Raw genomic sequence first — 55668 nt, 5'->3', positions numbered from 1 at the left:
AACCCTGAGGGTTAATGCAGCTTCGGTATTATGTTACCCTTGGGGCCATGCCGTTCTGGTTGCAGCGGCGATTTCGAGTGAGCCGTATGACATCGGAGATTCTCATGTACAGGACAATTGCCTCCCTCAGCCCTGCCCTCATCACCGCCCTGTCCGCCGGATGCGCGCCGATGCCGGTCGAGCCCTCGGCCAATTTCGCCCCGCTGACCGAGCAGGCCGCCTTCGCGGCCGCGATCGTCGGCAAACGTCTCACCATCGAGGATACGAGCAGCCCCAGCTTTCTCGTCGTGAACGCCGACGGCACCATGGAGGGCGTCTACGAGGGTACCGCCTATGCCGGCACGTGGCTGTGGCGCGACGGGTATTTCTGCCGCACCGGGACCGTCGGTTTCGAGTTGCCCGAGAACTGTCAGCTCTGGGAGATATCGGGGGACCGGGCGCGCTCCATCCGTGATCGGGGTCAGGGCAGCGTCAGCAACTACCGTCTTTAGCGCAGCAGCGCCGTGACCTCGCGCCGATGCGGGCGGGTACGATGCTCGAATAGGTAGATCCCCTGCCAAGTGCCGAGGCTCATGCGCCCGTCGATCACCGGGATTTGCAGCGAGGTCGGCAACAAGGCCGACTTAATGTGGCCCGGCATGTCGTCCGGCCCTTCATAGGTGTGGGTGAGGTAGCGCATCGAGGCATCGTCGCTCGGCGGAACGAGGCGATGGAAGAACGCGGCAAGGTCGCTCTGCACCTCGGGGTCGGCGTTCTCTTGGATCAGCAGCGAACAGGAGGTGTGGCGCACGAACAGAGTCAGGAGCGCTTCCTCGGGCGCGACATCGGCCACCCAATCGGCGACCCGGCCGGTAAATTCGATCAGGCCGGGGCCGCGGGTTTCGATTGAGAAGCCGGTGTGCAAGTTCAGCCGGTCACCACGCAGCGGACCTCGGGGGTGCCGCCGCCGATGAAGACGCTCTCCAGCGTGGCACGGCACTCGGCCAGTTCGTTGGCGGAGACCGGGATCTCGATGGCGCCGTCGAGGTCGTAGCGCGCGGCCGGCTCGGTCACGTCCTGAAACCCCGCAGCGGAGGAAAGGATCGGCGTGACACCCATCAGCGGCGTCGTGACGGCAGCAACGAAGGCGAAGGCGATCAGCTTATTCATGGCGGTGTCTCCCGTCTCGATCCTGCCTGAACAACACGCAGGGACGGAGATGGTTTCACGCTAGTTCACCGGCGCCTCGAGACCAGTGGCCGGAGCGCAACACTCCCGCCTTTCACCCCCTACTCGGCGGGTTCGCGCAGCCCCAGCGCCGGGGTCCCGTCCTCGTCCTCAGCCTCGTCGAAATCGACGCCGAGGCTCTTCTGAGTGCGCGCGCCCATGACCTTGAGCTTTTCGATCTGGCCCAACACGTTGCCGCGCCCGGTGGAGAGTTGGCCCATCGCGTCGTCATGCGCGCGGCTCGCGGTCGCAAGTGCTTTGCCGACCTGCTCCATGTTGCCCACGAAACCCGCGACCTTGTCGTAGAGCTTGCCGGCCCGGTCGGCGATCGCCTCGGCATTGCTCTCGCGCCGCTCGACCGTCCAGATGTGGTCCACCGTGCGCAGCGTCACCATCAGCGTCGAGGGAGTCATCACCCCGACCCCCTTGGACACCGCATAGGCCGTGAGGTCGCCGCTCTCGGCCAGCGCCGCCGACAGCGCCCCCTCGATCGGCATGAACATCAGCACGTAATCGACCGAGCCGTCCTGCATCGCTTGGTAGCCCTTGGCGGCGAGCTGATCGATATGGCGGCGGACCGCCGCGACATGCTCGCGCAGATGCCTTGCGCGCTCTTCCTCGGTCTCGGCATTCACGGCGGCCTCATAGGCCACGAGGCTGACCTTGCTGTCGATCACCAGGCTCTTGTCGCGGGGCATCTTCACCACGACGTCGGGCCGCCAGCGCGCGCCCTGATCGTCGGTGCGGCTCTCCTGCACGACATAATGGGTGCCGCGCTCGAGCCCCGAGCTTTCGAGAATCCGCTCGAGGATCATCTCGCCCCAGGCGCCCTGCTTCTGCTTGTCGCCCTTGAGCGCGCGGGTGAGAGCGGCGGCCTCGGAGCGGATCGTCTCGGACTGGGTGGTCAGCATCTCGATCTGCTTGCCGAGCCGTGCGCGTTCCTCGTCGGCCTTGCCATGCACCTGCCGAAGTTCGGTCTCGAAGCGCGAGACATGGTCGCGGAACGGGGTGAGAAGCTCGGTGAGCTTCTGGGTGTTGGCCTTGGAGAAATCCTCACCGGTCTGGCGCAGGGTTTTCGTGGCAAGCTCTTCGAAGCGACGCGACATCTCCTCGCGCAGCTCCTTGAGTTCCTTGATCCGGATCTCGGCGGCCTCGATTTCGCCCGCGCTCCTCGCCTGCAGCGTCGCATGGTCCGACTGGAGCTGCGCATGGCGCTCCTGCAGCTCGCGCATCTCGGCGGTGATCTCCGAAAGCTGCCCCTTCAGATCGTCGCGCGCCTGTTCGAGCCCGCGCTTGGCCTCCTCCAGCGCCGCCTTGGCCGCACGGGTTTCGCCATGGGCGGCATCACTCTCGAACTGGGCCCGCCGGGCCGCGGTCAGCTCTTCCTTGAGCGCGGCCAGCTCACGCTCGCGCTCTTCCAGCCGGGTGCGCCGCCCCTCGGCCTGGCTGCGCACCTCGTCGGCCGCGCGCCGTCCTGCCTCCAGATCGCCGCGCAGCGCCGCCAGCGCGGCGCGCGCGCCCTTGAGGGCGGTGACGGCGGCAACGAGGGCCACGAGCAGTACGAGGGCCGCACCTAGGGAAACGACGCTGAGGAGATCGCTGGGCATGGGGGCATCCTTGCTGGAACTGCGCCGATGTTCACGGTTCGACCCCGATCCGTCAACCCGGCGTTGCAGATACGAAAAACGGCGGCAGGATGTCCCGCCGCCGTCCTGAATTCATCGCCTTGGCTTACTGGTCGAGGAAGCTGCGCAGCTTGCGCGACCGGCTCGGATGCTTGAGCTTCCGGAGCGCCTTGGCCTCGATCTGGCGGATCCGCTCGCGCGTCACCGAGAACTGCTGGCCGACCTCTTCGAGGGTGTGGTCGGTGTTCATGCCGATGCCGAAGCGCATCCGCAGAACCCGCTCCTCGCGCGGGGTGAGCGATGCCAGAACCCGCGTCGTGGTTTCCTTCAGGTTCTCCTGAATGGCGGAATCCAGCGGCAGGATCGCGTTCTTGTCCTCGATGAAATCGCCGAGCTGGCTGTCTTCCTCGTCGCCGATCGGCGTTTCGAGCGAGATCGGCTCCTTGGCGATCTTCATCACCTTGCGGACCTTCTCGAGCGGCATCTGCAGCTTCTCGGCCAGCTCCTCCGGGGTCGGCTCGCGGCCGATCTCGTGCAGCATCTGGCGGCCGGTCCGCACCAGCTTGTTGATCGTCTCGATCATGTGGACCGGGATACGGATGGTCCGGGCCTGGTCGGCGATCGAACGGGTGATCGCCTGGCGGATCCACCAGGTCGCGTAGGTCGAGAACTTGTAGCCGCGGCGATACTCGAACTTGTCCACGGCCTTCATCAGGCCGATGTTGCCCTCCTGGATCAGGTCCAGGAACTGCAGGCCGCGGTTGGTGTATTTCTTGGCGATCGAGATCACGAGGCGCAGGTTGGCCTCGACCATCTCCTTCTTGGCCTGACGGGCTTCCTTCTCGCCCTTCTGGACCTGCTGGACGATGCGGCGGAACTCGCCGATGTCGACGCCGACATACTGGCCGACCTGAGCCATCTCGCCGCGCAGTTCCTCGATCTTGCCGGCCGAACGCTCGAACAACGCTTGCCAGCCGCGGCCCGGCTTCTCGGCCATCCGGTCCATCCAGGTCGGATCGAGCTCGGCGCCACGATACTCGTCGATGAATTCGCGGCGGTTGATACGCGCCTGGTCGGCGAGCTTCACCATCGAGCTGTCGATCGACATGATCCGGCGGTTGATGCCGTAGAGCTGGTCGATCAGCGCCTCAATGCGGTTGTTGTGGAGGTGCAGCGAGTTCACCAGCACCACCAATTCGGAACGCAGCGACTGGTACTCGGCCTCGTTCGCCTTCGAGAAGGTCGAGTCCTCGTTCAGCGTCGCCGACATCCGGGCGTCCTGCATGTCGGACAGGCGCGAGAAGTTCTCGGCGATGGTGTCGAGCGTCTCGAGCACGCGCGGCTTGAGCGCGGCCTCCATCGCGGCGAGCGACATGTTGTGCTGCTCGTCGTCCTCGTCGTCGTCATCGCTGTTGCGGATCGGGTTGCCGTCGGCGTCGTATTCCGGCTTGTCGCCACCGCGCTCGGACTTCTCCGCACCGCTCGCGGCGCCGGCCTCGACCACGGGCTCGTCGCCCTCCTCTTCGCCCATCTGGCCCGAGAAGGTAGTTTCGAGATCGATCACGTCGCGCAGCAGAATGTCCTCAGACAAGAGCTCGTCGCGCCAGATCGTGATCGCCTGGAAGGTCAACGGGCTCTCGCAGAGGCCCGCGATCATGGTGTTGCGGCCGGCCTCGATCCGCTTGGCGATGGCGATCTCGCCCTCGCGGCTCAGCAGTTCGACCGAGCCCATCTCGCGCAGATACATCCGGACGGGGTCGTCGGTACGGTCGAGCTTCTCGGCCTCGGCGCCGCCCAGCGCCACCTCGCGGTTGCCGCCGACGGTGGCAATCTCGCGCGAGCCGCCCTCCTCGACTTCCTCGCTTTCCTCGGCTTCGGTGACTTGGATGCCCATCTCGGAGAGCATCGACATGACATCCTCGATCTGGTCCGAGGAGACCTGATCGGGGGGCAGCACTTGGTTGAGCTGGTCGTAAGTGATGTAGCCGCGCTCGCGCGCCTCGGAGATCATCTTCTTGACCGCCGCCTGGCTCATGTCGAGCGTCATCGCCCCGTCCTGGTCGTCGTCCTTGCGGTCGTCGGTGTCTTTCGCGGCCATGAAGGGCTCCTCGTTCGGTGAACGTCCTGTCCAGCGCCGGGCAGTGATTCGGACTGCCCGAATCAAGCCGCAAGGGCCGCGATTCGCAACCTCCCGGCGTCCGATTCTTTCACGCAGTCGCAACGTCCACTGCCGAATCGGGTGCAGCGCGTCGCCGATCAGCTGCCGGGCTTCGCCTTTCCGAAGGCGATCGTGCCCAGCAAGGCATCGAATTCGGTCCGCTCGTCACGCCGCATCGGCGCGCCGTTGGTACCGTATTCGTATTCGGTCGTATCCTCCCCGTCGCCACGCCCCGCCCGATCCAGCGCCTCGGCGGCCCGCGACAGGCGCCAGGTCAGCCCCTCGTCGCTCAGCCCCGAGAGGTCCTCGACCGCCTCGGCCAGTTCGCGGGCATGACCGCGTCGGGCATCGAGTTTGGCCAGTTCCTCAGCAAGGCACATCCGCGCCGTCTCGGCATCGCCGGGTCGGCGGACGCCCGGGCTGATCGCCACATGGCGCTGCGCGAACAGGGATTCAAGGGCTTCCGGCCCCAGCCGGGCCTCGAGCGCGCCGCGCAGGTCCGGCTCGTGGTGGCAGGCGAGAATGCCATGTACCAGCGCCGCGTGATCGGAATCGCGGCACTCCATCCGTTCCAACGCTGCCTCGAACTCGGGCAGCACCTCGGGTGTGGCGATCAGCGTGGCGAGGATGACCGCCTCGCGCAGGTGATCCTCGACCGCGCCGCCGGTGGCGAGCATTGAGGCGCGCGCCGAGGGGCTGGGCGCCAGCGGCAGTTGGCCGGGCTTGAAGAACCCGCCCTGCCCCTTGCGGTCGATCCGGGTCGGCCCGCCCTGCCGGCGCGGGTTGAACAGCTCCCATTTCAGCCGTTTCAGTTCCTGCTCGTAATGGCCGCGCAGATCCGGATCGCGGATCAGCGCCACCGCGTCGCGCAGCCGCTTGTCGAGCGCGGCCCGCCGTTCGGGGCTGTCGAAATCATGCCCCTCGGTCTCGCGCCGCCACAGCAGCTGCACCATCGGCTGCGCGTTCGACACGATCTCGCGCATCGCGCCCGCACCCTTGGCCCGGATCAGGTCGTCGGGATCAAGCCCTTCCGGCATCAGCGCGAATCGCAGCCCATGCCCCGCGCCGATCAACGGCAGCGCGAGGTCGATTACCCGCTGCGCGGCGCGCAGCCCCGCCGCGTCGCCGTCGAGCGCGATCACCGGCTCGGGATGCACGCGCCACATCAGCTGCAGCTGGCTCTCGGTCACGGCGGTGCCGAGCGGGGCCACCGCGGCCTCGAGCCCCGCCTCCGACAGCGCGATCACGTCCATGTAGCCCTCGGCCACCACAAGCGGCGCGCCTTTGCCCGCAGCCTGACGCGCCTGGGCGAGGTTGTAGAGATTGCGCCCCTTGTCGAAGAGCTCCGTTTCCGGGGAGTTCAGGTATTTCGCCCGCGCATTGGGATCCATCGCCCGCCCGCCCAGCGCGATGGCGCGGCCGCGCGCGTCGCGGATGGGAAAGATGATGCGGCCCCGGAACCTGTCATAGAGCGCGCCGCCGCCCTCGGGCCGTGCGGCGAGGCCGGCGGCGACGATCATTTCCTCCGCGATGCCCTTGGATTTGAGCGCGCGGGTCAGCGCGGCCCGGTCGTCGGGTGCGAAGCCCAGCTCCCAGCGCGACTGCGCCGCCTCGTCGAGGCCGCGCCCGGCGAGATAGTCGCGTGCGGCGCTGGCGACCGAGCTGCGCAGCTGCATCCGAAACCATTGAACGGCCTGCTCCATCACCTCCACCAGCTCGGAGCGACGATCGGCCTTTTTCTGCGCCTGCGGATCGCGTTCGGGCATAGCCATGCCCGCCTCGGCGGCGAGGATCTTCACCGCGTCGATGAAGTCGACATTCTCGGTCTCGCGCACGAAGGAGATCGCGTCGCCCTTCGCGTGGCAGCCGAAGCAGTAGTAGAACCCCTTGCGGTCATCGACGTGAAAGCTCGCCGATTTTTCCTGGTGGAACGGGCACGGCGCCCAGAAATCGCCCTTGCCCTGGTTCGACTTCTTCATGTCCCACGCGACCTTGCGCCCGACCACCTGGCCGAGGCTGAGGCGCGTGCGCAATTCGTCGAGGAAACCGGGGGGCAGACTCATGGCGTCAATATCGGGCCGGGCGGGGGGCAAGTCCAGAACCAGCCCGCCCTCGACCGATCACTTCTCGCGTCCCGCCGGCCCCTCGCGTAGGCCCGCGAAGAACCGCGAGAGCAGCGCCTCCGCCTCGGCGGCCGCGATGCCGTCGAACAGTTCGGGCCTGTGGTGGCATTGCGGGTGCGAGAACACGCGCGCGCCTTGCGCGACGCCGCCCGACTTGGGATCGGCCGCGCCGTAATGCAGCCGCGCGATGCGGGCGAAGGAGATTGCCGCCGCGCACATCGGACAGGGCTCCAGCGTCACCCACAGCGCGCAGCCGGTCAGCCGCTCGGAGCCCAGCGCCGCGCAGGCGGCCCGGATCGCCAGCATCTCGGCATGGGCGGTGGGATCGTTCATCTCGCGGGTGCGATTGCCGGCCCGGGCGATGGGTCGCCCGGAGGCGTCGGCAACCACGGCGCCGACTGGCACCTCGCCGCGCGCGGCGGCGGCGCGCGCCTCCTCGAGCGCGATATCCATGTGCGAGCGAAAACGCATAGGCCCTGATGCCCGGCGCACCCGGCGCTGGCAAGGCCGGGCGCGAGCGGCTATGGCGGGAGGATGGACAAGAACGAAATCCCCGAGGGCGATCGGATCGCCAAGGTTCTCTCGCGCGCCGGCGTGGCTTCGCGTCGCGAAGCCGAGCGCATGATCGAGGACGGCCGCATCAAGGTAAACGGCGAGCGGATCTTCAGCCCGGCGCTGAACGTCACGGCCAAGGACCGCATCACCGTCGACGGCGCGCCGCTCGCCGCGCCCGAACCGGCACGGCTGTGGCTCTATCACAAGCCCGCCGGGCTGGTGACCTCCGCCTCGGACGAGAAGGGCCGCAAGACGGTCTTCGACGAGTTGCCCGAGGACATGCCCCGGGTGATGAGCGTGGGCCGGCTCGACCTCAACTCCGAAGGGCTGCTGCTGCTGACCAATGACGGCGAGCTCAAGCGTCGGCTGGAGCTGCCCTCGACCGGCTGGCTGCGCCGCTACCGGGTCCGGATCAACGGCTCGGTGAGCGAGGAGAAGCTCGACCGGCTACGTCAGGGCATCTCCGTGGAGGGCGTCGACTACCAGCCGATGCAGGTGACCTTCGACCGCCAGCAGGGCGCCAACGCCTGGCTGACGGTCGGGCTGCGCGAGGGCAAGAACCGCGAGATCCGGCGCGCCATGGCGGCGCTCGAGGTGACGGTGAACCGGCTGATCCGGATCAGCTACGGCCCGTTCCAGATCGGCAATCTCGAGCCCGGCGAAGTCGAGGAGATCCGCCCCAAGGTGCTGCGCGAGCAGCTCGGCGAGAAGGATGGGCCGAAGGTGCAGCGGCGCCGCCCCGATGGCAGCCCGGGCGCCAAGCCCGCTGTGCGCGGCGGTGCACCCAAGGGACCGGGCGGCGCGCGCAAGCAGGCGAGCGAGGCCAAGCGGACGGGCCCCGGCAAGACCGGCCCGGCCAAGACCGGCGCGCCCGAGGCCAGCAAGCGGCCGGGCGGCACCGGTCGCGTGTTCGGCGCGAAGGTGGCGAGTGGCGGCGAACGCCCCGCCTCGGGCGGCGAGAGACCGGGTCCGAAGGGCGATCGGCCAGCACACAGGGGCGACCGCCCGACGCGCGGCGGCCCCGGAGGCGGCAAGAGCGCCAAACCTTTCAAACGCTGAGCGCCTCTCGAAAAGCCGCGCGCCACCTCCTATTATCAAGAGGGCCTAGCCAAGGGACCGCCCGGCCATGACGCGATTGATTCTGCTGCTGCTTGTCGCCTCCGCGCTGGTCTTTGCCGGGGCGCAATTCCTCTCGGCGCTGCGCGATGTCGCGCGGCGGCGCGGGGGATTGCCAGCCACTCAGGAGGACGCCATGCCAGCGCCATTCCGTACCATCGCCTATCTCGTGCTGCTGGCCCTGATGGCCGGCACCGCCACCGGTCTTCTGGGGGCCGGCTGATGGCCCGGCGCTTCGGCGGGCGATACAGCCCCGGCGCGCAGCCCGGCCAGCCGGCCGCCGATCCAGGTGACACCGCGCGGGTCGACCCGGCGGGCGCGCGGGTGAACCTCCTCTTCGTGCCCCCTGCCCTTCTGGCGCTGTTCTCGCTCGGTGCGGGTCCCGCCGGCCTCGTCGCCGGTCTGGTCGGCGCGGGCGTGCTGACGCTCGCGGCCTTCCTGCTGCGTGACGGGCTGCGGGCCGAGGCCGAGTGGCGGGCCCGACCCGTCGCCCGCAGGCCGGCCTGGCCGCGCAAGATGATGGCCTCGGGGCTGACCGGGCTCGGCGTGGCACTCGCTGCATGGTCGGGCGATGGCGGCGTGCTGGGCGCGGCGCTCTACGGCCTCGCCGCAGCGGGGCTGCACGTTGCAGCCTTCGGCATCGATCCGATGTCCGACAAGCGTATCGAGGGCGTCGACGACCACCAGCAGGACCGCGTGGCCAAGGTGGTCGACGAGGCCGAGACCTATCTTGCGCAGATGCGCTCGGCGATCGCCGCGCTGCGCGACCGCCAGCTCGACGAGCGCGTGGCCGCCTTTCAGGCCCGCGCGCGCGAGATGATCCGCAGCGTCGAGCGCGATCCGCGTGACCTGACGCAGGCGCGGCGCTATCTGGGCGTCTATCTGATGGGCGCGCGTGACGCCTCGGTGAAATTTGCCGATCTCTGGTCCCGCAACCGCGACAGCGCCGCGCGGGCCGAGTATGAATCGCTCCTGACGGATCTCGACCGCAACTTCGCGGCCCGGACCGAGACGATGCTGCTCTCGGACCGGACCGACATGGATATCGAGATCAGGGTGCTGCGGGACCGACTCGCATGCGAAGGCGTTGTTGCGTCGTCTGAAAGAGGGAACGAGTGATGTCCGACAAGACCCGCGACGCGGCCGCGGCCCGGATGGCCGAAATCGATACGCTGAACGACGCCCGCCTGCCCGACCCGGCGCCCGAGCTGAGCCTCGAGAGCGCCGCGCCGGCGCAGACCGAGGAAATCCGCAAGCGGATGACCGAGATCGCTCTCGGCGATACCAATTCCATCGTCCGCTTCGGCTCCGGCGCGCAGGCCGAGCTGCAGCAGATCAGCCAGTCGATGCTGCAAGGCGTGCAGAACAAGGATGTGGGCCCGGCGGGCGACAGCCTGCGCGATATCGTCGCCACGATCCGCGGCTTCGACGTCGGCGAGCTCGATCCGAACCGCAAGCGGTCGCTCTGGGACAAGCTGATGGGTCGGGCCAAGCCGCTGGCCAAGTTCACCGAGCGCTACCGCGAGGTGCAGGGCCAGATCGACCGGATCACTGACGAGCTTCTGCGCCACGAGCACGCCCTGATGAAGGACATCGAGAGCCTCGACGTGCTCTACGACAAGACGCTCGCCTTCTACGACGAGCTGGCGCTCTACATCGCCGCCGGCGAGGCCCGTCTGAAGGAGATCGACGAGACCGAGATCCCTGCGCAGCAGGCGCGGATGGAGGCGGCCTCCGAGGAGCGCCAGGTGATGGCGGCGCAGGAACTGCGCGACATGCGCGCGGCCCGCGACGACCTTGAACGGCGGGTGCATGATCTCAAGCTCACCCGGCAGGTGACGATGCAGTCGCTCCCTTCGATCCGGCTGGTGCAGGAGAACGACAAGTCGCTGGTCACCAAGATCAATTCGACGCTCGTCAACACGGTGCCGCTTTGGGAGACCCAGCTGGCGCAGGCGGTGACGATCCAGCGCGGCGCGGCGGCGGCAGGCGCGGTGCGCGAGGCCAACGATCTCACCAACGACCTGTTGCGCTCGAACGCCGAGAACCTGCGCACCGCCAACAAGGCGATCCGCACCGAGATGGAGCGCGGCGTGTTCGACATCGAGGCGGTGAAGGAAGCCAATGCCAACCTGATCGCCACCATCGACGAGAGCCTGACCATCGCCGACGAGGGCAAGCGCAAGCGCGCCGAGGCCGAGGCCGAATTGCGGCGCATGGAGGCCGAGCTGAAATCGGCACTCGGCGCGGCCCGTGGCCGGGCTGCGGCACAGGGCGATCGGCGGGGGTGACGCGGTGAGGCTCGATCGCGCGTCCGGATTGGTCGGGGGGTTCATGGCCCTGTCGCTCGTCGCAGCCTGCGCCGAGCCGCCCGAACTCGTGCCGGTGACGCCGCCGCGCAACCAGCCGGTCGCCACCGCGCCGGCGGCCATGGCACAGCCCTCCACCCCGAGCCCGCAGCCGCGGCCCGAGCCCGTGGCCGATCCGGTCCGTTCGGCCGCGAGCCAGGCCCTGTCACAGCATTACGCCAAGCTGCAATCCGACCTCGTGGCGCAGGGACTTCTGCGCGGCGATGGCGGCGGGCCCGACACCCCCTTCACCGACACCATGTTGGCCCGCAACTTCATCCGGATCGCGCTGTTCGACGAATATGTCGCCGACGGCACCGAACTGCGCGCCGAGGCGACGATGAGCCGGCTGCGGCGCTGGGAAAGCCCGATCCGCATGGATGTGCGGTTCGGCGACACGGTTCCGGCCAAGCAGAGGGTACGGGATCGAAATGCCGTCGCCGCCTATGGCGCGCGGCTGTCGCGGCTCACCGGCGTGCCGATCACCCAGACCGCTGAGGAAGGCAACTTCTCGGTACTGATCCTGAACGAGGACGACCGCCGCGGCTTCGAAAGCGAGCTGCGCCGCATGGTCCCGGGCATCGCCGAAAGCTCGGTCCGCGCCTTCCTCAACCCGCCACGCTCGACGCTGTGCCTGGTCATCGCCTTCTCGCAGGATGGCGGCAGCACCTACAGCCGCGCCGTGGCACTGATCCGGGGCGAGCATCCGGACCTGCTGCGCCTCGCCTGCATCCACGAGGAGCTGGCGCAGGGCATGGGCCTCGCCAATGACAGCCCCCAGGCCCGCCCCTCGATCTTCAACGATGACGAGGAGTTCGGCCTGCTGACCAAGCATGACGAGCTGCTGCTCAAGATGCTTTACGATCGGCGCATGCGGCCGGGGATGAGCGCCGTCGAGGCGGCGCCGATCGCCCGCGACATCGCGGCGGAACTCTTGGGCGGCAACGTCTGAGCGCAACACGGGAGACGACCATGGGCATTCTCGACTTTCTCTCCGGCCAGTTCATCGACGTCATCCACTGGACCCAGGACGACCGCGACACCATGGTCTGGCGCTTCGAGCGCGAAGGCCACGAGATCAAGTACGGCGCCAAGCTGACGGTGCGCGAAGGCCAGGCTGCGGTCTTCGTGCATGAGGGCCAGCTCGCGGATGTGTTCAAGCCCGGTCTCTACATGCTCGAGACCAACAACATGCCGATCATGACCTCGCTGCAGCACTGGGACCACGGCTTCCGCTCGCCGTTCAAGTCCGAGGTCTATTTCGTCAACACCACCCGGATCACCGACCGCAAATGGGGCACCAAGAACCCGGTGATGTGCCGCGACCCCGAATTCGGCCCTGTACGGCTGCGCGCCTTCGGCTCCTACGCGATGCGGGTCAAGGATCCGGCCCTGTTCCTGCGCGAGATCGTCGGCACCGATGGCGAGTTCACGACCCAGGAGATTTCCTACCAGATCCGCAACATCGTGGTGCAGGAGGTGAGCCGGGTGCTCGCAGGCTCGGGCATCCCGGTGCTCGACATGGCGGCCAACACCGGCGATCTCGGCAAGGTCGTGCGCGACGCCATCTCGCCCGTGGTGGCGCAATACGGCCTCGAGATCCCCGAATTCTACGTCGAGAACATCTCGCTCCCCGACGCGGTGGAGCGGGCGCTCGACAAGCGCACCTCGATGGGGATCGTCGGCGATCTGGGCCGCTTCGGCCAGTATTCCGCCGCCGAGGCGATGACCACCGCCGCCGCCAACCCCTCCGGCACGATGGGGGCGGGCATGGGCTTCGGCATGGGCATGGTCGCGGGACAAGGGCCGTGGGGCCCGATGCCCGGCCAGCCGCAAACCCAGGCGCCGCAGGCCGCGCCGCCACCACCGCCGCCCGCCGAGCATGTCTGGCACCTCGCGGTGAACGGCGAGGTCACCGGCCCCTTCTCCAAGGCGCGGCTCGGGCGGATGGTGACCGAGGGCGGCTTCAACCGCGACACCCTCGTCTGGACCGCCGGGCAAGATGGCTGGAAACCGGCCGAGGATGTGGACGAGCTGGCGCAGCTCTTCACCGTGATGCCGCCACCGCCGCCGCCCGCCCCGTGAGCCGGACATGACGGATCTGGCCGACCCCGCGCCCGGCGCGCCCAGCGGCGTGGTCGAGGAGCACCGTTTCCCCTGCCCGGTCTGCGGCAGCGACATGCATTACGCCCCGGGCACTAGCGAGCTGGCCTGCACCCATTGCGGCCATCGCGAGGCGATCGCATCGCGGCCCGACCCCGAGGCCACGCGCGAGATCGATTTCGAGAGCGCCCGACGCGGCGACGTGCCGGTCTCCGAGATCGAGGAGACCCGGGTCGCCTCCTGCCCCAATTGCGGGGCGCAGGTGGAGTTCGCGCCTGGCACCCACGCCACCCGCTGCCCCTATTGCGACACGGCGGTGGTCGCCGACACCGGCACCCATCGCCACATCAAGCCCCGCGCGCTGCTGCCCTTCGAGGTCGACGAGGCCCGTGCGCAGAAGGCCCTGACCGAGTGGCTCGGCAGCCGGTGGTTCGCGCCGAACGGGCTCAGGCAATACGCGCGCAAGGGGCGGCGGATGAACGGCATCTACGTGCCGTTCTGGACCTTCGACGCGGCCACCCAGACCGAGTATCGCGGCCAGCGCGGCGACACCTATTACGTCACCCGCACCGTGATGCGCGACGGCAAGCCCACCCAGGTGAGCGAGCCGCGCATCCGCTGGCGCCGGGTGCGCGGGCGCGTCGCGCGCTTCTTCGACGACATCCTCGTGCTCGGCTCGAAATCGCTGCCCAAGGCCCATACCGACGCGCTCGGGCCGTGGGACCTGCCCGCGCTCATCCCATACCGGCCGGAATACGTGGCGGGCTTCATGGCCGAGGGTTACCAGGTCGAGCTCGACGCGGCCTATGCCGAGGCACGGCAGATCATGGAGGACGTGATCCGCACGGATGTGCGCCGCGACATCGGCGGCGACCAGCAGCGGATCGACGACATGAACACCCAGGTGAGCGATGTCACCTTCAAGCATGTCCTGCTGCCGGTATGGACCGCCGCCTACCGCTACCGTGGCCAGAGCTATGCCTTCGTGGTCAATGCCCGCTCGGGCAAGGTGCAGGGCGCGCGGCCCTACTCCAAGTGGAAGATCGCGATCGCGGTCCTCCTGGCGCTGATCGTGGCGGCGATCCTTGGCTATTTCGGCTATCTCAACCAGTAACCACGCTTGCACGACCCGGCGTCAGGCGGCATTGTCCGCGCCGATCCAGACGCCTCCAAGACCCGGAAGGAAACCCGATGATCCTCGCCTGCGGCGAAGCCCTGATCGACATGCTGCCCCGTCGCACCGAAGCGGGCGAAACCGCCTTCGCGCCCTATGCCGGCGGCGCGGTGTTCAACACCGCCATCGCCATGGGCCGTCTCGGCGCGCCCACCGGGTTCTTCTCGGGCATCTCCTCGGACATGTTCGGCGACATCCTGCGCCAGACGCTCGAAGCCTCGCGGGTCGACACCTTCCCGGCGCATATCTCGGACCGGCCGACGACGCTGGCCTTCGTCAAGCTGACCGACGGTCATGCCACCTACAACTTCTACGATGAGAACACCGCCGGACGGATGCTGTCCGAGGACGACCTGCCCGAGCCGGGCGCCGAGGCGCTGTTCTTCGGTGGCATCTCCCTCGTGGTCGAGCCCTGCGGCGCCGCCTACGAGGCTCTGCAGGCGCGCGAAGCACCGACCCGCGTCACCATGATCGACCCGAACATCCGCCCCTCCTTCATCCGCGACGAAGCGGCCTATCGTGCCCGGCTGGAGCGGATGATCGCGCGCGCCGACATCGTGAAGGTTTCGGACGAGGACCTGCACTGGATCGAGGGCACGGGCGAGACCGCCGATCTCGCGCGCAAGATGCTCGCCAAGGGACCCAAGCTGGTCTGCATCACCGAAGGTTCGAAGGGCGCCACCGGCTACACCGCCGAGCATACGGTCAGCGTGGCCTCCCAGCGGGTCGAAGTGGCCGACACGGTCGGCGCGGGCGATACCTTCAACGCCGGGGTGCTGGTCAGCCTCGATCGCGCGGGGCTGCTCAACAAGGCGGACATCGCCACGCTCGACGAAGACGAGATCCGCAACGCGCTCAGCCTCGGCGCCAAGGCCGCCGCGATCACCGTGAGCCGCGCAGGCGCCAACCCGCCCTGGGACCACGAGCTTTGAGGGCACTGGTCCAGCGCGTCAGCGAGGCCAGTGTCAGCGTCGATGGCGAGGTGGTGGGTCGCTGTGGGCCGGGGCTTCTGGTCCTGGCCTGCGCGATGCAGGGCGATACCGACACCCTGCCCGCGAAGATGGCGGCCAAGATCGCCAAGCTCAGGATCTTTCGCGACGAGGCGGGGCGGATGAACCGCTCGTTGCTCGATATCGGTGGCAGCACCTTGGTGGTGAGCCAGTTCACATTGGCCGCCGACACCCGCACCGGCAACCGCCCCGGTTTCTCGACCGCGGCGGCGCCCGAGATCGGCGAACGCCTCTACCTGGCCTTGGCCGAGGAGCTGCGTGCGCTGGACGTACCGGTGGAGACCGGCCGCTTCGGCGCCGACATGAAGGTGGCGCTGGTCAATGACGGGCCGGTGACCATCCCGCTGGAGGTCACCGGCTGAACCGTCTCAGCAGGGCTGGGCCATCACCAGCACCCAGACCGGCCCCTTGGCACCCTGTGCGATGCCCACGCCGAATTCCTGCGCCCGGTCGAGCTCCATCACCTTGCGATGGCCGGGCGAGCCCTGCCAGCCAGTGATGATCTGGTTAGGACGGGGGTAGCCCCAGGCAAGATTCTCGCCACTGACGCCGGCGCAATAGCCGGTACGCTCCACCCGGACCCGATGATTCGAGCCGTCGCTGCCGCGATGGCCGAACTGGCCGGTGCGGGCCAGATCGCAGGCCTGAACCTGAGCGGCGCGGGACAGAGCGGGGTCGTGCGATACCCGGCCGAGGCCCCGCGAGGCGCGGAACGCGTTGAGTCCCGAGGCGACGCTGGTCGCCTTGCTGTTGGCATCGGCCGGCAATGCGCAGCCAGCGGTCGAAGCGGCGGCAGGGGCGGCGTCGAAGACGGGGATCGCGGGCACAAGCCCGAGCACGGGCAGCGCGGCAAGGGCCGCGGCCTTCAGGGTCTTTTTCATCTGCTCTCCTCAAGCGCGTTTTTTGCTAGTTCGCAAAAGAAACGTGGCAAGAGCAAGGCGAGAGGAAATTCAGGATAGGGTTTGCGCGATCATCCGCGCGTCCCCGCAAGAAGCCTGAGCGGCAAGCTGCCTGCGAACAGCGTCACGGCGACGCAGACAATGGAGGGGCCGACCGGCGTGTCGAGCCACTGCGCCACCCATAGCCCGCCCAGCGCCGAAAGGGCCGCTGCGCCCCCCGCAAGCACTGCCATCGCCTCCGGCGTACGGGCGGCGCCGCGCGCCGCGGCCGCGGGAATCACCAGAAGCGCGGTGATCAGCAGCGCGCCGACCACCTTGATCGCCACCGCGACCACGGCAGCGAGCAGCAAGGTCAGCACCAGCGCCTCACGACGCGGCGCGATTCCCGAGGCATGGGCGAGGTCGGGCGACAGCGTCGCGGTGAGCAGCCGCCGCCAGCGCCAGGCCAGCACCCCCGCCACGAGCGCCGCGCCGCCCCAGATCCAGGCGAGATCGCTCCGTGTCACGGTCAGCACATCCCCGAACAGGTATAGCTCGAGATTCACCCGAACGCCGCCGGTCAGCGCCACTGCGACGATGCCCGTGGCCAGCGCCCCGTGCGACAGCACCCCGAGCACCGTGTCATGGGCGAGGCCACGCCCGGACAGCGCATGCACCGCCAGCGCCATCGCCAGCGCCGTACCGAGCACGCCCGGGAACACCGCAATCCCCTGCCCCAGCGCAAGCGCCACACCGAGAATCGCCGCATGGCTCGTCGCGTCGCCGAAATAGGCCATGCGCCGCCACACCACGAAGCAGCCCAAGGGCCCGGCGGCCATGGCGGTGCCAAGCGCGGCGAGCCCCGCACGGATCAGGAAATCATCGAGCATGTCAGCCTTCGGCGTGGGAATGGTGGTGATGGTGATGCGCGGCGCCGCCAGCCTCGTGCGCATGGTCGTGCTCGTGCCGGTAGAGCGCCAGCTGGCCACCGGTGCCGGTGCCGAACAGCTCGCGCCAGGCCGGGGCGGCGGTGACCACCTCGGGCGTGCCTTCGCAGCAGACATGGCCGTTCAGGCAGATCACCCGGTCAGTGGCCGACATCACCACGTGCAACTCATGGCTCACCATCAGCACCGCACAGCCCAGATCGCGCCTGAGCGTCGCGATCCGGCGATAGAAGGCCGCCTGGCCGGGCTGGTCAAGGCCTTGGGTCGGCTCGTCGAGGATAAGGATCTGGGGTCGGTTCAACACGGCGCGCGCCAGCAGCACGCGCTGGAACTGCCCACCTGAGAGCGCCGCCATCTGCCGCCCCTCGAGGCCGGTCGCGCCGGATTGCTCCAACGCTGCGGCTGCGTCGGCGTCCGAGACTCGATGCGGCAGGTCCAGAAAGCGCCGCACGGTGATCGGCAGCGAGGCGTCGAGCACGAGGCTTTGCGGCACGTAGCCGATGCGTAGCCCCCGCGCGCGATGCACCTTGCCCCGGCGCGGCGCGAGTGCCCCGATCAGCAGGCGCAGCAGCGTGCTCTTGCCCGAGCCGTTCGGCCCGACCAACGTCACGATCTCCCCCGGCGCGACCGAGATCGAAACGTCGCGCAAGACCGGTGCGGCGCGCGGACCGAATTCGAGCCCGGTCGCAGAGAGCAGCGCGTTCATGCCGAATGCTCCTGACAGGCAGGGCACAGACCCTCGGCCTCGACCACCACCCGCTCGATGGCAAAGCCCGCCTCGGCGGCCGGGCGATCGAGCCCGTCCGCCCCCTGCATCTCGGCCACCGCGCCGCAGCCCCGGCAGATCAGGAACGCCGGCGCATGGTCGGCACCCGGCCGGGCGCATGCGACATATGCCGAAAGCCTCTCGATCCGGTGCGCCAGGCCGTGATCGACCAAGAACCCCAGCGCGCGGTACGCCACTGGCGGCTTCGAACCGAGGCCCTCGGCATCGAGCCGGGCCAGCACGTCATAGGCACCCATCGCCGCGTGCCCTTCGAGCAGGATCTCCAGGACGCGGCGGCGTAGCGGCGTGAGCCGCGCGCCATCGGCCGCGCAGCGCGCCTCGGCGACATCGAGTGCGCCTCGGATGCAGGCGGCATGATCGCCGCAGGCGAATCCGGCTCCGTTCATGCGCTGCTCCTTCTTGCCGGCCGCTTCTTGACCATTTGTTACGTTATAACATAGCTCGTAGCTCCCGATTCCCGCAGGCTCAAGAGGCTTTCATGCGCTGCACCGTCCCCACCGCCGTCGCGGTAATCCTTCTGGCCGGCCCGGTTCTGGCCGAGGCGCCCCGTGTCGTGACTGATACCGCGCCGGTGCACAGCCTCGTGGCCCGGGTCATGCAAGGGGTCGGCACGCCCAACCTGCTGCTGGCACCCGGTGGCTCGCCACACGACGCGAGCCTGCGCCCCTCGGATGCGCAGCGGCTGTCGGAGGCGGAGTTGATCATCTGGACCGGGCCGGATTTCCTGCCATGGCTCGAAGACAGCCTGACCGCGCTCGCACCCGAAGCGCAGCGCTTGGCACTGCTTGAAACCGATGGCTGGACGCGACTGCCGCTGCGCGAGGATCCTGCCTTCGAGACCGAAGGGCATGACGATCGTGGTGAGGCCGAGGAAAAGGCAGAGCATGGATCGCACGATGCCTTTGGCGCAACCGACCCGCATGCCTGGCTCGACCCCGAGGTGGCGGCCGCCTGGAGCGAAGCCATCGCCGAAACCCTCGCCGCCGCGGACCCGGAGAACGCCGAACTCTACCGCGACAACGCCAAGGCGGCGATCGCGGCGGATGCCGAGATGACGGCCCGGATCGCGGAGCGGCTGGCGCCGTTCGCGGATCGCCCCTACCTCGTTGCGCATGACGCCTACCAGTATTTCGAGGCGCGCTTCGGCCTGCCTGCTGCCGGCGCGCTGGCGCTTTCCGACGCTTCGGCCCCGGGGCCCGCGCGGATCGCGGCGCTGCGCGACATGGTAGAGGCAGGCGGCATCACATGTGTGCTGACCGATCCGGAGACGGCGCCCGATCTGGTCGCCCTGCTGCGCGAGAACAGCGACGCTGCTACCGCGGCGACCGACCCCGATGCGCTGAGGCTGGAGCCGGGCCCCGACCTCTATCCGGCACTGATGGAAGGGCTGGCGGCGGCCTATGAGGACTGTCTCGGCTAGGCGGCGCTGAGGCTGACCTTGACGCGGTTGCGGCCGGTCCGCTTGGCCGCGTAGAGCGCCGTGTCGGCGCGCCGCATCAGCGCTTCGGCTGCCATGTCCGGCGCAGCCCCGGCTGGCCCCGGCCCCAGCGCCACCCCGACCGAGACGGTCACGACCTGCAGGGAGGCTTGGCCCGACCCGCCAATGTCGAACGGTCGTTCGCGGATACGGCGGCGCAGCCGCTCGGCCGCGCGGCGGGCCTGATCGAGCGTGGCGTCGGGCATCGCTACCAGAAACTCCTCCCCGCCGATCCGCGCAATCAGGTCGGCGGGGCGCAGCCCGTCCCGCAGCCGTGCCGCGACCTGTGCCAGCACCGCATCTCCGGCGGCGTGGCCATGCCGGTCGTTGACTGCCTTGAACAGGTCGATGTCGAGCAACATCACAGCCAGCGGCCGGTTGCGCTTCCGAGCCTCGGTGATCAGTCGGGCGAGATGCGGTAGAGCGTAGCGGCGGTTCCACAGTCCGGTCAGCGCATCGGTCAAGGAGGCTTCCAATCCGTGTCGCTCGGTCATGCGCAACCGATCGGCGAGCGTCTTGCGGTGCAGCAGGCGACGCGCCCGGAAACCGATCTCGGCCTCCGTCACCGCCGCCGGAACGATGTCATCTGCACCGAGATCGAGCAGCATCGCCGCTTCGCGCCCCGGCTCGGGAAGCAGCACGAGCTGCGCCGCGCGGCGGGTCGCGGAGCGGCTGCGCAGCTCGGCGACGATCCGGAACAGCTCGCGCGAGGGGGCGCCCGCCGCCCGCAGCGCGGCGCCGTCGATCACGAACAGATCCTCCTCGCGGGTGGCGGCGGCGAATGGCCCCTGCGGCCCCACGCGGCGCGGCGCGGCGCGCAGAGCAGATCACGCGCGTCCACGAGTGTTCCCTGCACCCGGTCAGGCGCGATCAGGGTCGTACGCGGCCGGGACGCGAAGCCGGGCGCCGCCTCCGAGAAGCCCAGCATCCGATGCGTCGCCTCGCGCCGCGCCAGCTCTTCGAGCGTGTCGCGGGCCCGCATCAGGTTGCGAATCCGCGCCTGCATCAGCGCCGACGAGACCGGCGCCTCGGCCACCTCGTCCGCGCCGGCCTTGAGTAAGGCGAGCCGGGTCGCACCCGCCGCCCAGTGCCCCTGCACCACCACCGGCAGCCGCTCACCTCCTGGCATCGCGCGCAATCGGACGAGAAAGGCGGTGATCTCCTTCGACCCGGTGTCCCCCTCCGGCAGCTCGGCCAGCACGAGATCGACGCCCGGGTCGGGCAGCCGCGCCAGAATGCCCGCGAAACCCGGACAGAAGTCACACTCGAAACCAGCGTCGACCAGAGCCCGGCCCTGCTGCGCCGCCTCCGTTGCGATTCGACCAGTGATCAGGATACGACCCGACATGCAGATGTCCTTGTTCGGGCCAGCGGCCCGCTTCCGGGCCCAGCGCCCACTCCCGCCATCGAGGGTCGGAAAGAATGGTTAACAAATGCTTGCAAAACACCGGGGAGCGGTCGGCATGAAGCGGGAACAGGCCGAGGTGATCGCGCTGCAGGCGCTGGGCTGGCTTGCCGCCAATGACGAGCTCTGGCCGGTGTTTCTCGGCTCCTCGGGCGCGGCGGCCGAGGACCTGCGCGATCGCGCAGGCGAAGCCGAGTTCCAGGCCTCGGTGCTCGAATTCCTGACCATGGATGATGGCTGGGTCACCGCCTTCTGCGACGGGGCGGGGTACGAGTATGACGCCCCGCACACGGCGATGCTAATGCTGGCGGGGCCGTCCCGGATGAACTGGACATGACCCCGCGCGCGCTGATCTTCGACAAGGACGGCACGCTGTTCGACTTTCAGGCGACCTGGGGCCTTTGGTCGCGCGGCCTGATCCTGGCCGAGGCGGAGGGCGATACGGCGCGCGCCACATCCATCGCCACGGCGCTCGGCTACGACTTGGCTTCGGGACGCTTTCTGCCCGACAGCCCGGTCGTCGCGTCGACCCCGGGCGAGATCGCCGACGTGATGCTGCCGCATCTGCCGGGCACCAACCGCGCGACGCTGGTCGCGCGCATGAACGCCCGTGCGGCCCAGGCGCCGCAGGTCGAGGCGGTGCCGCTTCTCCCGCTGTTCGAACGGCTCACCGCGCGGGGCCTCGGCCTCGGCCTCGTGACCAACGATGCCGAAGCTCCCGCGCGTGCGCATCTGGGGGTGGCGGGGCTGACCGAGGTCTTCGGCTTCGTCGCCGGAGCCGATAGCGGATACGGGGCCAAGCCCGGTCCCGGCCAGCTCCTGTCCTGCGCGCGGGCGCTGGGCCGGCTCCCCGCCGAGTGCGCGATGATCGGCGACAGCCTGCACGACCTGCATGCGGCCCGTGCGGCCGGGATGCGGGCGATCGCGGTGCTGACCGGCCCGGCGCCTCGCCATGTCCTCGAACCCCATGCCGATGCGGTTCTGGACGACATCGGGGGCCTGCCGGACTGGCTCGACAGTCTGCTCACGAAGGCGTGATCGCATCGGCTGCAACCCGGCGCATCTTGCTGCCGTGTCTGCTGGCGTCACGAGGGGGCACGGACGCCCCCCGAACCGTCAGGGAGACGACAAGATGAACCTCAAGGCCCTTATCGCAGGCACCGCCCTCGCCCTCACCTCCACGGTCGCGCTGGCCGAGACCCATGCCGAGACCGGCAACCCGATGGTCGGCGGCGCGCCCATGTTCCCCGAGAAGAACATCGTCGAGAACGCCGTGAACTCGGCCGATCACACCACCCTCGTCGCCGCCGTTCAGGCCGCGGGCCTGGTCGAGACGCTGTCGGGCGAAGGCCCCTTCACCGTCTTCGCGCCGACCAACGCCGCCTTCGAAGCGCTGCCGGCCGGTTCGGTCGAAGACCTGCTCAAGCCGGAGAACAAGGATCGCCTGACCGAGATCCTCACCTGCCACGTGGTCGCGGCCAACGCGATGTCGGACGCGATCTCGGGCATGATCGCCGATGATGGCGGCATGCACGAAGTCGAGACCGTCGGCGGCTGCAAGTTCATGGTTTCCGAAGGCGAAGATGGCACGATCATGATCACCGACGGTCAGGACCGCACCGCCAACGTCACCGTGGCCGACGTGAAGCAATCGAACGGCGTGATCCACGTGATCGACGGTGTGCTGCTTCCCGCGGTCGAATAATCCCCCAGGGACAGTCGGCTCTCCCGTGCCGACCCGGCCCGCCGCGATCCCCGCGGCGGGCCTTTTCGCGCCGAACCGCTGCCCGGCGCCACGCGCGGCATCGCGACGCAACCTGGCGGCTCGGTCTTTCAAATTCGGCCCGGCGGGCGCATGTGAGGGTCACACGCCACCGCCCGAGGTTCCCGGATGAGCGAAGACGCCCCACAGCCCCCCACTCCCGAAGAGGAGCGCCCGACCCGGCCCGCGATCCTGCGCGGGTTTCGCCGGCGATGCCCGAATTGCGGCGAGGGCGGCCTGTTCCAGGGCTATCTTAAGGTCGTCGACCGCTGCCCGGTCTGCCGGGAAGAGCTGTATCATCATCGTGCCGATGACGGCCCGGCCTATCTGACGATCCTGATCGTCGGCCACCTGCTGGCCCCGGTGATCCATATCGGCTTCACCCGATTCCGACCCGAACCTCTGGTGATGGCAACGGTGCTGACGGTGGCGGCGGTGGCGCTGTCGCTCTACCTGCTGCCGCGCCTGAAGGGGCTGGTGGTCGGCATCCAGTGGGCGCGCCGGATGCACGGCTTCGGCAAGCCGCAGTGAGTTCCGGCGCCGTCCCTATACGAGATGCGGCGACGGTGGTGGTGCTGCGCGAGCGGCCCGAGGGGCCGTCGGTTCTGATGGGACGGCGCGGCGCGCGGGCGGTGTTCATGCCGTCGAAATACGTCTTCCCCGGCGGTGCGCTCGATGCCTGCGATGCCGGAATCGCGGCGATGGCCCAGCTGCCGCCGGAACATGCCGGACGGCTCGGCCCCGGTGCGGCGGCGCTGGCCGCCTGCGCGATCCGCGAATTGTGGGAAGAGACCGGCCAGATCCTCGGCCGGCGTGGCGACTGGCCGGATCCGCCCGCTGGCTGGCGCGGCTTTGCGGCGACCGGTCACCAGCCAGACGCCTCCGCGCTGGTGCCGGTGTTCCGCGCCATAACGCCGCCCGGCCGACCGCGCCGCTTCGACGCGCGGTTCTTCCTCGCGCCGGCAACGGCGCTGGCCAGCGATCCCGACGATTTCGGGCGCGCCGAGGATGAGCTGACCCATCTCCACTGGGTACCGCTGGCGCGGGTCCATGACCTCGACCTGCCCGACATCACCCGGCTGGTCCTGCACGAAGTCGAGGCGCGTCGCGACGATCTCCGGGCCGATCGGCCGCTGCCGTTCTTCAACGGCACGACGGCGGCCGAATCCTTCGATTCTAGCGGTTCGTGACCAGGGCGCCGGTGTCGTAGCCGTTGAAATCGAGCATTTCGCGGGCTGCGCGGGCGCGGTCGACCCCGGCCTGTCCCGGCCGGTCCATGATCCAGCCATAGGCGCCATCCGGCGCACCGATCACCGCGGTACGGAAGTCGTCATCGGTCCAGAGCAGCCACCAGGGCGCGCCCGCGACCATCATGCGCCCGCGCCCCGCCGACGCCACCGGCACCAGCCGCGCCCCGCCCGCCCCCGACAGCCGCGCCACGCCCGCGCCTTTAGCGTCGAGCTGCAGCGTCACCCGGTCGTTCGGCGCGAGCGGTCCGCCCGGATAGGCGGCGGCGACGACCCAGTCGCCGTTCAGATCGGTCGGGCTGCCACGCAGGCTGGAGGCGATCGGCGCATCCGTGGCCCGGAACACCGGCGCCGTCTCGGGCGGCGGCGCGGCCGCGCCACACGCGGCGAGCAGCGGCAGAAGTGCCCAGTGGCCCCAGCGGGTGGCCCGGCTTTCGGCTAGGCTACCCTGCGTCTTCCGGTTGCGTCCCATCATGCGCTGCTCCCCTTTGCCCCGATCATCAGTACGGCATTGGGTGCTGCTTGTGCGCCGTCTCGATTTCGGCCACCACCTCGTCGGACAGCACCACCTCGCGGCCGGCCAGGATCCGCTCGAGCTGCTCCACATTGGTCGCGCCGAAGATCGGGCAGACCGCGAAGGGCCGGGTCCGCTGCCAGGCCAGCGCCATGTGCACCGGGTCGAGGCCATGCTTCTGCGCGATGTCGAGATAGGCCTGCGTCGCGCCGATCACCCGGTCGGTCTTGCGCCCGCCGAGATTGCCATTGATCCACAGCCGCGAGCCTTCCGGCACGCCGTTTTGATACTTGCCGGTGAGATAGCCGCAGGCCAGCGGCGAATAGGCCAGGAGCAGCACGTCCTCGTTCACGCTCACCTCCGCGAGATCGGTGTCGTGCAGACGCGACAGCAGCGAGTACTCGTTCTGGATCGAGGCCACGCGCGGCCCGCCGGTGGCTTCCGCCCGGTCGATCCAGCGGGTGGTGCCCCAGGCGGTCTCGTTCGACAGGCCGAAGGCGCGGATCTTGCCCTCGGCCACCAGATCCTTGAGCGTCGCCAGCACGCCGTCCATATGATCGCGGGTGCGTGCCGGGTCCTGCCCCGAGGGGTCGTAGTTCCAGTACTGCCGGAAATGGTAATGGCCGCGCTCGGGCCAGTGCAGCTGGTAGAGGTCGATCATGTCGATCTTCAGCCGCCGCAGCGATCCCTCGACGATCTCGCGCAGGTTGGCGCCGTCATAGCCCTTGCCGTCGCGGGCCCAGCCGGGATTCGGGCCGGCGGCCTTGGTGGCGATCTTGTAGCGGTCGCGCTTGCCGCTCTTCTCGATCCAGTTGCCGATGAACTCCTCGGTGCGGCCCACCGTCTCGGCCTTGACCGGGTTCACGGGATACATCTCGGCCGCGTCGAGGAAGTCGATCCCCGCCTCGAGCGCCATGTCGAGCTGGCGATGTGCGTCGTCCTCGGGGGTCTGGCTGCCATAGGTCATCGTGCCCAGGCACCATTCGCTGACCTCAATGCCGCTGCGGCCAAGGGGGATCTTCTTCATGTCGGGGCCTTCCGTGATCTCCGGGCCGGGCGTCACGCCCGGTCCGCGAGGCGAAGAGGTAGGCCGCCATGCGAGCAACGGCAAGCGGGCAGGCACTGGCATCGGCGGCGCGCGCCCGCTACAGGGGGCGCGGACGCAGCGAAGGACGCACGCATGGCACGGCATCTCATCACCTCGGCCATCCCCTACATCAACGGGATCAAGCATCTGGGCAACTTGGTGGGCAGCCAGCTCCCGGCCGATCTCTATGCCCGCTACCAGCGCGGGCGCGGCCACGAGGTGCTGTTCCTGTGCGCGACCGACGAGCACGGCACCCCGGCCGAGCTGGCTGCCGCCAAGGCAGGCAAGCCGGTGGCCGAATACTGCGCCGAGATGCACGAGACCCAGGCCGAGATCGCGCGCGGCTTCCGGCTGTCCTTCGACCATTTCGGTCGCTCGTCCAGCCCGCAGAACCACCGGCTGACCCAGCATTTCGCCGCCCGCCTCGACGCGGCCGGGCTGATCGAGGAGCGGGTCGAGACACAGATCTACTCCAAGGCCGACGGCCGCTACCTGCCCGACCGCTATATCGAGGGCACCTGCCCCAATTGCGGCTTCGAAAGCGCGCGTGGCGACCAGTGCGACAATTGCACCAAGCAGCTCGATCCCGTCGACCTGATCGAGCCGCGCTCGGTGATCTCGGGCTCCACCGATCTGGAGCCGCGCGAAACCAAGCACCTCTATCTCAAACAGAGCGGCATGCGCGGCGAGCTGCAGGACTGGATCGATTCCAAGGCCGACTGGCCGATCCTGACCACCTCGATCGCCAAGAAATGGCTCAATGACGGCGACGGCCTGCAGGACCGCGGCATCACCCGCGACCTCGACTGGGGCATCCCGGTGAAGAAGGGCGACGCGGACTGGCCCGGCATGGAGGGCAAGGTCTTCTACGTCTGGTTCGACGCGCCGATCGAGTACATCGCCTGCGCGCAGGAATGGGTCGATGCCGGCAAGGGTGCGGATTGGGAGCGCTGGTGGCGCACTGACCATGGCGCCGACGACGTCCGCTACACCCAGTTCATGGGCAAGGACAACGTGCCGTTCCACACGCTCTCCTTCCCGGCGACCATCCTCGGCTCGGGCGAGCCCTGGAAGCTCGTCGATTACATCAAGTCGTTCAACTACCTGAACTATGATGGCGGCCAGTTCTCGACCTCGCGCGGGCGCGGCGTGTTCATGGACCAGGCGCTAGAGGTGCTGCCCGCCGACTACTGGCGCTGGTGGCTGCTGAGCCACGCGCCCGAAAGCTCCGACGCCGAGTTCACCTGGGAGAACTTCCAGCAGTCGGTGAACAAGGATCTCGCCGACGTGCTCGGCAACTTTGTCAGCCGCGTCAGCAAGTTCTGCCGCTCCAAGTTCGGCGAGGAGGTGCCGGCAGGCGGCGCCCACGGCGACCGCGAACAGGCGCTCATCGCCGATCTGGAGCGCCGCGTGCGCGCATATGAGGGGCACATGGACGCGATCGAAGTGCGCAAGGCCGCGGCCGAGCTGCGCGCGATCTGGGTGGCGGGCAACGAGTACCTGCAGGATGCGGCGCCCTGGGCCACCTTCAAGACCGAGCCCGAGACCGCCGCGATGCAGATCCGTCTCGCGCTCAACCTGATACGGCTCTACGCGGTGCTCTCCGCGCCCTTTATCCCCGATGCGAGCGCGCAGCTCCTCGAGGCGATGAAGACCGAGGACGACGCCTGGCCCGGCAATATCGGCGCGGCGCTGCAGACGCTGTCGGTGGGTCATGGCTTCGCGGTGCCGGACGTCACCTTCCGCAAGATCACCGACGAGGAACGGGCGGAGTGGCAGGAGCGCTTCGCCGGCACTCGCGGCTGAGCCACGCGGAAATTCGACGCCTAGGGAAAGATTGGGCTGGATCGGTCACGTGCAAGTTGCGCTAGTCTGGCGTGGCAAGCCAGGAGCGACCGATGAGCAAGCCCCTTCGACGGATCCCGACCACCCGCGGCGTCCTCGCGCCGCCTGACCCCTTCGGAGCGTTCGGCTGGACCTCTTGGGGGTCGGTGCTGGCGGGGGCCGTGATCGGGCTGGCGCTGATGCTGCCGTTGATGCTGCTGTGGCGCGGTCTCGCGGGCGTTCTTCCGGGGCCCGCGGGCTTCTGGTCCGCCCTCCTGCCCCTGCCCGCACTCTGGGCCGCAGGCTGGGCCGCCGCGACGTTGTCGGGCGCACCCCGACGCCGCATCGCCGCGCTGCACGGGATCTGCGCCTGGGCCCTGCTTGCCATGGTCGTGACCGCCGCCACGGTCTTCGCCCCCGCCCTGATCGACCGCGCGGTGCCGGAATTCCGCGGCCTTGCCGCGGCGCCGAAGAACGATCTGGTGCTTGGCGTTCTGGCATTGGCGGGGCTGTTCGCCGCTGCCTTGGGCGGCAGCCTCGGCGGACCGGCCGCCGAGGACTGATCAGCGCCCCTCGATCAATTCCAGTTCGACCTCCCGCAGGCGGCCGCCGCGCGACAGCGTCACCGTGACCGCCTCGCCCGCGCGCCGCCGATCGACCAGCGCCAACAGATCGTCGAGGTTTTCCACCGGCGTCCCGTCGATCGCCACCACCACGTCGCCGGGCAACAGCCGTCCACGCGCCACCCGCGCCGGCTCGACCCCCGCCCGGGCCGCCTGCGACCCCGGCGCCACCTCGAGCACCAGCGCCCCCGACAGCCCCTGCCGGTTGACCGCCGCATTGATCCGCGCGTCGAAGCCCAGACCCAGCGAAGGCGGGCTGTAGCGCCCGGTCTCGATCAGCTGCGGCACAACCCGCGCCACTGTCGCCACCGGCACCGCGAAGCCGATTCCGGCACTGGCGCCCGAAGGAGAGAAGATCGCGGTGTTGACGCCGACGAGGCGGCCGCGCGCATCGAGCAGCGGGCCGCCGGAATTGCCGGGATTGATCGCGGCGTCGGTCTGGATCAGCCCGCGGATCGCCCGCCCGCCATCACCCGGCAGCTCGCGGTCCAGCGCCGAGACGATGCCGGTGGTCAGCGTCCAGTCGAGCCCGAACGGGTTGCCGATCGCCAGCACCGACTGCCCGACCTCCAGCCCCTCGCCCGCCTCGGGGCGCGGCAGCGGCGCGGGCAGATCCTGGCCCTCGATCCTCAGCACCGCGAGATCATGCGTCGGGTCACGGCCAATCACCCGAGCCTCGAGCGAACGTCCATCGGCGAGCTGCACGACGGCGCGGCTCGCGCGCTGGATGACATGATCGTTGGTGACGACGTGGCCGGCCGCGTCCCACAGGAAACCCGAACCTGAGCCGAGAGGCGTCTCGCCGGTGCGACGGGTGAAGGGGTCGACGACCCGGGTCCGGGTGGTGATCGCCACCACGCTGTCACGGGCGGCGCGGAACACCGCGATGGTCCGCGACTCTTCGGGCTCGAGACTGGCCGGCTCGGGCGGGAGGGCGGCTGGCGGCGCGGGCTCGGGCGTGGCCGCGAAACGCCCAGTAAGAAAGGCCGCGACGAGCAGCAGGGCCAGCAGAGCCCCCGCGAGACTGGCGCGCATTCTGGTCCCCCCATTCGACGTTGCCGCTACACCGGCACGGGCTAAGTGGTCTCCAAACCCCGTCCATCCAGCGGACGGCCTCAATTTTCATGGGAGTTACCCCTTGCGATACGTGCTTTCCACCCTTCTCGCGCTGGGCCTCGGTGCCGGTTCCGCCGCAGCCGCCACTTGCGGCAACGACGCCTCGGGCTTCGAACGCTGGAAACAGGAATTCGCCGCCGAGGCAGCGGCGCAGGGCGTCGGACAGGCCGGTCTGAACGCGCTGGCCCAGACCAGCTACGCCCAGCGCACCATCAATGCCGACCGCAACCAGAAGAGCTTCAACTACTCGCTCGACAAGTTCTTGCAGGTGCGCGGTGCCGACACGATCGTCGCGCAGGGCCGCAAGAAGCTCGCCTCCAATCCCGGCTTCTGGCAGAGCCTCGAGAGCCAGTACGGCGTGCCGGCGGGCGTGCTGATCGCGATCCACGGCATGGAAACCGGCTTCGGCAACTTCATGGGCGATTCGAACGTGCTCTCGGCGATCGCGACGCTGGCCTATGACTGCCGCCGGTCCGACTTCTTCTCGCAGCACGCTCTGGCCGCGTTGATGCTGGTCGATCGCGGCGCGGTCTCCCCCAACTCGATCGGGGCCATGCATGGCGAGTTGGGCCATACCCAGTTCCTGCCCGGCAACATCCTGCGCTACGGCGTCGACGGCGATGGCAACGGCCGGGTCGACCTGACCAACCTGACCGATGCCATGGCCTCGACCGCCAACTACCTGCGGCAGAAGGGCTGGCAGCCCGGCGCCGGCTACCAGGAAGGGCAGCCGAACTTCCGGGTGATCCAGGAATGGAACGCCGCCGGCGTCTATCAGAAGGCGATCGCGCTGATGGCGGCCCGCATCCAGGGCTGACCCGGCGGTCCCGCACAGGCGGGTCGGCGCTCAGGCGTCGGCCCCGTCCGGCTCCCAGGCCGCGAGCCAGTCGCGGGCCATGGCCAGCGCCGCCTCGACCTGCGCGTTCAGCGCCTCCACCTCCGCCGTCGTGCATCGCTGCGGCGCCCGGCGCTCAATCCGGCCAAGGCTCTGGACCGGGCCCGCCAGCGCCAGCATCGCCGCACCACCGCGCAGCTTGTGCGCCACTGCCACGACGTCATTTTCAGCCTCGATCAGTCCCGCCAGCACGGGACGGGCCTCGTGCCATTCGCGCTCGAAGCCGTCGAGCGCCGCCCCGATCCGCTCGGCACCCAGCATCTCGACCACTTCCTCGAAATCATCCGAATCCACCAGCGCGCCGACCGGCATCGGATCGGGAGGACAATCCGGTATAGCTCCGCGCATCTCGCCGCGCGTACCGATCCCGTCGAGGATGCGCCGGATCACCGGCAGGCGCAGCGGCTTGGCATAGACCTCGCTCATGCCGGCATTGACGCCCGCGGCGCGGGCCTCGGCGGTGCCATGCGCGGTCAGCCCGATGACCGGTGGCCGACGATCGGCCGGGAAGCTGTCGCGGATCGCCTGCGCGGCTTCGATCCCGCCCATCACCGGCATCTCGAAATCCATCAGCACCAGGTCGAAATGCTCTGCCCGCAGCCGCTCCAGCCCCTTCGCCCCGTTCGAGGCCTCGGAGACGATGTGACCGAGTTGCTGGAGCATGCCGCGCAGCACCATCCGGTTGACCGCGTTATCCTCGATCACGAGCACCGACAGCGCCGATCCGGGCGTCGCGGGTTCCGGGATCGGCTCGGGCGCCTCCAGCTGCGGGGCAATCTGGGGCAGTGGCAGCGACAGCCGGAAGGTGCTGCCCTCGCCCGGGACGCTGGAGACGGTGATGTCGCCCGACATCATCCGCGCCAGCCGCCGCGAAATGGCAAGGCCAAGCCCGTCGGAGCGCCCCTGCCGTCCCTCCGGGCGGGCCCGGGTCACGAACTCCGCGAAGACCCGTTCGAGGTCGGCTTCGGCGATGCCGATGCCGGTGTCGCGCACCGTGATTTCGATCCCGGTTTCCGCGAGGCGGAGCGACACGGTGATGCCACCGCGCTCGGTGAACTTGATGGCGTTGCCGATCAGGTTGGTGACCACCTGCGCGACGCGGTTCGGGTCGCCCTCGAACCAGGCGCCGAGATCGGTCTCATCGGCATCGAGGTCGAGCGGCAGATCCTTCTCGGCCGCGAGCGGGCGCAGCACCGAGATCAGCCGTTGCAGCATCGGGCCAGGCGCGAAGGCCACTGTCTCGATCCGCTCCTCGCCGGTTTCGATGCGGGTGATGTCGAGCGATTCGTTGACCAGCTGCAGCAGGATTTCGGCGGAGGCGAGAGCGACGCCGACCTGGCGCCGCTGGTCGGGGCTCAGCGCGGTGGTGTTGAGAAGGTCGAGCACCCCCATGATGCCGTTGAGCGGGGTGCGCATCTCGTGGCTCATCACCGACAGGAAGCGCGACTTGGCACGGTCGGCCCGCTCGGCGGTGTCGCGGGCCGCGATCAGCCGCGCTTGGCTGGCCTTGAGATCGGTGATATCGCGCAGATAGCCGATGAAGACTGGCGCTTCCGGACCCTCGACATGGGTCATCACCGCCTCGATCGGGAACAACTCGCCATTACGCCGCCGCGCCACCAGTTCGACCCGGCCGGCGCCGATCAGGTATTCCCGGCCAGTCGCGGCAAAGGTGCGGATCCGCTCCTCGAAGATCTCGCGCCGCTCCACCGGTACCAGCGTGTCGCGCACCTTCCGGCTCAGGATTTCGGATTTGCGCCAGCCGAACATCTCTTCCGCGGCGGGGTTGAAGTCGATGATCCGTCCCTGCCGGTCCGCCACCACGATGGCATCGAGCGAGTTGCCGATCACCGAGTTGAGCCGCTCGGCGGTACGCGACAGCACCCGGTCGCGTTCGACCACGCGGCGGCGCTGCACGTCGATCAGCCGCAACAGCGCGCCGAGCAGGATCAGCAGGAGCCCCCCGGCAAGGGCGGTGAGTTCGGCCTGCCTGCGCACCCGGTGGCGGTAGGATTCGGCGTCCTCGGCGAGGATGTCGAGGCCGTTCAGCGACAGCTCCCGCATCACCGGCTGCACACCGATCGTCTCCTCGAAGATCCGCTGCAGCTCCTCCGAGCCGACATCGGGCGCGGCGAAGAGCGCGTCGACCCGGTCGGCATAGGCGTCGATCTGCGCCAGCAGCGCCGGAACGCCCGGATGTTCGAGCAGCGGCCGGCCGATCTCGCCGCTGCGCACCAGACCGAGCCGGCTGAGAAGGATGTCGAAACGCAGCTTGAGGGCTGCGACGTCGCGGCCCTGCCCCAGCGCGCCGCCCTGCCCGGCGGCGATCACGTCACGCGCGAAGATCGCGGTTTCGAGTTCGAGCTGCGCCAGCGTCCACTGGGTGTTGTCGATGCCGGCGCTTTCGAGATCGCGGATCTGGCGGCCCAGCATCCAGCCGAGCGATAGCACCGCCGTGAGCACGATCGCGGCGGCGATGCCCAGACCACTGCGGATGTTGAGGTGCCGCGCCAGTCCATGTCCGATGCCTTCCCGGACACTCACCGGCGCGGCTCCGTCACTCCGTCACGGTCATCTGCGCAAGTTGCCAGATGCTCCGCTTGTAATGCTCTTCGGTGCGGTACTCCGGCCCCCGATCATAGGGATAGACGATCCAGAAAGGACCCTTTTCCCGGATAGACACGGTTTCGCCGTCGATCCGTGTGGCGACGATCGGCACCCGGTCCTCGATGTCCGAGAGCGGGATCCGCACGCGGTAGTCGTTGAGCGCCGTCATCTCGAGCACCGCGTCGGGGTCGCTGCGGAGCTCGCTCAGCCCGGCCGCCTCGATCAGCGCCGCGACCGGTACGCCGGAAAACAGGCTCTCGCCATCGGTCCAGATCGTTCCGGTCTCGAAGCTTTCCTGCTCAAGCTCGTCGAGCGCCGCCAGGTCAAGCACCAGAGGCGTCACATCGGGGCCGCCGATCCGCAGCTTGCCCGGCTCGATCTGGGAGCGGCTTTCGTCCGTGACCGGGGCGTGCTGGACCTCGGTGCGGGTCGAATCGGTTTCGGCAGCCGAGAAGCCGGGCATCGAGAGTCCGACCAGGGCCAGACCGGAAAAGGTCAATCCCATCACAGCACTCGCATAGACCAACTGCATTCTGGCTCCTTTCCGCTTCGCGCAACCACGTCCAGAATGCGCGATCTGGACGCAATTTGCGAATCCCCTCGCTATCACTCGCGCAGACCGTGGCCACGAAACCCCAGCTTCGGGGGGTTAACCTATGAAATCTGCTTGATGGCCTCGGATTCGCCCGTTTCAAGACCTATCGATTCTCGGTATCCTAAATATGACGTTGCCACGACCCGGATCGGCCGGATCGTGGCGGAAATCGAAAGGACCGACCATGCGTATCCTGATCGCAGATGACCACGACCTGGTACGCGAGATGATGGCGGCATATCTCGAGCGGGACGGCGGCATGCAGGTGATCCAGTGCGCCAGCTTCGAGGAAGCGATGGGCGAGATGGTGCGCAATGGCCCCTTCGAACTCGTGCTGCTCGATTTCCGGATGCCGGGAATGCGCGGTCTGGAAGGGCTGCGCGAGGCGATCGAGGCTGCCGGCGGCAACCCGGTCGCGCTGATCTCCGGCAGTGCCGACAAGTCGGTCGCCGAAGAGGCGCTGGCCGCAGGCGCCGCGGGCTTCCTGCCCAAGACCATGTCGGCCCGCTCGATGACCAACGCGGTCAAGTTCATGAGCATGGGCGAGACCTTCGTGCCGGTCGACTTCATGACCGCCAAGGAGGTCGAGAACCCGGCCCTGGCCCATCTCACCCCGCGCGAGCGGCAAGTGCTCGAGGGCATCTCCAAGGGCAAGTCGAACAAGGAGATCGCCCTCGACCACGACATCCAGGAGGTCACGGTCAAGCTCCACGTGAAGACGCTGTGCCGCAAGATGGGTGCCAAGAACCGCACTCAGGCCGCGATGATGGCGCGCGATCAGGAAATGGTCTGACGTCTCAGGCCCCGGCCCGTTCGGCCCTCTCCTTTGTCTGCGGCCATGTGCCGAGTTCCGAAATCCGGTAGCCGCCGGGATAGCCTGGCCGCCGCCGCGCGGTCACCAGCCGTGGCCAGCGTCGACGCGGCAAACAGCGCAGCAGTCGGGCCCGCCCACGCATCGCCAGATGCACCCAGCGCCGCAGCCGGTCGGATGGGGCCGGCAGGCCGGTCGCCAACAGCAGCGGCGTGTCCATCAGCGCCAGTGCCACCGGTCGACCGAAACGATGAAGGCGGCGCGGCAGGTAGAAGCCGAGCAACAGCTCCAAGGTGATCCCGGCCAGCGCCGCGTTGCTCGGCGCAAAGCGAAAGCGGTCGCGCTCGAAGGCGGCGGCAAATGCCTCAAAGCCGGCCAGATCCGCCGGGATTCCGGCGATCCCCATCCGGGCCCCGAGCCGGCGGTGATAATTGGTCCATGCCGCGCGCTCATGCGCCGTCATCGGCTGTCTGCCGAAACGGTCGAGCCAACGGATCGGCTCGAGCACGAAGGTGCACAGCACGTAGAGCATGTCGTCATCGGCGATGCGGTAATGGCCATGCATCGCGTTGATGCGGCCGATCGCGGCGCGGCCGCGGTCGCTGTCGATGCCGTTCTCCATCGGCTCGGAGATCAGCAGCTCGGTGTCATCATAACGCTTGCGGGGCCGTTCGGCGAATTCGCGGGTCTTCATCAAGAGATCCGAGATCGACGGCACGGCGTAGCTGCGAAACAGCGCCAGTTCGAGCGCTCGCTCGATGTCCCAAGAGAAGGCGTAGGTCGTCAGGAGCCGCGCGATCTCCTCGCAATCCGCCTCGGACGAGAGCTGCGGGATGCGGTTCTCGGGGACGGCCACGGCGTCAGGCCAGCAGCGTCGCCATGCGGCGCAGCGCCAGCGTGTAGCCTTGGACGCCGAAACCCGCGATCACGCCGTCGGCCCGCAGCGAAACGTAGGAATGGTGGCGGAAGCTCTCGCGCTTGTGGACGTTGGAGATGTGCACCTCCAGCACCGGCCCGTCGAAGGCGTTGAGCGCGTCGAGGATCGCCACCGAGGTATGGGTATAGGCGGCCGGGTTGATGATGATCCCCGCTGCCTGATCGCGCGCCTCGTGGATCCGGTCGATGATGTCGCCCTCGTGGTTGGACTGGAACAGCGCCGTCTCAAGCCCCAGCTCCGCGCCCAACGCCGCGCAGTCGCGCTCCACATCCGCGAGCGTGTCGTGGCCGTAGATCTCGGGCTGACGCTTGCCGAGCAGATTCAGGTTGGGTCCGTTGAGGATGTAGATGCGCCGGTTCATCGACTGGTCTCCCGCCTTCGCTTTCCCCAGCGGTATGGCGGGAAAGCCCGGCCGCATAAAGCGGTTTTGCCGCCGCCCCTCCCCTGGCGGCGGCCCAGCTCAGGCGGCGCGCGGCGTGGCCGCCGGCCGCGCGGCGGCGATCAGCGCCGCGATCTCCGGACGGCAGGAGCCGCAATTGCTCCCCGCGCCCAGTGCTTCGGAGATCGTTGCGACGCTGGTGGCGCGGCCCGTCACGATCGCCTCCCGGATGGTGTTGACGCCGACACCGAGGCAGGCGCAGAGCACCGGCCCCGGATCGGGCCGACCGGCGGCGGCCCGCCCCGACAGCGCCTGCCGATCCTCGCCGCCCAGCATCCCGGCCAGATGCGCGCGCGACAGCGCCACCGGCTCGGGCGAGACAAAGAGAGCCGCCACCAGCCGCCCCTCCTCCATCAGGGCCAGCCGCTCAGTTCCGCGCGCCGGGTCCGAGACGCGCATGATCTGCGCATCCGGTAGGCCGAACAGACGCCGTGCTTCCTCCTCCCAGTCCTCCGGCGTCTCGATTCCGGCCATCTCGACTTGCCAGCCGCCCTCGACCCGGGCACGCGCCCAGTAGCCGCATTCCGGCACGGGCCGGGCTTGGGTCACCGCGAAGCCGAACCAGCGCGCGGCATAGGGGGCGACCGAGACCGGTACCGCCTTGCTTTCGGGCTGCCCCGACACCGGATCGACATGCGCCGTCACCAGCGCGTCGACCCGGCCCGTGGGCGCGGTCTCGCCGCTCCAGTGGATCGGCGCGAAGACCTCGCCCCGGCGCACCCGGTCGGTGACCAGCACGCGCAGCACCGCGCGTCCGGCGTGGTTGCGCAGCTCGGCCAGACCGGCCGGAACGAGGCCGAGCCGCTCCGCATCCTCGGGGTGGATCTCGACGAAGGGCTCGCCCATGTGCCGATTGAGCCGCGCCGAACGGCCCGAGCGGGTCATGCTGTGCCATTGGTCGCGGATGCGCCCGGTGTTGAGCTGGAACGGGTGGTTCCCATCGGGCTCTGCCACCGGCGGCCGCGCCGTGACCGGGATCATCCGGCCCCGTCCGGAGGGCGTGAAGAACCGACCGTCGCGGAAGAAGCGCCCGCCCTGCCGCGCCCCGGCGGCGGGCCAGCGGAACGGCGCGAGCGTGGCATAGCCCTCCGCATCGAGCGCCGCGTGATCAGAGATGTCGAAATCGGCACCCAGCCGCCCGGCCACGCCGGACAGCGCCGCGTGCTCGCGAAACACCGCCGCCGCGTCGGGCCAATCGAAGGCCCCCGGCCAGCCCATGCGCTGACCGACCTCGGCCAGAATTGCCCAGTCGGGGCGCGCTTCACCCGGGGCGGGCAGCACGGCACGCTGGCGGCTGATCGTGCGGTCGGAGTTGGTGACGCTGCCGTCGCGCTCGCCCCAGCCAGCAGCCGGGAGCAGCACATGGGCGAGCCGCGCCGTATCTGTGGAGGCGGTGATGTCGCTCACGGCCGCGAAATCGCAATTCGCGATGGCCGCGCGGACCCGGTCGGCCTCGGGCATCGACATCGCCGGGTTGGTACAGATGATCCACAGCGCCTTGATCTCGCCGCGCTCGACCGCGCGGAACATGTCGACGGCCTTGAGACCTGCGCCCGCCGGCATGTCCGGGGCATTCCAGAAGCTTTGCACCGCGTCGCGATGGGCGGGGTTGTCGATGTCGAGATGGCTCGCCAGCGCGTTGGCGAGGCCGCCCACCTCGCGCCCGCCCATGGCATTGGGCTGACCGGTGACGCTGAACGGGCCCATGCCCGGCTGCCCGATACGGCCGGTGGCGAGATGGCAGTTGATGATGGCGTTGACCTTGTCGCTGCCGGAGGCGGATTGGTTCACGCCTTGGCTGAACACGGTCACGACCTTCTCGGTGCCGATCCACATGTCGAGGAAGGTTGCGATCTCTGCCGCACTCAGCCCGGTGAGCGAGACATCCTCCACCCGGGCGGCGGCCAGCGCCTCGGCCATGCCGTCGAGATGACGCGCGAAACGCGGGTCGCGCGCACCGCGGCGGTCGATCTCCGCCAAAAGCGCGTTGAACAGCGCCACGTCCGCCCCCGGCGCGATCGCGAGGTGCAAATCGGCGATGTCGCAGGTCGCGGTGCGGCGCGGATCGATCACCACGACGCGCATCGCGGGCCGGGCCGCCTTGGCCGCGACGATGCGCTGGTAGAGCACCGGGTGGCACCAGGCGAGGTTGGAGCCGGTCAGCACCACGAGATCCGCGAGTTCGAGGTCCTCGTAGGTGCCGGGGACGGTATCGGTGCCGAAGGCGCGCTTGTGGCCCGCCACGGTCGAGGCCATGCAGAGCCGCGAATTGGTGTCGATATTGGCTGAGCCGATGAAGCCCTTCATCAGCTTGTTGGCGACGTAGTAATCCTCGGTGGTCATCTGCCCCGAGACGTAGAAGGCGACGCTGTCGGGGCCGTGTTCGGCGATCGTCTCGCGGAACCGGTCGGCGACGTGGTTCAGCGCCGTGTCCCAATCGGCCCGTACCCCCCCGATCACGGGATGCAGTAGCCGATCCTCGAGGCCCATCGTCTCGCCCAGCGCCGTGCCCTTGGAGCAGAGCCGCCCGCGATTGGCCGGGTGGTCCGGATCGCCGCGCACCGCCAGGCCGCCCTGCCCGTCCGGCTTGGCAAGAACGCCGCAGCCGACGCCGCAATAGGCGCAGGTGGTGCGGATCTCGCCGGGCTGCGCGGAGAGATGCGCGGGCCCGGTCATGCCGCCGCCCTGCGGCCCACCGCGTCGCCATCGAGCAGCAGCCGTCCGTTCTCGACCCGCAGCGGATAGGTCGGGATCGATCCCTCATCCGCGCCCTGTGCATCGCCGGTCTCGAGGTCGAACACCCAATTGTGCAGCGGGCAGGTCACCGCGCGGCCATGCACGATGCCCTCCGACAGCGGCCCGCCCTTATGCGGGCAGCGGTCGGAGGCGGCGAAGACCTCGTCCTCGCCGGTACGAAACAGTGCTACGCAGCCGACCGGCGTCTTGACCAGCCGCGCGCCGCGCAGCGGAATATCGTCGAGGGCGCCCACATCGATCCAGTTCATTCCGCAGCCTCCAGCGTGAGATCAGCCAGCGGCTGGAAGCGGCGCGCCTGCGCCGGTTCGGCCCGCTCGGCCCAAGGGTCCTTCTGATAGATCGTCTGGCTCAGGTCGAAGCGCGCCACCAACGCCGCGCGCTCATCCGCGTCCGAGAGCGCCGCGCGCACCCAGTCCATGCCGACCTTGGCAATCCACTTGTAAGGTCGGTCGAGATACTTGGCGTGCTCGCGGTAGAGTTGCACGAAGGCCACCGACCATTCCTCGGCCTCGGCCTCGGTCGCGACCTTCACCAGGGGCTGGATCTCCTTGAGATCCATGCCCGCCGCGCCACCGACCCCGATCTCGAAGCCCGAGTCGACGCAGACGATGCCCAGATCCTTGCAGGTCGCCTCGGCGCAGTTGCGCGGGCAGCCCGAGACCGCGAGCTTGACCTTGTGCGGCGTCCAGGAGCCCCAGAGCCGCTTTTCAAGCTTCACGCCGAGGCCGGTGCTGTCCTGCGTGCCGAAGCGGCAGTGCTCGCGCCCGACGCAGGTCTTCACGGTGCGCAGCCCCTTGGAGTAGGCGTGGCCAGAGACGAGGCCCGCCTCGTTCAGATCGGCCCACATCGCGGGCAGATCCTCCTTGCGCACGCCCAGGAGATCGATGCGCTGGCCGCCAGTGACCTTGACGGTCGGCACGCCGTACTTGTCGGCGGCATCGGCGATGGCACGCAGCTCGCGCGAATTGGTCAGCCCGCCCCACATGCGCGGCACCACCGAATAGGTGCCGTCCTTCTGGATGTTGGCGTGGTTGCGCTCGTTGACGAAGCGGCTTTGCGGGTCGTCCTGGTATTCGAGCGGCCAGTCGGCCAGCAGGTAGTAGTTCACCGCCGGGCGGCAGACATGGCAGCCATTGGGCGTGGTCCAGCCCAACTCCTGCCAGACCGCTGGCTGCGACTTCAGCTCCCGCGCCTTGATGAGGCGACGGACATCCTCGTGGGTGAGGTCGGTGCAGCCGCAAACCGGCTTGGCGGTCGGCATGACGAAATCATCACCCAAGGACAGGGCCATGACCTGCTCCACCAGCCCGGTGCAGGTGCCGCAGGAGCCCGACGCCTTCGTCACGGCGCGCACGTCCTCGATGGTCGTGGCGCCGCCTTCGACGGCCTCCACGATCCGACCCTTGCACACGCCGTTGCAGCCGCAGATCTCTGCGTCAGCCGGTAAGGCTGCAACGGCCGCCATAGGGTCCGCTTGGGCGCCCCCCTGGAAGGCCGGTCCGAAGATCAGCGTGTCGCGCATCTCCGAGACGTCTTCGCGGTCCTTGATGAGGCCGTGGAACCAGGCGCCGTCGGCGGTGTCGCCATACATCACCGCGCCGATCAGCCGCTCGCCTTCCAGCACGAGCCGCTTGTAGACGCCGCGGGCCGGGTCGCGGAACACGATGTCCTCGCGGCCCTCGCCTTCGGCGAAGTCGCCAGCCGAGAACAGGTCGCAACCGGTGACCTTGAGCTTGGTCGCGACCTCCTTGGGCTGGAACGCGGCTTCCTGACCGAGCAGCGTCTGGGCCAGCACCTTGGCCTGGTCGTAAAGCGGGGCGACGAGGCCGAACACCGCGCCGTTGTGCTCGACGCATTCGCCCAGCGCCAACACGTCCGGATCGGAGGTGACCATCTGGTCGTCGACATGCACGCCGCGCCCGACCGCGAGACCGGCGGATTTCGCGAGCGCCACGCTCGGGCGAATGCCCACCGCCATGACCAGCAGGTCGCAGGGCAGCTCGGTGCCGTCATCGAGCAGCAGTGCCTTCACCTGGCCGTTCTCGCCCAGGATCTCCTTGGAGTTGGCCGAGCACATCACCTTGATGCCCTTGTCGGTGAGGGCCCGGCGCAGGAGATACCCCGCCGCTTCGTCGAGCTGGCGCTCCATCAGGTGGCCCATGATGTGCACCACGGTGACCTCGACGCCGCGCGCGGCCATGCCGGCCGCCGCCTCCAGACCGAGGAGCCCGCCGCCGATGACCACCGCCTTCGCGTCGGGCTTGGCCGAAAGGCCCATCATCCGCTCGGTGTCCTCGAGGTCGCGGTAGGGGATCACGCCTTCGAGGTCATGGCCCGGGAGCGGGATCATGAAGGGGTCGGAACCGGTCGCGACGACGAGCTTGTCATAGGGTACCTCGCCCTTCTCGCCGACCACGACCTTGCGATCCCGGTCGATCTCGACCACCCGCTCGCCGAAGCGGCAGGCGACGCCAGTGGCCGCGTACCAATCCTCGTCATGGGTGACGATCTCGGCATAGGTCTTCTCGCCAGACAGAACCGGAGAGAGCATCAGCCGGTTGTAGTTGCCGCGCGGCTCGGCGTTGAAGAGGGTGACTTCATAGGCCGAGGGGTCGCTTTCGAACAGGTGCTCAAGCATCCGGCCGGAGGCCATGCCGGCGCCGATGACGACGAGTTTCTGGGTCATGGCGGTCACTCCGCTGCGATGGCGCTGGGCGCCGATTTCTTGCGAGGGTCACGGCCGTGCTCGTATTCCTCGAGGAAATCGAGCACTTCCTGCCGGTAGTGGTAGTAGTCCGCGTGCTCCAGCAGCTCCTTGCGGGTGCGCGGACGCGGCAGGTTCACGTCGACGATCTTGCCGATGGTGGCGCGGGGGCCGTTGGTCATCATCACCACCCGGTCGGCCAAGAGGATCGCCTCGTCGACGTCATGGGTGACGCAGACCGCCGTGGTCTTGGTCCGGTCCCAGACGTCCATTAGAACCTCCTGCAGCTCCCAGCGGGTGAGGCTGTCGAGCATGCCGAAGGGCTCGTCGAGCAGCAGCAGCTTCGGCGAGAGGGCGAAGGCCCGGGCGATGCCGACGCGCTGGCGCATGCCGTTCGACATCTCCGAGGCCATCCGGTCCATCGCGTCGCCGAGACCCACACGTTCAAGGTAATGTTCGACCACCTCCTGCCGTTCGCCCTGGCTGGCCCGCGGATAGACCCGGTCGACCCCCACCGCGACGTTCTCGCGCGCGGTGAGCCACGGGAAGAGCGAGGGGCTCTGGAACACCACGGCGCGCTCGGGATCGGCGCCCTCGACATGGCGGCCGTCGAGCTTGATCGCACCCTTGGAGATCTCGTTAAGACCGGCGGCCATGGTCAGCACGGTGGACTTGCCGCAGCCCGAATGGCCGATCAGCGAGATGAACTCGCCACGGTTCATCTTGAGATTGAAGTCCTCGACCACTGTCAGCGGGCCTTTCGGCGTCGGGTAGATCTTGTGGAGCTGGCTGAAGTCGAGGAAGCGCTCGTCGATCAGGCCTTCCTGCGCCGCCTTCTGCGCGGCGGGCAGGTCGTGGACCGGGCGGATGTTCGGCAGGCGGCGCGTGCCCTCGACGCGGGACTTGATGCCGACATCCATCAGATAGCCCGTCACCCGGGCCCGCAGCGCCTTGAAGGCGGGGTCGGAATTCATGGCCGCCCGGTCACGTGGCCGCGGAAGCGTCACCTGCACCGCCTCGCCCAGCGTGCCGTCCGGGTTCAGGGGCACGATGCGGTCGGCGAGCAGGATCGCCTCGTCGACGTCGTTGGTGATCAGCACGCAGGTGGTGCGCTCGCGCTCCCAGATCTCGAGGATCTCGTCGGCGAGATTGGCCCGGGTCAGCGCGTCGAGCGCGGAGAGCGGCTCGTCGAGGAGCAGCACCTCGGGCTCCATTGCCAAGGCGCGGGCGACAGAGACGCGCTGGCGCATGCCACCCGACAGCTCGGCCGGGCGGCGGGTCGTGGCATGGCCCAGACCCACCATCTCGATATAGCGCTGCGCCTTGGCGGCCTTCTCGGCCTTCGACAGCTTGGGATGCACCGCCTCGACCGCGAGCATCACGTTGCCCGCCACGGTGAGCCAGGGCATCAGCGAGTAGCTTTGGAACACCAGCCCGCGCTCGGGACCGGGGCCGGAGACGGGCTTGCCCTTGAAGCTGACGCTGCCCTGGTCGGGCGTCACCAGCCCGGCCATCAGGTTCATCAGCGTCGACTTGCCGCTACCCGAGAAGCCGAGGATCGCCACGAACTCTCCCTCTGCGACGTCGAGATCGATCCCGCGCAGCACGTCCTTGCGCGTCTTGCCTTCGCCGAAACCCTTGGAGACGTCGTCGAATGTCAGGATGCTTGTCATGGCGATCACCGGTTCGGGGCGTAGGTGAAGAGCGACTGCAGCGCGAACATCACCCGATCGAGCAGGAAGCCGATGATGCCGATGGTCAGCACCGCGACGATGATCCGCGCCAGCGAGGAGGAGGAGCCGTTCTGGAACTCGTCCCAGACGAATTTTCCGAGGCCCGGGTTCTGCGCCAGCATCTCGGCGGCGATCAGCACCATCCAGCCCACGCCGAGCGACAGCCGCAGCCCGGTGAAGATCAGTGGCAGCGCCGAGGGCAGCACCAGCTTGGTGATCTTGGCGCGCGGGCTCATCTTCAGCACCTTGGAGACGTTGACCAGATCGCGGTCGACCTGCGCCACGCCGAGCGCGGTGTTGATCAGCGTCGGCCAGAGCGAGCACAGCGTCACGGTGATCGCGGAGACGAGGAACGACTTGGCGAACAGCCCGCCCTCGGCGGCGCTGACGGCCGAGACCACCATGGTCACGATCGGCAGCCATGCGAGCGGCGAGACCGGTTTGAAGATCTGGATGAGCGGGTTCAGCGCCGCGTTGGCGGTGGCCGAAAGGCCCGCCATGATGCCCAGCGGGATCGCCACGGCGCTGGCCACCAGGAAGCCGAAGAACACGGTCATGATCGAGGTGCCGATCTGGTCGTAATAGGAGGGCGAGCCGGTGAAGGCGATTTCCTTGACCTCATCCGCCCTGCCCTGCTCGACCAGCCGCTCGTTGCGCAGGGCCACCTGCTCCTCGAAGCGGGCCTTCTTTTCCGCGGTGCGAACCGCGTCCTCGTGCAGGCCCACGGCCTCGGTCCAGACCTGCCCCGGCCCGGGGATCGCGCCGAGCGAGGTCTGGACCTGCGGCGCCAGCGCGGCCCAGAGCGCGAGAAAGCCCGCGATGGCCAGGAGCGGCACGCCCAGGAGTCGCCAGACATCGCGCATCTGCGCGCGCGGGTTGTCACCGGCGGCGGCCTTGATCAGCGGGGTGAGCCAGGCCAGGCCGAGGACCTGGAACCAGCGGTCGGCAGCACCGAGGCGCGCGAACCAGCGGGCACGCCGGGCCTCCTTGTGGCCAGCCTCGATGGCGGTGGGATCGACTGCGGTCATGGGGGTGCTCCGGGGGTTGGGATCTGCGGAGGGAATGGGAGTGGCGGGACCCCGGGCGGGGTCCCTGTCGGGGGTCAGCCCTGGATTTCGGAGCCGACCACGGTCTGGTCGCCCTTCAGCCCGATCGGCAGGCTGTCGAGATAGGCGTTGGGGGTGCGGCCGTCATAGCCGATGCCGTCGATGATATCGGCGGCCGGGGTCGGCGCCTTGTAGCCGTCGCTGTCCCAAGGGAAGTCGGCCTCGTCAGCGAGCCCCTCCTTGACCAGCATCCGCGCCGCTTCGAGGTAGATCTCGGGCTTGTAGACGGATTTGGCGACTTCGTCGTACCAGCTGTCGGGCTTGGCCTCGGCGATCTGACCCCAGCGGCGCATCTGGGTGAGGTACCACACCGCGTCCGAATAGAAGGGATAGGTGGCGTGGTGGCGGAAGAAGGTGTTGAAGTCCGGCACCTCGCGCACGTCGCCCTTCTCGTATTCGAAGGTGCCGGTCATCGAGGCCGCGATCACTTCCGGATCGGCGCCCACATATTCGGGGCGCGACAGGATCTCGACCGCTTCCTCGCGATTGGCGTTGTCGTTCTCATCGAGCCAGATCGCGGCGCGGATCAGCGCCTTGGTGATGGCGATCGTGGTATTGGGGTTTTCCTCGATGAAGTCGGCGGTCAGGCCGAAGACCTTCTCAGGGTTGTTCTTCCAAAGCTCGTAATCGGTGATCACCGGCACGCCGATGCCCATGGCGACAGCCTGCTGGTTCCACGGCTCGCCCACGGCGTAGCCATAGATGGTGCCGGCCTCGAGCGTCGCGGGCATCTGCGGCGGCGGCGTCACCGACAGCAGTGCCTCGGCGCCGATCTGGCCGGTGGTGTTCTGCTCGGAATAGTAGCCCGGCTCGATGCCCCCTGCGGCGAGCCAGTAGCGCAGCTCGTAGTTATGGGTGGAGACCGGGAAGACCATGCCCATGTTGAAGGGCTTTCCCTCGGCGCGGTACTGCTCGATCACCGGCTTCAGGGCCGCGGCCGAGATCGGGTGCTGCGGGCGACCTTCGGCGTCGGTCGGGATGTTGGGCTTCATCGCCTCCCAGACGGCGTTCGACACGGTGATGCCGTTGCCGTTGAGATCCATCGAGAAGGGCGTGACGATATGCGCCTCGGTGCCGTAGCCGATGGTCGCGGCGAGCGGCTGGCCCGCCAGCATGTGCGCGCCGTCGAGCTGGCCGTCGATGACGCCGTCGAGCAGCACCTTCCAGTTCGCCTGCGCCTCGAGCGTGACGAACAGCCCCTCATCCATGAAGTAGCCCTGCTCATAGGCCACCGCGAGCGGCGCCATGTCGGTGAGCTTGATGAAGCCGAAGGTGAGCTCGTCCTTCTCCAGCGTCAGCATTTCGGCCATGGCGGGGCCGGCGAGGAATGTGGAAGCAGCGAGGATCGCGGTCAGCCTTGTCATGAAGGTCGTTCCCTGTCCGTGGCCCGGCAGGTCCGGGCAAAAACAAAAAGAGCCGCCGACAGATCTCGCGACCGGAAGGTCACGGAACCATCGAGCGGCTTTGCTCCAGATCGCCCATTCGCTGGGAGAATTCGGTCGGCCCGGCGCCATTGCCCGGCCTACATTGTCGATTAGGACCCTTCCGCTCCCTTGCCGCAAGGGCATTGCCGCGATGCGGCGTTGCCTCCGGACGTCATGCGCGGAACTGCCCGAAAATTGATCACCGGACCGGCGAAGAGTCGAAAATGCGTCCGTCGAAGAACCGCTCGGGCCGCAGCCCGGGGGCCTGCGGATCGGAATCGCCCGGGGGCAACGCAGCGCCGGTAGCCGCCAGCGCCCGGCGGTAGAGATCACCGCGAAACACGGCCGTCACACTGCGCGCCGCCGCCTCCGGGTCGCGCCCGGCGCGCGCTGCCAGGCGGCGGCCGATCCATGCCGCCTGTGCGCCCCAGGGGTAGCCGGCCTCGGTGGGATCGAAGCTCACCAGCCGATCCACGCGCCGCACCTCGCCGCGCGAGGAGACCGTGAGACGCCCCGATAGCGCCCGATCGACCAGTTCGGCCGGCATGTCGAGATATTCCGGCCGGGCCAGGAGTTCGGCGGCGGCGGTCCGGCTACCCGGCTGCGCCAGCCAGCGCCCGGCCCGCCACACGGCCCGCAGCAACGGCTCGAAGCCCGGGTCACCCGCCTCTCCGGCGCGCACCGCCAGCACTTTTTCAGGCGCGGCGTCCCAGATCGCGGCCCCCGGCAGCAGCAGCTCGCCCGTGCCGGTTTCCACTGCGATCGAGCCCCAGGGTTCGCCGACGCAGAAGGCGTCGATCTCGCCCGCCCCGATCGCCTCGGCCATCAGCGGCGGCGGCACGCTGCGGATCTGCACCTCGGCGCCCGGTGCCGCGGTGGCGAGCCAGTGGCGGATCAGTTCGGCATGCATGGAAAAGGGAAAGGGCACGCCGATCCTGAGCCCCGCCCCTGCGGCGTCGCGCAGCGCCAGCACGGCGGTGCCTGCATCGTCGAAGCCGAAGCCATGCCCCCGCGCGCGCATCCGCGCGGCAAGATCGCGGCTGACGCCGATCACATTGCCATTGAGAGACAGCACCGACAGCGCATGGATCGGCGCGCCCGCCCCGCCCAGCCCCAGCGCCGTGGCGACGGGCACCGCCGAGAGCATGTGCGCCGCGTCCACCGCGCCAAAAGCCAGCATGTCGCGCGAGGCAGACCAGGAGGGCGCACGGTGCAGCGCGATGTCGATACCCTCGGCGCGGGCGAAGCCCATCTCGCGCGCGACGATGACCGGGGCCGCGTCGACCAGCGGCGTGAAGCCCAGCGCGATCACCGGCAGGTTCATGACAGCAGCCCCGCCGCGGTGACCAAGGACTCCGCCACCTCGGCCAGCCGCCGCCCCTGATCCATCGCCGTGCGGCGCAGCAGCGCATAGGCCTCGCCCTCGTCGATGCCGCGCGCCTTCATCAGGATGCCCTTGGCCCGGTCGATCACCTTGCGCTCCTCGAGCGCGCGGCGCGTCGCCGCCAGCTCGGTCCTCATCTGCCGGAACACCTGAAACCGCGCCATCGCCGCGTCGAGCACCGGCTTGAGCCGCTCGGGGCGCAGACCGTCGACCACATAGGCCGAGACCCCGGCTTCGATCGCCGCGCGTGTGAGCCCCTGCTCGCTGCGATCGACGAACATCGCCACCGGCCGGTCGAGCGGGCCCGAGGCCAGCGCCAGCTCTTCGAGCGTGTCGCGGGACGGATCGGCGATGTCGATAAGCACAATGTCGGGGTCGGCTTCGCCGATCCGCCGGGCGAGACCGGTCGCCTCATGCAGCACGCGGATCTCGTGGTCGCCGGTGGCGCGCAGGCTTTCGACGATCAGGCGCGCGCGCTCCCGATCCGGCTCCACCACTACGATGCTCAACCTGTCGCCCATGGCGCAGCCATCCGGCCACCACCGCGCGTGGTCAACGTCGGCCCTCCGGACCGCCTGCGAGATGCGATGAAATTCGGCACCTGCATGCTTCCTGTCCGCCCATGCGCCCGGAATGATGCTTTATTGGGCACATTTCGCCTGCCGCGCGGGCGCCCGTTGTGACGCCCGATTGCGGCAGCCCTGCCACCCCCGGTTGGCGCAGGGGACCCGGACGGGCCGAACGGGGATGCACGTTCGCGCGCGAGACGCTACAGCGGACCGGCAAGGCGCAGGGCGAGAACGGTGCGCCGGGCGCGCCACCGAAGGGGTCGTTGCATGTTGTCGTGGGGCATACCGGCGCTGCTGCTGGCAACGATGGTGAACCAGCTGCCGATCATCAGCGCCTTCGTGCCCACCGAACCTGTCTATGTCTATCTCGGCACGCAGCTACCGCAGGGCGGCTGGAGCTCGATCCTTGCCTGCATGCTTGGGGCGTGGATCGGCGCGCAGGCCTCGTTCTGGCTCGGTCGGCTGGCGGGTGCGCGGGTGCTGGCGCGGATGGACGCGGCGCCGGGCGCGATGGCGCGGGCCCGTCGGCTGTTCATGCGGCGCGGCGCGCCCTTCGTGGTGCTGGCGCAGCTGATCTGGCCGATCGCCACGCTCAGCCAGGTGCTGGCCGGCGCCTGGGGCATGCGGCCCCTCACCTATCTGGCGGTCTCGGCGCTGGGCGCGGTGCTCGCCGTGGCGCAATACGTGGCGATCGGCTACGCGACCGCGCGCGGTCTCGCCGTATTCGGGTTGGAGCCGGGCGACTCGCTGCTGATCTGGCTGTCGCCCTACTGGGTGCTGATCGGCCTCGCCGCGATCCTGCTTCTCGGCACGGCGCTGATCCTGCGCCAGACGCGGCACGCCTTGTCAATCCGGATCGCCTATTCGGTGGTGCTGGCGCTCGCGATGTTCGTCGCGGTCAATCTCGGCACCCTGACCGCCCGGGTCGAGGCGGTCGAGCGCGTGGCGCCGGTACCGCTGGCGACCGCCTGCCGCGCCCTCGACGAAACCTTGGTGGCGCGCACCGGCGAGACCCCCCTGCACGAAGCACAGCCGGTGAACCTCGCCTTGATCGGCTTCGACAACCCGGCGCGCCTGCTCGAGAGCCTCGGCTGGCTGCGCAACCGCACCTATGCGCGTGGCGACCTCGAGCCGCTTGAGATATTGGTGCTGACGCTACGCGGCCTGCCGCCGGCCTCGTCGCTGCTGCTCAAGGGCATCGCCACCGATCTCGCCTGGCAAGAGGAGCGCGGCGCAGTACCGCGTACGCAACTGCGTCTCTGGCCCGTCGCCATGCCCGAGGGTGCCCCGGCCGTGCAATTGGCCTCTGTGGGGCGGATCGACGCGGTGACGCTGCGGCTGCAGGGCCGCGTGCCGGTGCTGGCCTACGACCTGTTTCCCTATACCGACACCGCCCGCAACCGCGAGGCGGAGGTGATCACCAGCGCCGTGCCCGGCGTGCGCTGGCGACTGGCGGGGCCCGCCACGCGCGCGGAATCCGATTGGCAATTCGAGAGCGACGGACGGATCGCGGTGCTGACGGCCCCCGGCGCGCCGGATCTCGCGACGCTCTGCGAAGGCGTCGCCCGCTAGGCATACCGGCGAGAGGTCGCGTCTCGCGGTCATGGACAGCGCCCTGCCTATGCAGGGCGCCGTTTCGCGTCTCAGAAGGCCGGCACGGTCTGGCGGCGGCGCTGGAGCAGCACCACCCCCGCCAGCAACAGCAGGGCCGGAACGTAGAACACGTACTTCGTGATCCGCTCGCGCGGGGCCTGGATCTGCGACAGCGCCACCGGCGTGTCGGAATAGAAGTCGAAATTCGCCAGCTTCTCGGCCGCGGTGGTGCCGAACATCGGCTCGTCGAGCCGCATCGTGTCACCCTCGGGGAAGAGCAGGAGCCCAGAGGCGTCGATCCGCTCCGCCACCTCGCCTTCGGCCACCTGCATCACCAGCGTGGTCTCGGTCATTGCGCCGGAAGTGAAGTCCGGCCCCTCGATCCTGAGCCGCAGCGTGTCGCCCGGATCGGCCTCGGCCACCGCCGTTTCGAACTCGGCCGGGGGGAAGGTCTGGAACGGGCTCTGGATCTGGTTGAGCCAGAAGCCCGGCACGAACAGCGTGAAGGCCACCAGCAGGAGCGCGGCGGATTCATGGATCTTCGAGGGCGCGAGGAAATAGCCCTGCGTCGCGGCGGCAAAGAGCAGCATCGCGAAGGTCGCCACCACGAAGATGAACACCGCCTGCCCGATCCCGAACCACGTGCCAAGATCGATGCCGTAGAGGATCAGCGCCGGGTTGTAGATGAACAGGAACGGCAGCGCGACGGTCCGCAGCGAGTAGAAGAAGGCTGTGAAGCCGGTCTTGATCGGGTCGCCACCCGAGACGGCGGCGGCGGCGAAGGAAGCGAGGCCCACGGGCGGTGTCACGTCGGCCATGATGCCGAAGTAGAACACGAAGAGGTGGGCCGCGATCAGCGGCACGATCAGCCCCTCCTGTGCGCCGAGATTGACCACGACCGAGGCCATCAGAGACGACACCACGATGTAGTTCGCCGTGGTCGGTAGCCCCATGCCGAGGATCAGCGAGAACAGCCCCACGAAGATCAGCATCAGGATCAGGATGCCGCCCGAGAGCTGCTCGACGAGACCGGCGAGCTCGGTCCCAATCGGGGTCTTGGTGACGGTGGCGACGATGATGCCGGCGGCCGCGGTCGCGACGCCGATGCCGATCATGTTGCGCGCCCCTGCCACGAGGCCGTCGCGCAGGTCGCGGAAACCGGCCGCGAATTCGGAGGCGAGGTGCCCCCCCTGCCCCCGGAACAGCGCCTTGAGCGGACGCTGGGTGACGATGATCAGCAGCATCAGGCAGGTGGCATAGAAAGCCGACTTGGCCGGGCTCTGCCGCTCGACCATCAGGAACCACACCAGCACTAGGATCGGCAGAACGTAGTGCAGGCCGGTGGCATAGACCTCGCCCACCGTCGGCAGGCGGATCTCTTCGTCGGAGGGGTCGTCCATGGCGAGGTCCGGCCGCTTGGCCGCCACCGCGACGAGGCCGAGATAGACGAGGCCGAGAACGATCATCATCACCGGCGCGGCCAGCGAGGGCAGCGCGCCTTCAAGCGCATCGACGCCGTAGATCAGCGCGGTGAAGCCAACGCCTGCCACCACGAAGCCCAGCGCGAACTTGATGATCATGCCGGAGAAGCTCTTGCTTTCGCCCAGCGCCGGCATGCCGCGCTTCAGCGCCTCGAGATGCACGATGTAGACCAGCGCGATGTAGGAGATCACCGCCGGGATGAAGGCGTGCTTGATCACCTCGAGATAGGAGATGCCGATGAACTCGACCATCAGGAAGGCGGCTGCGCCCATCACCGGGGGCATGATCTGGCCGTTGACCGAAGAAGCCACCTCAACGGCGCCCGCCTGCTCCTTTGAAAAGCCCACCCGTTTCATCAGCGGAATGGTGAAGGTGCCGGTGGTAACCACGTTGGCGATGGACGAGCCCGAGATCAGGCCGGTCATCGCCGAGCCGACGACGGCGGCCTTGGCCGGACCGCCGCGCAGATGGCCCAGACCCGCGAATGCGAGCTGGATGAAGTAGTTGCCCGCGCCCGCCTTGTCCAAGAGCGAGCCGAACAGCACGAAGAGGAAGACGAAGGCCGTCGAGACGCCCAGCGGAATGCCGAAGACGCCCGCGGTGTCGAGCCACTGCGCGTTGATCAGCGAGGTGAAGGACAGCCCCTCATGCTCGACAAGGTCTGGAATGAGCCAGCCGGTGCCGAAATAGGCATAGGCGAGGAACAGGCCGCCGACCACGGTGAGGGCCGGGCCGAGCGCCCGGCGCGAAGCTTCGAGCAGCACCAGGATGCCGACCGAGCCGATGATCACCTGCGCCTGCGTGGGCAGACCCGAGCGCGCGGTCATCGCCAGCGTGTCGGAGAACCAGAAGACGTAGAAGGCGCAGAAGGCGCCGATCAGGGCCAGCGCCCAGTCGACCAGCGGCACCTTGTGCCGGGGGCTCGACTTGAAGGCCGGATAGGCGAGGAAGGCGAGGAAGATCGCGAAGGTGAGGTGGATGGGCCGCGTCTGCGAGGAGTTGAGGACCGGCAGGTAGGCCCCGAACCACAGCTGCGGCTGGGCGATCCAGAGCTGAAACAGCGACCAGGCCATGGCGGTGCCGGCGATCAACATCGCGGTGGCGCGGTTCACGGGCGCGCGAGCGCCGGAATCGCTGCTGGTGACGAGATCCTGAAGGTCGTCGTCCGAAAATTGCCGGTCGTCCCGGTCCTCGCGCTGCTCTGCCATCGGACGCGCTCCCTCTCATGTTGTCCCGAAACCCCGTCGCCGAGACGGGTCGGGCCGGGGCGCGTTTCACACGCGCCCCGGCCAATCATTCAGCGTTGTCTGGCGATCACTCGATCAGCCCGGCCTCGCGATAGTACTTCTCGGCGCCCGCATGCAACGGGGCGGAGAGACCATCGGCGACCATCTCTTCCTTGGTGAGATCGGCGAAGGCCGGGTGCAGGCCCTTGAACTGGTCGAAGTTCTCGAACACCGCCTTGGTCACCTCGTAGACGACCTCCTCAGGCACGGTGGCCGAGGTCACGAAGGTCGCGCCGACGCCGAAGGTCGCGGTGTCCTCGTCATTGCCGCGATACATGCCGCCCGGGATGGTGGCGGTGCGGTAGTAGGGGTTCTCCTCGACGAGCTTGTCGACGGCCTCGCCGGAGACGTCCACCAGCACCGCGTCGCAGGCGGTGGTGGCTTCCTGGATCGAGCCCGACGGGTGGCCAACGGTGTAGACCATCGCGTCGATGTTGTTGTCGCACAGTGCCTGGCTCTGCTCGGCTGCCTGCAGCTCGGAGGTCAGCTGGAAGTCGTCCATGGTCCAGCCCATGGCCTCCATCAGCACTTCCATGGTGCCGCGCTGGCCGGAGCCCGGGTTGCCGACGTTGACGCGCTTGCCCTTGAGATCCTCGAAGGTCTCGATGCCGGCATCGGCGCGGGCCACGACGGTGAAGGGCTCGGGGTGGACCGAGAACACCGCGCGCAGGTCCTCGAAGGCCCCCTGCTCCTCGAACTGCGAGGTGCCCTCGATGGCGTGGAACTGCCAGTCGGACTGGGCGACGCCGAATTCCAGCTCGCCCGAGCGCAGCGCGTTGATGTTGTAGACGGAACCGCCGGTCGACTCGACGCCGCAGCGGATGCCGTGATCGGCGCGGCCACGGTTCACCAGACGGCAGATCGCACCGCCGGTCGGGTAGTAGACGCCGGTCACGCCACCGGTGCCAATCGAGATGAAGGTCTGGTCGTCCTGGGCCGATGCGCCGCCGGCGACCAGCGCCAGCGCCGCCGCGGCGCCTGCGATACGGATGTTCATGCGGTCTCTCCCTTCGGGTTTTACATTATCATGGATCGCCTAGGCGATCTGTGCGCCTAAGGCTGATCTCTTGCCCGTGAAAGTCAACCGCCGTGGCGGGTCAACAGGTTACGATGCGGGAAGTTCGTGCGGAACACGCGATCCGTGCCGCGCGTGGCACGCCGCCCCACGGGTTTCAGGGGAGTCGGCGGACAGGCTGGCTCTCTCCGGTGACCGGGTTGATCCGCATCAGCAGGTCGAGCGGATCGGGACCGGGCGGCGCGTAGAGCGCTGGCGCGCCGCACTCGGCGAGGGCCGCTTCGAGCCTAGCGGGCGCCATCTTGGCCGCGCCCGGCGGACGGCTGTCGCCGACCGAGGCGGGCAGCAGCCCGAGCAGCCGGTCGGAACCGATCCGCAGGGTGATTTCCATCGGAGGAAGCGGCGGCGCGTCGCGGGGACGTTCGTCGAGGCAAGCGGCGATCCAGCGGCGCACCTGCCGCCATTCATGCGGGGTCAGCCGCGCCAAGGCGGCGGCGGCTGCATCTTCGTCGAGCTGGGCCGAAGGGGGTTGCGGGGCAAGGGCCGGACGGCGTTTGGCCTGCGCCGTCGCGAGACCGGAGAGCACGAGCGCCCCGGCGAGGGCGACTCCGAGCATTGCACGTTTCATGACGATCACTCGCATGGGCCGCGCCGATACGGCGGGCCTGACCACGATGAATTCGGTGAGTCCTTTGGCTAGAGGTAATATTCTATACCAAGTCCGGCCGGCGCACGACGATTCTCGTGCCACCGGGCCGCGATGGTCGCCACCATCTTCACCCTCTCAGCGTGCGGCGTTGACCTGCGTGAGTTGCCAGATGCTGCGCGCGAAGGTCGTCTCGGTGCGGTAGCGCGAATCCCGGTCATAGGGATAGACCAGCCAGAACGGCCCCTTTTCGCGCACCGGCATGGCCCGGCCATCGACCCGGGTCGCGATGATCGGCGCGTTCGGATCGATCTCCGCGACCGGAATCTCGATCCGGTAGTCGTTCAGCGCCACCAATTCCACTTGGTCAGCCATGCCCGCGATACCGGTCCGGTCGAGCAGCGCCGCCAGCGGCACGCCGGAGAATTGTGCCTGGCCGTCGGTCCAGATCGTGCCGGTGACGAAGCTCTCCTGCGGCAGCGCGTCTAGCGCCTCGAGGTCGAACAGTGTCACCGTCCGATCCGGCCCGGTCACCCGAAGCGGCAGGCCCGTCTCGGCGGAAAGCGGGAGAGGCAGCGCAGCCAGAAGCAGAAAGAGCAAGGGATTGAGTGCAGTCCTGAACATGCGTTATCGCCTTCCGGTTGCATCTCCAGGAAAATGCCCCAACTCTATTCCCAAGGCCACTTCGCATTGGGAGAGCTTCTTACTCAGATGGGTAGGGTCGCCGACCTGTCCGCATAGGGTCGCCCGGCAGCGGAGCCGGGAGGCGGCGCGACGAAAGCGACGCACCGTCACGCGCATGATCGGGCAGCCGGACACACCGTTGCCCGAATTCGTCAAGGTTCTTGCCGCATAAGGGATCTGACCAGTCCTTGCCACCACCGGAGGGTGAAATGCGAATTCTGATCGCCGACGATCATGGTCTGGTGCGGGAAATGATGGCGGCTCTTCTGGAGCTCGACGGCGGCATGCGGGTGATCCAGTGCGACAGCCACACCGCCGCCATGACCGAGATGCAGCGGGCCGGGCCCTTCGAGCTGGTGCTGCTCGACTACATGATGCCCGGCATGGAGGGGCTGAACGGGCTACAGGCCGCGCTCGACCTCGCCGGCGGCAACCCGGTGGCGCTGATGTCGGGCATCGCCGACCGCGCCGTGGCCGAAGCCGCGCTCGCCGCCGGGGCGGCCGGGTTTGTGCCCAAGACCATGACCGCGCGGTCGCTGGTCAACGCCGTGAAGTTCATGGCGATGGGCGAGACCTACGCGCCGCACGACTTCCTGAGCGCCAATGACGTTCCCACGGAGCGGCACCTGCTCACCCCGCGCGAGCGGCAGGTGCTGCAGGGGCTGACAGAGGGGAAATCGAACAAGGAGATCGCCCGCGACCACGAGATCCAGGAGGTGACGGTCAAGCTGCACGTCAAGACGCTGTGCCGCAAGCTGGGCGCGCGGAACCGCACCCAGGCGGCGATGATGGCGCGCGACCGCAGCCTGATCTGACCGGTTCAGGCCCGCGCCAGCGCCGCCGCGATCCCGTCCCGCCCCACACCGGCCGCCAGCAGCGCCGAGAGCAGCAGCCGCGCCTTGAGGCCCGACAGCGTCCCGGTGAGCATCGCGCCCGCCCCGACCAGCGTCGCGGCCCCGCTGTCGCCGCCATAGACCGTGCGCGTCCGGCCTTCGCCGCAGCGCGACGCGACCAGCACCGGCACCCCCGCCTCGGTGAGCCGCGCCACCGCCTGCGCGAAGCCGCGCGGCGCGTTGCCGCGACCGAAGCCCTCGATCACGACCCCACGCGCGCCATTGGCGGCGCAGTAGTCGAGAAAGGCCGGGGTCATGCCCAGCGCCATGCGCATCAGCTCGACCTCCTCGACGAGGCCCGCATCTTCGACCAGCCGGCGCGGACCGGGATGGCGATAGAGATGCACCTCGTCCAGATCGACCTCGCCGATCTTGCCCAGTCCGGGAGAGCGGAAGGCGTCGGTGCGCGAGGCATGCGCCTTGGTGACGTCGCGCGCGGCGTGGATCTCGCCCTCGAAGACGATCGCCGCGCCGATACCGCGCGCCGCCGGAGAGGCCGCGACGCGGATCGCGTCGGCGATGTTGCGCGGCCCGTCGCTGTCGGGATCGCCCGCGTGGCGCTGCGCCCCGGTGAAGATCACCGGCTTGTCGCCGTCCACGAGGATGTCGGCGAGATAGGCGCTTTCCTCCATCGTGTCGGTACCGTGGGTCACGACCACGCCGGCGCAATCGGGCTGCGCCAGCGCCGCGCGGATCGCCGCGACGAGGCCATGCGCATCCGCGAGCGTCAGGGCGAAGCTGTTGAGTTCGCGGAATTCCTCGACCCGCACCTCGATCCCCTCGAGCGGGTCGTGCAGCGCCGCGAGCAGCGCGCTGCCGCCCAGCCCCGCCACCACCGCGCCCTCGGCCTCGGAATGGCGCGAGGCGATGGTGCCGCCCGTCGAAATCAAGGTGACCCCGGTCATGATCCGTCCTTCGTCAAATTCCGTTGGTGCCCGCGGCCTGTTCCAAGCGGTTTGCCGCCCTGGTTCAGGTCCTGTTGCAGGCACTTCTTTCGGCATTCGCCCCAGCAAAACAAGCCCT

54 protein-coding genes are annotated in these 55668 nt (G+C 68.7%); 22 read left to right on the top strand and 32 right to left on the bottom strand.

The genetic code is table 11. The features are described 5' to 3' along the window. The first annotated feature begins 170 nt into the window (after positions 1–170). On the top strand, positions 171–491 hold the full coding sequence (locus FHS00_RS08250; RefSeq protein ID WP_183471735.1) for a hypothetical protein: 321 nt from the start codon (positions 171–173) through the stop codon (positions 489–491). Here FHS00_RS08250 and FHS00_RS08245 read toward each other — a convergent pair. From FHS00_RS08245 to FHS00_RS08220, 6 genes are all read right to left on the bottom strand, one after another. Continuing rightward, complete coding sequence (locus FHS00_RS08245) at positions 488–904, bottom strand: secondary thiamine-phosphate synthase enzyme YjbQ (protein ID WP_183471733.1); 417 nt, start codon at positions 902–904, stop codon at positions 488–490. The genes FHS00_RS08250 and FHS00_RS08245 overlap by 4 nt on opposite strands. Positions 905–906: 2 nt before the next feature. Continuing rightward, positions 907–1149 (bottom strand): hypothetical protein, encoded by a 243-nt coding sequence (locus FHS00_RS08240; RefSeq protein WP_183471731.1) that lies wholly within the window; start codon positions 1147–1149, stop codon positions 907–909. 119 nt (positions 1150–1268) lie between these two features. Further along, positions 1269–2813 carry a DNA recombination protein RmuC gene (locus FHS00_RS08235; RefSeq protein ID WP_183471729.1) on the bottom strand — a complete coding sequence of 515 codons (1545 nt, stop codon included), beginning with the start codon at positions 2811–2813 and terminating at the stop codon, positions 1269–1271. A 124-nt stretch (positions 2814–2937) separates the two neighbouring features. Continuing rightward, positions 2938–4929: an RNA polymerase sigma factor RpoD gene (gene rpoD / locus FHS00_RS08230; RefSeq protein ID WP_183471727.1), complete on the bottom strand. Its 1992-nt coding sequence runs from the start codon at positions 4927–4929 to the stop codon at positions 2938–2940. Positions 4930–5087: 158 nt separating this feature from the next. Next, positions 5088–7052 carry a DNA primase gene (dnaG, locus tag FHS00_RS08225; RefSeq protein WP_183471725.1) on the bottom strand — a complete coding sequence of 655 codons (1965 nt, stop codon included), beginning with the start codon at positions 7050–7052 and terminating at the stop codon, positions 5088–5090. A gap of 57 nt (positions 7053–7109) precedes the next feature. Then, complete coding sequence (locus tag FHS00_RS08220; protein WP_183471723.1) at positions 7110–7583, bottom strand: nucleoside deaminase; 474 nt, start codon at positions 7581–7583, stop codon at positions 7110–7112. 63 nt (positions 7584–7646) lie between these two features. Between FHS00_RS08220 and FHS00_RS08215 the strand changes: the two genes are divergently transcribed. The 9 genes from FHS00_RS08215 (at position 7647) to dtd (ending at position 15780) form a co-directional block, all read left to right on the top strand. Next, a complete protein-coding gene (locus tag FHS00_RS08215; RefSeq protein WP_183471721.1) occupies positions 7647–8726 on the top strand; it encodes a pseudouridine synthase in 1080 nt (359 codons plus the stop codon). A gap of 67 nt (positions 8727–8793) precedes the next feature. Then, a complete protein-coding gene (locus tag FHS00_RS08210; protein ID WP_183471719.1) occupies positions 8794–9006 on the top strand; it encodes a hypothetical protein in 213 nt (70 codons plus the stop codon). Then, complete coding sequence (locus FHS00_RS08205) at positions 9006–9902, top strand: 5-bromo-4-chloroindolyl phosphate hydrolysis family protein (RefSeq protein WP_183471717.1); 897 nt, start codon at positions 9006–9008, stop codon at positions 9900–9902. The genes FHS00_RS08210 and FHS00_RS08205 overlap by 1 nt, the downstream gene beginning before the upstream one ends. Then, a complete protein-coding gene (locus FHS00_RS08200) occupies positions 9902–11074 on the top strand; it encodes a toxic anion resistance protein (protein ID WP_183471715.1) in 1173 nt (390 codons plus the stop codon). The genes FHS00_RS08205 and FHS00_RS08200 overlap by 1 nt, the downstream gene beginning before the upstream one ends. A gap of 43 nt (positions 11075–11117) precedes the next feature. Continuing rightward, positions 11118–12083, top strand: a complete 966-nt coding sequence (locus FHS00_RS08195) for a DUF2927 domain-containing protein (RefSeq protein WP_183471713.1) — start codon at positions 11118–11120, stop codon at positions 12081–12083. 20 nt (positions 12084–12103) lie between these two features. Further along, positions 12104–13216 carry an SPFH domain-containing protein gene (locus FHS00_RS08190; protein WP_183471711.1) on the top strand — a complete coding sequence of 371 codons (1113 nt, stop codon included), beginning with the start codon at positions 12104–12106 and terminating at the stop codon, positions 13214–13216. A gap of 7 nt (positions 13217–13223) precedes the next feature. Then, positions 13224–14348: a TFIIB-type zinc ribbon-containing protein gene (locus tag FHS00_RS08185; protein ID WP_183471709.1), complete on the top strand. Its 1125-nt coding sequence runs from the start codon at positions 13224–13226 to the stop codon at positions 14346–14348. A gap of 77 nt (positions 14349–14425) precedes the next feature. Continuing rightward, entirely contained in the window at positions 14426–15340 is a 915-nt protein-coding gene (locus FHS00_RS08180; RefSeq protein ID WP_183471707.1) for a carbohydrate kinase family protein, read from the top strand. Continuing rightward, positions 15337–15780: a D-aminoacyl-tRNA deacylase gene (gene dtd / locus FHS00_RS08175; RefSeq protein WP_183471705.1), complete on the top strand. Its 444-nt coding sequence runs from the start codon at positions 15337–15339 to the stop codon at positions 15778–15780. The genes FHS00_RS08180 and dtd overlap by 4 nt, the downstream gene beginning before the upstream one ends. 6 nt (positions 15781–15786) lie before the next feature. On the opposite strand, the gene FHS00_RS08170 is transcribed toward dtd, so the two are convergent. The 4 genes from FHS00_RS08170 to FHS00_RS08155 all read right to left on the bottom strand — a co-directional run bounded on the left by FHS00_RS08170 (position 15787) and on the right by FHS00_RS08155 (position 18416). Further along, a complete protein-coding gene (locus tag FHS00_RS08170) occupies positions 15787–16299 on the bottom strand; it encodes a CAP domain-containing protein (RefSeq protein WP_246391206.1) in 513 nt (170 codons plus the stop codon). An 89-nt stretch (positions 16300–16388) separates the two neighbouring features. Next, positions 16389–17186, bottom strand: coding sequence for a metal ABC transporter permease (locus tag FHS00_RS08165; RefSeq protein ID WP_183472021.1), 798 nt, complete (start codon positions 17184–17186; stop codon positions 16389–16391). A 1-nt stretch (position 17187) separates the two neighbouring features. Then, positions 17188–17949 carry an ATP-binding cassette domain-containing protein gene (locus tag FHS00_RS08160; protein WP_183471703.1) on the bottom strand — a complete coding sequence of 254 codons (762 nt, stop codon included), beginning with the start codon at positions 17947–17949 and terminating at the stop codon, positions 17188–17190. Continuing rightward, positions 17946–18416 (bottom strand): Fur family transcriptional regulator, encoded by a 471-nt coding sequence (locus FHS00_RS08155; protein ID WP_183471701.1) that lies wholly within the window; start codon positions 18414–18416, stop codon positions 17946–17948. The genes FHS00_RS08160 and FHS00_RS08155 overlap by 4 nt, the downstream gene beginning before the upstream one ends. A gap of 92 nt (positions 18417–18508) precedes the next feature. On the opposite strand from FHS00_RS08155, the gene FHS00_RS08150 reads away from it, so the two are divergent. Then, the gene (locus FHS00_RS08150) at positions 18509–19450 is read left to right on the top strand and encodes a zinc ABC transporter substrate-binding protein (protein ID WP_183471699.1); all 942 of its coding nucleotides are present in this window, start codon (positions 18509–18511) and stop codon (positions 19448–19450) included. Here FHS00_RS08150 and FHS00_RS08145 read toward each other — a convergent pair. Both FHS00_RS08145 and FHS00_RS08140 read right to left on the bottom strand, forming a co-directional pair. Beyond that, entirely contained in the window at positions 19447–20256 is an 810-nt protein-coding gene (locus FHS00_RS08145; protein ID WP_183471697.1) for a diguanylate cyclase, read from the bottom strand. The genes FHS00_RS08150 and FHS00_RS08145 overlap by 4 nt on opposite strands. Continuing rightward, on the bottom strand, positions 20253–20855 hold the full coding sequence (locus tag FHS00_RS08140; protein ID WP_183471694.1) for a response regulator transcription factor: 603 nt from the start codon (positions 20853–20855) through the stop codon (positions 20253–20255). The genes FHS00_RS08145 and FHS00_RS08140 overlap by 4 nt, the downstream gene beginning before the upstream one ends. A gap of 115 nt (positions 20856–20970) precedes the next feature. On the opposite strand from FHS00_RS08140, the gene FHS00_RS08135 reads away from it, so the two are divergent. The 5 genes from FHS00_RS08135 (at position 20971) to FHS00_RS08115 (ending at position 23864) form a co-directional block, all read left to right on the top strand. Continuing rightward, positions 20971–21249 carry a DUF3572 domain-containing protein gene (locus FHS00_RS08135; RefSeq protein ID WP_183471692.1) on the top strand — a complete coding sequence of 93 codons (279 nt, stop codon included), beginning with the start codon at positions 20971–20973 and terminating at the stop codon, positions 21247–21249. Beyond that, positions 21246–21950 carry an HAD family hydrolase gene (locus FHS00_RS08130; RefSeq protein WP_183471690.1) on the top strand — a complete coding sequence of 235 codons (705 nt, stop codon included), beginning with the start codon at positions 21246–21248 and terminating at the stop codon, positions 21948–21950. Before FHS00_RS08135 ends, FHS00_RS08130 begins: the two co-directional genes overlap by 4 nt. A gap of 94 nt (positions 21951–22044) precedes the next feature. Continuing rightward, complete coding sequence (locus FHS00_RS08125; RefSeq protein ID WP_183471688.1) at positions 22045–22617, top strand: fasciclin domain-containing protein; 573 nt, start codon at positions 22045–22047, stop codon at positions 22615–22617. A gap of 186 nt (positions 22618–22803) precedes the next feature. After that, positions 22804–23205: a DUF983 domain-containing protein gene (locus FHS00_RS08120; protein ID WP_183471687.1), complete on the top strand. Its 402-nt coding sequence runs from the start codon at positions 22804–22806 to the stop codon at positions 23203–23205. Continuing rightward, positions 23202–23864 carry an NUDIX domain-containing protein gene (locus FHS00_RS08115; RefSeq protein WP_183471685.1) on the top strand — a complete coding sequence of 221 codons (663 nt, stop codon included), beginning with the start codon at positions 23202–23204 and terminating at the stop codon, positions 23862–23864. The genes FHS00_RS08120 and FHS00_RS08115 overlap by 4 nt, the downstream gene beginning before the upstream one ends. Here FHS00_RS08115 and FHS00_RS17710 read toward each other — a convergent pair. Next, complete coding sequence (locus tag FHS00_RS17710) at positions 23851–24396, bottom strand: lipocalin family protein (protein ID WP_246391204.1); 546 nt, start codon at positions 24394–24396, stop codon at positions 23851–23853. The genes FHS00_RS08115 and FHS00_RS17710 overlap by 14 nt on opposite strands. A 25-nt stretch (positions 24397–24421) precedes the next feature. Further along, positions 24422–25462, bottom strand: coding sequence for an aldo/keto reductase (locus tag FHS00_RS08105; protein WP_183471683.1), 1041 nt, complete (start codon positions 25460–25462; stop codon positions 24422–24424). Positions 25463–25615: 153 nt separating this feature from the next. Between FHS00_RS08105 and metG the strand changes: the two genes are divergently transcribed. Then, complete coding sequence (gene metG / locus FHS00_RS08100) at positions 25616–27328, top strand: methionine--tRNA ligase (protein WP_183471681.1); 1713 nt, start codon at positions 25616–25618, stop codon at positions 27326–27328. Between the two features lie 92 nt (positions 27329–27420). Beyond that, entirely contained in the window at positions 27421–27909 is a 489-nt protein-coding gene (locus tag FHS00_RS08095) for a hypothetical protein (protein WP_183471679.1), read from the top strand. On the opposite strand, the gene FHS00_RS08090 is transcribed toward FHS00_RS08095, so the two are convergent. After that, positions 27910–29004: a S1C family serine protease gene (locus FHS00_RS08090; protein WP_183471677.1), complete on the bottom strand. Its 1095-nt coding sequence runs from the start codon at positions 29002–29004 to the stop codon at positions 27910–27912. Between the two features lie 103 nt (positions 29005–29107). Here FHS00_RS08090 and FHS00_RS08085 point away from each other — a divergent pair, with 103 nt between their 5' ends. Further along, positions 29108–29902, top strand: a complete 795-nt coding sequence (locus tag FHS00_RS08085; RefSeq protein WP_183471675.1) for a lytic murein transglycosylase — start codon at positions 29108–29110, stop codon at positions 29900–29902. 30 nt (positions 29903–29932) lie between these two features. On the opposite strand, the gene FHS00_RS08080 is transcribed toward FHS00_RS08085, so the two are convergent. Together FHS00_RS08080 and FHS00_RS08075 are read right to left on the bottom strand one after the other, a co-directional pair. Beyond that, positions 29933–32524: an ATP-binding protein gene (locus tag FHS00_RS08080; RefSeq protein ID WP_183471673.1), complete on the bottom strand. Its 2592-nt coding sequence runs from the start codon at positions 32522–32524 to the stop codon at positions 29933–29935. Positions 32525–32537: 13 nt separating this feature from the next. Continuing rightward, complete coding sequence (locus tag FHS00_RS08075; protein WP_183471671.1) at positions 32538–33119, bottom strand: putative pterin-binding protein; 582 nt, start codon at positions 33117–33119, stop codon at positions 32538–32540. 247 nt (positions 33120–33366) lie between these two features. Here FHS00_RS08075 and FHS00_RS08070 point away from each other — a divergent pair, with 247 nt between their 5' ends. Further along, the gene (locus FHS00_RS08070) at positions 33367–33975 is read left to right on the top strand and encodes a response regulator transcription factor (RefSeq protein WP_183471669.1); all 609 of its coding nucleotides are present in this window, start codon (positions 33367–33369) and stop codon (positions 33973–33975) included. A gap of 4 nt (positions 33976–33979) precedes the next feature. On the opposite strand, the gene FHS00_RS08065 is transcribed toward FHS00_RS08070, so the two are convergent. The 10 genes from FHS00_RS08065 to FHS00_RS08020 form a co-directional block, all read right to left on the bottom strand. Beyond that, positions 33980–34849: an oxygenase MpaB family protein gene (locus FHS00_RS08065; RefSeq protein WP_183471667.1), complete on the bottom strand. Its 870-nt coding sequence runs from the start codon at positions 34847–34849 to the stop codon at positions 33980–33982. Positions 34850–34853: 4 nt separating this feature from the next. Next, complete coding sequence (aroQ, locus tag FHS00_RS08060) at positions 34854–35291, bottom strand: type II 3-dehydroquinate dehydratase (protein ID WP_183471665.1); 438 nt, start codon at positions 35289–35291, stop codon at positions 34854–34856. Between the two features lie 99 nt (positions 35292–35390). After that, positions 35391–38045, bottom strand: a complete 2655-nt coding sequence (locus FHS00_RS08055) for a nitrate reductase (protein ID WP_183471663.1) — start codon at positions 38043–38045, stop codon at positions 35391–35393. Beyond that, positions 38042–38374, bottom strand: a complete 333-nt coding sequence (gene nirD / locus FHS00_RS08050; RefSeq protein ID WP_183471661.1) for a nitrite reductase small subunit NirD — start codon at positions 38372–38374, stop codon at positions 38042–38044. The genes FHS00_RS08055 and nirD overlap by 4 nt, the downstream gene beginning before the upstream one ends. Further along, complete coding sequence (gene nirB, locus FHS00_RS08045) at positions 38371–40812, bottom strand: nitrite reductase large subunit NirB (RefSeq protein ID WP_183471659.1); 2442 nt, start codon at positions 40810–40812, stop codon at positions 38371–38373. The genes nirD and nirB overlap by 4 nt, the downstream gene beginning before the upstream one ends. 5 nt (positions 40813–40817) lie before the next feature. After that, entirely contained in the window at positions 40818–42503 is a 1686-nt protein-coding gene (locus tag FHS00_RS08040) for an ABC transporter ATP-binding protein (protein WP_183471657.1), read from the bottom strand. A 5-nt stretch (positions 42504–42508) separates the two neighbouring features. Then, positions 42509–43591 (bottom strand): ABC transporter permease, encoded by a 1083-nt coding sequence (locus FHS00_RS08035; protein ID WP_183471655.1) that lies wholly within the window; start codon positions 43589–43591, stop codon positions 42509–42511. Between the two features lie 74 nt (positions 43592–43665). After that, positions 43666–45033: a CmpA/NrtA family ABC transporter substrate-binding protein gene (locus FHS00_RS08030; protein WP_183471653.1), complete on the bottom strand. Its 1368-nt coding sequence runs from the start codon at positions 45031–45033 to the stop codon at positions 43666–43668. 259 nt (positions 45034–45292) lie between these two features. Then, entirely contained in the window at positions 45293–46417 is a 1125-nt protein-coding gene (locus tag FHS00_RS08025) for an ABC transporter substrate-binding protein (protein WP_183471651.1), read from the bottom strand. After that, a complete protein-coding gene (locus tag FHS00_RS08020) occupies positions 46414–46998 on the bottom strand; it encodes an ANTAR domain-containing response regulator (protein ID WP_183471648.1) in 585 nt (194 codons plus the stop codon). The genes FHS00_RS08025 and FHS00_RS08020 overlap by 4 nt, the downstream gene beginning before the upstream one ends. Before the next feature lie 315 nt (positions 46999–47313). Here FHS00_RS08020 and FHS00_RS08015 point away from each other — a divergent pair, with 315 nt between their 5' ends. After that, entirely contained in the window at positions 47314–48618 is a 1305-nt protein-coding gene (locus tag FHS00_RS08015) for a VTT domain-containing protein (protein WP_183471646.1), read from the top strand. A gap of 71 nt (positions 48619–48689) precedes the next feature. On the opposite strand, the gene FHS00_RS08010 is transcribed toward FHS00_RS08015, so the two are convergent. From FHS00_RS08010 to FHS00_RS07995, 4 genes are all read right to left on the bottom strand, one after another. Then, positions 48690–51329: a TRAP transporter permease gene (locus tag FHS00_RS08010; RefSeq protein WP_183471644.1), complete on the bottom strand. Its 2640-nt coding sequence runs from the start codon at positions 51327–51329 to the stop codon at positions 48690–48692. Positions 51330–51435: 106 nt separating this feature from the next. Beyond that, positions 51436–52404 carry a TAXI family TRAP transporter solute-binding subunit gene (locus FHS00_RS08005; RefSeq protein ID WP_183471642.1) on the bottom strand — a complete coding sequence of 323 codons (969 nt, stop codon included), beginning with the start codon at positions 52402–52404 and terminating at the stop codon, positions 51436–51438. A 175-nt stretch (positions 52405–52579) separates the two neighbouring features. After that, positions 52580–53038 carry a hypothetical protein gene (locus tag FHS00_RS08000; RefSeq protein WP_183471640.1) on the bottom strand — a complete coding sequence of 153 codons (459 nt, stop codon included), beginning with the start codon at positions 53036–53038 and terminating at the stop codon, positions 52580–52582. 168 nt (positions 53039–53206) lie between these two features. Next, entirely contained in the window at positions 53207–53692 is a 486-nt protein-coding gene (locus FHS00_RS07995) for a putative pterin-binding protein (RefSeq protein WP_183471638.1), read from the bottom strand. 269 nt (positions 53693–53961) lie between these two features. On the opposite strand from FHS00_RS07995, the gene FHS00_RS07990 reads away from it, so the two are divergent. Beyond that, positions 53962–54567 (top strand): response regulator transcription factor, encoded by a 606-nt coding sequence (locus FHS00_RS07990; protein WP_183471636.1) that lies wholly within the window; start codon positions 53962–53964, stop codon positions 54565–54567. Positions 54568–54572: 5 nt separating this feature from the next. Here FHS00_RS07990 and FHS00_RS07985 read toward each other — a convergent pair whose 3' ends face one another. Beyond that, positions 54573–55550, bottom strand: a complete 978-nt coding sequence (locus tag FHS00_RS07985) for an asparaginase (RefSeq protein ID WP_183471634.1) — start codon at positions 55548–55550, stop codon at positions 54573–54575. Positions 55551–55668 lie beyond the last annotated feature (118 nt).

It is taken from the genome of Limimaricola variabilis (genome assembly GCF_014195545.1).
Lineage (GTDB): Bacteria > Pseudomonadota > Alphaproteobacteria > Rhodobacterales > Rhodobacteraceae > Limimaricola > Limimaricola variabilis.
Note: the sequence above shows the minus strand (reverse complement) of the source record. Positions and strands in the feature narration are given on the sequence as shown.

Bases quoted from the DNA above. Each gene is read 5' to 3' on its own strand.
- FHS00_RS08250 (WP_183471735.1), top strand. From the start codon at position 171: ATGCCGGTCGAGCCCTCGGCCAATTTCGCCCCGCTGACCGAGCAGGCC.
- FHS00_RS08240 (WP_183471731.1), bottom strand. From the start codon at position 1,149: ATGAATAAGCTGATCGCCTTCGCCTTCGTTGCTGCCGTCACGACGCCG.
- FHS00_RS08235 (WP_183471729.1), bottom strand. From the start codon at position 2,813: ATGCCCAGCGATCTCCTCAGCGTCGTTTCCCTAGGTGCGGCCCTCGTA.
- rpoD (WP_183471727.1), bottom strand. From the start codon at position 4,929: ATGGCCGCGAAAGACACCGACGACCGCAAGGACGACGACCAGGACGGG.
- dnaG (WP_183471725.1), bottom strand. From the start codon at position 7,052: ATGAGTCTGCCCCCCGGTTTCCTCGACGAATTGCGCACGCGCCTCAGC.
- FHS00_RS08220 (WP_183471723.1), bottom strand. From the start codon at position 7,583: ATGCGTTTTCGCTCGCACATGGATATCGCGCTCGAGGAGGCGCGCGCC.
- FHS00_RS08215 (WP_183471721.1), top strand. From the start codon at position 7,647: ATGGACAAGAACGAAATCCCCGAGGGCGATCGGATCGCCAAGGTTCTC.
- FHS00_RS08210 (WP_183471719.1), top strand. From the start codon at position 8,794: ATGACGCGATTGATTCTGCTGCTGCTTGTCGCCTCCGCGCTGGTCTTT.
- FHS00_RS08205 (WP_183471717.1), top strand. From the start codon at position 9,006: ATGGCCCGGCGCTTCGGCGGGCGATACAGCCCCGGCGCGCAGCCCGGC.
- FHS00_RS08200 (WP_183471715.1), top strand. From the start codon at position 9,902: ATGTCCGACAAGACCCGCGACGCGGCCGCGGCCCGGATGGCCGAAATC.
- FHS00_RS08195 (WP_183471713.1), top strand. From the start codon at position 11,118: ATGGCCCTGTCGCTCGTCGCAGCCTGCGCCGAGCCGCCCGAACTCGTG.
- FHS00_RS08190 (WP_183471711.1), top strand. From the start codon at position 12,104: ATGGGCATTCTCGACTTTCTCTCCGGCCAGTTCATCGACGTCATCCAC.
- FHS00_RS08185 (WP_183471709.1), top strand. From the start codon at position 13,224: ATGACGGATCTGGCCGACCCCGCGCCCGGCGCGCCCAGCGGCGTGGTC.
- FHS00_RS08180 (WP_183471707.1), top strand. From the start codon at position 14,426: ATGATCCTCGCCTGCGGCGAAGCCCTGATCGACATGCTGCCCCGTCGC.
- FHS00_RS08170 (WP_246391206.1), bottom strand. From the start codon at position 16,299: ATGAAAAAGACCCTGAAGGCCGCGGCCCTTGCCGCGCTGCCCGTGCTC.
- FHS00_RS08165 (WP_183472021.1), bottom strand. From the start codon at position 17,186: ATGCTCGATGATTTCCTGATCCGTGCGGGGCTCGCCGCGCTTGGCACC.
- FHS00_RS08160 (WP_183471703.1), bottom strand. From the start codon at position 17,949: ATGAACGCGCTGCTCTCTGCGACCGGGCTCGAATTCGGTCCGCGCGCC.
- FHS00_RS08155 (WP_183471701.1), bottom strand. From the start codon at position 18,416: ATGAACGGAGCCGGATTCGCCTGCGGCGATCATGCCGCCTGCATCCGA.
- FHS00_RS08150 (WP_183471699.1), top strand. From the start codon at position 18,509: ATGCGCTGCACCGTCCCCACCGCCGTCGCGGTAATCCTTCTGGCCGGC.
- FHS00_RS08140 (WP_183471694.1), bottom strand. From the start codon at position 20,855: ATGTCGGGTCGTATCCTGATCACTGGTCGAATCGCAACGGAGGCGGCG.
- FHS00_RS08135 (WP_183471692.1), top strand. From the start codon at position 20,971: ATGAAGCGGGAACAGGCCGAGGTGATCGCGCTGCAGGCGCTGGGCTGG.
- FHS00_RS08130 (WP_183471690.1), top strand. From the start codon at position 21,246: ATGACCCCGCGCGCGCTGATCTTCGACAAGGACGGCACGCTGTTCGAC.
- FHS00_RS08125 (WP_183471688.1), top strand. From the start codon at position 22,045: ATGAACCTCAAGGCCCTTATCGCAGGCACCGCCCTCGCCCTCACCTCC.
- FHS00_RS08120 (WP_183471687.1), top strand. From the start codon at position 22,804: ATGAGCGAAGACGCCCCACAGCCCCCCACTCCCGAAGAGGAGCGCCCG.
- FHS00_RS17710 (WP_246391204.1), bottom strand. From the start codon at position 24,396: ATGATGGGACGCAACCGGAAGACGCAGGGTAGCCTAGCCGAAAGCCGG.
- FHS00_RS08105 (WP_183471683.1), bottom strand. From the start codon at position 25,462: ATGAAGAAGATCCCCCTTGGCCGCAGCGGCATTGAGGTCAGCGAATGG.
- metG (WP_183471681.1), top strand. From the start codon at position 25,616: ATGGCACGGCATCTCATCACCTCGGCCATCCCCTACATCAACGGGATC.
- FHS00_RS08095 (WP_183471679.1), top strand. From the start codon at position 27,421: ATGAGCAAGCCCCTTCGACGGATCCCGACCACCCGCGGCGTCCTCGCG.
- FHS00_RS08090 (WP_183471677.1), bottom strand. From the start codon at position 29,004: ATGCGCGCCAGTCTCGCGGGGGCTCTGCTGGCCCTGCTGCTCGTCGCG.
- FHS00_RS08075 (WP_183471671.1), bottom strand. From the start codon at position 33,119: ATGCAGTTGGTCTATGCGAGTGCTGTGATGGGATTGACCTTTTCCGGT.
- FHS00_RS08070 (WP_183471669.1), top strand. From the start codon at position 33,367: ATGCGTATCCTGATCGCAGATGACCACGACCTGGTACGCGAGATGATG.
- aroQ (WP_183471665.1), bottom strand. From the start codon at position 35,291: ATGAACCGGCGCATCTACATCCTCAACGGACCCAACCTGAATCTGCTC.
- FHS00_RS08055 (WP_183471663.1), bottom strand. From the start codon at position 38,045: ATGACCGGGCCCGCGCATCTCTCCGCGCAGCCCGGCGAGATCCGCACC.
- nirD (WP_183471661.1), bottom strand. From the start codon at position 38,374: ATGAACTGGATCGATGTGGGCGCCCTCGACGATATTCCGCTGCGCGGC.
- nirB (WP_183471659.1), bottom strand. From the start codon at position 40,812: ATGACCCAGAAACTCGTCGTCATCGGCGCCGGCATGGCCTCCGGCCGG.
- FHS00_RS08040 (WP_183471657.1), bottom strand. From the start codon at position 42,503: ATGACAAGCATCCTGACATTCGACGACGTCTCCAAGGGTTTCGGCGAA.
- FHS00_RS08035 (WP_183471655.1), bottom strand. From the start codon at position 43,591: ATGACCGCAGTCGATCCCACCGCCATCGAGGCTGGCCACAAGGAGGCC.
- FHS00_RS08030 (WP_183471653.1), bottom strand. From the start codon at position 45,033: ATGACAAGGCTGACCGCGATCCTCGCTGCTTCCACATTCCTCGCCGGC.
- FHS00_RS08025 (WP_183471651.1), bottom strand. From the start codon at position 46,417: ATGAACCTGCCGGTGATCGCGCTGGGCTTCACGCCGCTGGTCGACGCG.
- FHS00_RS08020 (WP_183471648.1), bottom strand. From the start codon at position 46,998: ATGGGCGACAGGTTGAGCATCGTAGTGGTGGAGCCGGATCGGGAGCGC.
- FHS00_RS08015 (WP_183471646.1), top strand. From the start codon at position 47,314: ATGTTGTCGTGGGGCATACCGGCGCTGCTGCTGGCAACGATGGTGAAC.
- FHS00_RS08010 (WP_183471644.1), bottom strand. From the start codon at position 51,329: ATGGCAGAGCAGCGCGAGGACCGGGACGACCGGCAATTTTCGGACGAC.
- FHS00_RS08005 (WP_183471642.1), bottom strand. From the start codon at position 52,404: ATGAACATCCGTATCGCAGGCGCCGCGGCGGCGCTGGCGCTGGTCGCC.
- FHS00_RS08000 (WP_183471640.1), bottom strand. From the start codon at position 53,038: ATGCTCGGAGTCGCCCTCGCCGGGGCGCTCGTGCTCTCCGGTCTCGCG.
- FHS00_RS07995 (WP_183471638.1), bottom strand. From the start codon at position 53,692: ATGTTCAGGACTGCACTCAATCCCTTGCTCTTTCTGCTTCTGGCTGCG.
- FHS00_RS07990 (WP_183471636.1), top strand. From the start codon at position 53,962: ATGCGAATTCTGATCGCCGACGATCATGGTCTGGTGCGGGAAATGATG.
- FHS00_RS07985 (WP_183471634.1), bottom strand. From the start codon at position 55,550: ATGACCGGGGTCACCTTGATTTCGACGGGCGGCACCATCGCCTCGCGC.